This is a genomic window from Micromonospora endolithica (assembly GCF_003626595.1).
GTDB classification, from domain to species: Bacteria; Actinomycetota; Actinomycetes; order Mycobacteriales; family Micromonosporaceae; genus Micromonospora; species Micromonospora endolithica.
Window position 1 is genome coordinate 457673 of record NZ_RBAK01000001.1, and the last position, 57671, is coordinate 515343.

Below are 57671 nucleotides of genomic sequence, written 5' to 3' on the forward strand. Positions count from 1 at the left end.
TGCTGGTCCGCGACCCGGCCGAGCGGTGGTTGCGGCGCACCCGGCCGTGGCTGGCGGTGATCGCGGTGAACGCCGTCGTGCTCACCGTCTTCCTGTGGCACCTGACCGCCGTGATCCTCCTCGTCGGCGCCCTGGACGCGGTCGGGCTGCTGCCCACCCCGCCGGGCGGTTCGGCGGCCTGGTTCGCCTGGCGGCTGCCCTGGGTGCTGCTGCTCGCCGTGGTGCTGGCCGCCCTGGTCGCGGTGTTCGGCCGGATCGAGGCCGGCGGCGGGCCGGGTCGCGCCGAACCGGGTCGGACCGCCGCCGGGCCGCGCCGCGGTCGGGCCCGGTGGCGCGCCGCGCTCACCGCCGCCGCCTTCGCCGCCGTGGTGTACGCGCTGGTGCTCAACGCCCGCACCCCGAGGGCCGACCCCGAGCCGCTGGGCCTGCCGGTGCCGGCCCTGGTGGCGTACGTCGCCGGGGCCGGCACCCTGCGGCTGCTCAGGACTGGGTGGGGAAACCAAGGTTGATCCCACCGTGCCGCGGGTCGAGCCAGCGGCTGGTGACGACCTTGCCCCGGGTGTAGAACCGCACCCCGTCCTCGCCGTGCGCGTGCAGGTCGCCGAAGAGGGAGGACTTCCAGCCGCCGAAGGAGTGGTAGGCCATCGGCACCGGGATCGGCACGTTGATCCCGACCATCCCGGCCTCCACCTCGTGCTGGTAGCGCCGGGCCGCGCCGCCGTCGTTGGTGAAGATCGCCGTGCCGTTGCCGTACGGGCTGGCGTTGACCAGGTCCACCGCCTCGTCGTACGAGCCGACCCGCAGCACCGACAGCACCGGGCCGAAGATCTCGTCGGTGTAGATCGACATGTCCGGGGTGACCCGGTCGAACAGCGTCGGACCGAGCCAGAACCCGCCGGGGTCACCGTCCGGCTCGACCTGCCGGCCGTCCACCACCGGCACCGCACCGGCGGCCACCCCGGCCTCGACGTAGCCCCGGACCCGCGCGGCGTGCTCGGCGGTGACCAGCGGGCCCATGTCACAGCCGCGCCGCCCGTCGCCGGTACGCAGCCCGGCCACCCGCTCGGCGATCCGCGCCACCAGGTCGTCGGCGATCGGCTCCACGGCGACCAGCGCGGAGATCGCCATGCACCGCTCCCCCGCCGAGCCGAAACCGGCGTTCACCGCCGCGTCGGCCGCCAGGTCCAGGTCGGCGTCGGGCAGCACCACCATGTGGTTCTTCGCCCCGCCGAGGGCCTGCACCCGCTTGCCGGCGGCGGTGCCGCGCTGGTGGACGTACCGGGCGACCGGGGTGGAGCCGACGAACGAGACCGCCCGCACGACCGGGTGGTCCAGCAGGGCGTCGACCGCCTCGGCGTCGCCGTTGACCACGTTGAGCACCCCGTCGGGCAGGCCCGCCTCGACGAACCACTCGGCCAGCAGCAGCGCCGCGCTCGGGTCCTTCTCGCTCGGCTTGAGCACCACCGTGTTGCCGGCCGCCACCGCCACCGGGACGAACCACAGCGGCACCATCACCGGGAAGTTGAACGGCGAGATCACCGCGACCACGCCCAGCGGCTGCCGGATGGTGTACGAGTCGACCTCGCTCGACACGTTCTCGCTGAACGCGCCACGCAGCGCCGAGGGAAGGCCGCAGGCGTACTCGATGACCTCCAGCCCGCGTTGCACCTCGCCGGCGGCGTCGGCGAGCACCTTGCCGTGCTCGGCGGTGATCACCTCGGCGAGCCGGTCGCGCCGGGCGTGCACCAGCTCGCGGAAGGCGAACAGCACCGCCGTCCGGCGGGCCAGGCTGACGTCCCGCCAGCTCCGCGCGGCCCGCTCCGCCGCGTCGACCGCGACCGCGACGTCCGCGGCGGAGGCCAGCTCCACCTGACCGGTACGCCGTCCGGTGGCCGGGTCGAACACGTCACCGCGCCGCTCCGACGCGCCGCCGACCCGCTTGCCGTCCACGAAGTGCCCGATGGTGGGTAGGGCGCTCACGCCGCCACCGCCTCGGCGACGCAGGAGCGGATCGCCTCGACCAGGATGGCCAGGCCCTCCCGGGCCTCGTCCTCGGTCAGCGTCAGCGGCGGGCCCATCCGCAGCACGTTGCCGTGCAGGCCACCCTTGCCGGCGAGCAGGCCGCCGGCCCGGCACGCCTCGAAGACACGGGTGGTCAGCACCGGATCGGGCTCCGTGGTGCCCGGACGGACGAACTCGACGCCGAGCATGAGGCCCCGGCCGCGTACCTCGGCGACCCGGTCGAGACCGGCCACGGCGGCGCGCAGGCCGTCGGCGAGGATCGCGCCGACGCGGGCCGCGTTGGCCTGCAGGTCGTGGTCGCGCAGGTAGTCCAGGACGGCGTTGCCGGCGGCGGCGGACAGCGGGTTGCCGCCGAAGGTGGAGAAGCTGATCCCGGACACCGAGTCCAGCACGTCGGCCCGGCCGACCACGCCGGCAAGGGCGAAGCCGTTGCCGACGCCCTTGGCGAAGGTGAGCAGGTCCGGCGTCACCCCGTGCGCCTGGTAGCCCCAGAAGTGCTCGCCGGTGCGACCCCAGCCGGTCTGCACCTCGTCGCTGACCAGCAGGATGCCGTGCTCGTCGAGCACCTTCTTCCAGGCGGCGAAGAGGCCGTCCGGCGGGGCCACGAAACCGCCGACCCCCTGGATCGGCTCGGCGATCAGGCAGGCCACGTCACCGGCGGTCTGGGTGGCCAGCACCTCACGCAGGTCCTCCACCGCCGCGTCGATCCGGTCGGCCTCGGGCAGCCGGGACAGCAGCCCGCGCACCCGATCGCCGGAGTGCAGCCAGGCCACCTGGAGGGGGTTGAGGCCGCTGACCGACCAGTTGCGGTTGCCGGTGACGCCCATCGCCGCGTACGACCGGCCGTGGTAGCTGTTGCGTACCGCCAGGACCTGGTGCGAGCGGCGGAAGTTGGTGGCGACCAGCAGCGCCGCCTCGTTCGCCTCGGTGCCGGAGTTGGTGAAGAACACCCGCGCGTCCGGGATCCCGGACAGCCGGGCGATCTTCTCGGCCAGCTCGACCTGCTGCCGGATCAGGTAGATCGTGGAGGTGTGCACGATGCCGGTACGCAGCTGGCGCTCCACCGCCTCGCGGATCTCCGGGATGTCGTAGCCGATCGAGTTGGTCAGCACCCCGCCGAAGAAGTCCAGGTAGGTGCGACCCTGCGCGTCGGTCACCCGGCGGCCGGAGCCGGAGACCAGCTCGATCGGGTCGGCGTAGTAGAGCATCATCCAGGAGGGCAGCACGGCCCGGTGCCGGGCCAGCAGGTCGTCGGTGGTCATGGTGGCACCTCTCAGCGCGGTCGGCGTCCCCGCACGCTCTCATCACCCCATGCCAGGGACAACTGTCACTGTGTAGCGCGAGCCCACCATCCCGCTGACACCACGTCAACCCCGGAAGGGTACGAATTCCGGGGCTTGAGACGCAACGGACACCTGTTTACGGTGGTGAGGAGACGCTTCGGAGACGGGATCCGTGGCGACGGACCGGCGCGACCCGATCCCTGGGACGGGCTGCCGTCGCGGGTAGCATCCGGCGGGTGCGGATCCGGGACGTGGCCCTGCCGAGCGCCCCCGGCGAGGTGGCCGAGGGCGTACGGCGATGGCTGCAGGCGCCGTCGCTGCGGTCGCTGGTCGGGCACTTCGGCGGCGACTGGCCCACCGGCGACCTCAGCGAGGTCCTCGCCGCCCTCGACGCGTTCTCCGCCCGGCACTGGGACTTCCGGGCCGGCCGGGAACGCCCGGACGCCCGGGAACCGGCCCTCGACCCGCACACCGTCGCGCTCGTCCTGGACGCCGCCGCCGCGCTCGGCCTGGTGCGCCCCGTGCCGCCACGCCGGGGCACCTACGCCCACCTGGTGGTGCTGGGCGGCCTCGCGCACGCCTGCCTGCGCCGCGTCGCGTACGCCGCCCACCTGCTGCGCGCCGGCACCCGGGTCACCGGCGAGGTGGCGGTGCTGGGCAGCTTCCGGCCGCTGTCCGACGTGGAGCGCCGCACCCTGGCCGACGGCGGGCTGCCGGCCGGCGACACCGAGGTGGCGGTGCTGGACGCGGCCGTCCGGCGGCTGTTCGGCGTGGCCGCTCCCACCGAGCAGGACGGCCACCACGCCGGGCACCCGCACCACCGGTGGTCCTCGCGGACCTACCACCCGCCGGGGCTGCCGCCGGTCCGGGTGCTGGCCGCCCCGTCCAGCGAGCCGGAGCGCCGCCGCGCGCACACCGCCGACACCCAGCGCTTCTGGGCCGGACACGTCCGGCTCTCCCCCGACGACCAGGTGCTCTGCGTGACCGCGCCGATCTACGTGCCGTTCCAGCACTGCGACGCGCTGCGCACCCTCGCCCTGCCGTACGGCTGCGGGGTGGAGACCGTCGGCGTCGACCCGGCGCTGCCCGACGTGGCGGTGCTGCCCGAGCCGACGCTCACCCCGGGGCGCTACCTCCAGGAGATCCGCTCGGCCATCCGCTCGATGCGCGCCCTGCTGGTGTAAGGAAGGGCCCCTTATTAACGCCTGGTGTCCTATAAGGGTCCCTTCCTAACGCCGCAGGGCGGAAACCGGGCTGCGTGGCACGGGCGGCGGCCGGTAGCCTCCCCGGCACGGCGAGGGCGGCTCCTGGGCGTGCTTCCTTCTTTCCCTTTTCTGCAAAAAAGTTCTAGCGCGCCCGATCTCCGCCCTCGCCGCCTGCCGTACCCCCGCAGGAGGTGACGTGACCACCCAGGTGCCCGCCCGCACGACCGCCCCACCAACGCACGGGCTCGCGGTCACGTTGGCGCGCCGTGGTCTGGTCGCACCGGAGCTGCTCACCGACCCGGGTGGGAAGGTCAAGCGGGCCGGGAGGCGTCCGCCCAGCACGCACGAGGGCGTGGTCGCGCTGGAGGCCGACGTCCTGGCCCTCGGCTGGCTGCTCGGTCCCCGGCTGCGGGCGCGGTTCGCCGCACTGCCCGCCGACCGGCTCGGGACCGCCGGCCGGGCCCTGCTCGCCGTCCTGGGACGACTCGTCGGCGCGGACGTCCCGCACGTGCCCCTGTTCCGAAACTTCCCGCGCCGGGTGCCGGCCGACACCGACCAGCTCTTCGTCGACCGGGTCTTCGCGCTGCTGCTCCAGCAGCCCGACCAGCCCTGTGTCCTGTGTGGAGCCAGGCGCACCGTGTTGCCGGTCTCGCCCTGCGCGCACCTGGTCTGTCCGGCCTGCTGGGACGAGGGCTACACGGGGTGCCCGATCTGCCACCGGCGCATCGACAGCGAGGGACCGTTCCTCGTCGTCACCGCCCCGCCACGCGGCGGCCGGACGCTGCCGATGCCACGCCGTGCCGCCCTGCTGGAGCTGGCCGAGGACACCGGCCGTGCCGTGCACGAGGCACTGGCGTCCCTGCTCGCCCGGCGTACGCCCCTGTCCGACAGCGACCGGGCGGACCTGACGGTCCTGCTGGAGCACGCGGGGCCGGCGGACGCCGGTTGGCTGCCGGCGGACATCCCGGTACGCGAGACGCGGGCGCTGGTGCTGGGTCGGCTGCTCGCCGGGCCGGCGTCGGCCGAGCTGACGGCGGACCTGCTCGACCGCTACGTCGGCACCGCCACCGACGCCTTGCGCCTGCTGTGGGTGCTGCACGGCGGGGACGCCGGCCTGGTCACGCCCCCGCCACGGCACCGGTCGCTGCCCCGGCCGTTGCGCCGGGCGCTGCTGGGCCGGCTGGACGCGTTGCCGCTGCCGGCGCTGACCGACGACCTGCTGCGGCACCATGCCCGCTGGTCGCGCGCGGCCGAATCACTGCACCCGTTCGATCAGGCCGACCGGCACCCGCGCGCGGCGCTCGCCTTCGCGGTGCTGCGCGGCACGCGGGCCGACCCGGCGACGCCGCTGGGTCGGCTGCTGCGCGCCACTTCCGACACCGAACCGTCCGTTCGGCTGGAGGGCGACCGGTTCCGGGTCACCCGGTGGGCCGGCCGCGTCGAGGGGGCGCTGCGCGACGGCGACACCGACCGGGCGCTCACGCTGCTGGCCGGGCGGCCGGGTGAGCTGCTGCGCCGGGTCGTCGCGCTGGGGGCGAGTGTGGACGATCCGACAACGCTGCTGGCGACGGTGGCGACCGCCGTCCGTACCGTCTCGCCGGGCGTGCTGCTCGCGGCCGTGGGCGCGGTACGCGCGGCGACCTGGCCGGCCGGCACGCGGCTGTTCTTCCCGCGCGGCGGGCGGGCCCGGCTGTGGGCGCAGCCGGACCGGCGCGACCGGCTGCCGGCCGACCTCGGCGGCGAGTTGGACGCCCTGCTCACCGGCGAGCTGCGGCGACGGGCGGCGCTGTTGCCGCCGGCCGGGGTGGCGGTGCTCGACGCCGGTCTGGCCGACCTGATCGCGCCGTTCACCGAGCGCACCGCGTCGGCCGCGCTCGTCACGCTGCCTCGGGGCAGCGCGCAGCCCCTGCCCTCCGACCGTCGGGTGCGGCTGTTCCTGCACTGGACCGAGCCGGCCGGCACCCGGGTGGACCTGGACCTGTCGGTGGCGCTGGTCGCCGACGACGGCGGGTTCGTCGGCTGGTGCGACTACACCCGGCTGCGGTTCGGCGACCGCGCGGCACTGCACTCCGGGGACCTGACGTCCGCGCCGGCACCGCTGGGCGCCAGCGAGTTCGTCGACCTCGACCTGGCCGAGCTGCGCAAGCGGGACATCCGGTACGTGGCGATGGTCGTGTTCAGCTACAACGACGTGCCGTTCGAGACCATGACCGACGCGTTCGCCGGGCTGATGGGCGACCCGGAGCGGGGTGCGCCCTTCGAACCGAAGGCGGTCGAGCAGCGCTTCGACCTCACCGGCGCCGGCAAGGTGGCCACGCCCCTGCTCATCGACGTGCGGACCGGCACGGTGCGCTGGGTCGACGCGGCGATGACCGGCACCGGCACGCACCACTCGGTGGCCCGCTACTCGCGCACGCTGGCCCGGCTCACCGCCGCGGCCGACGAGCACTTCGCCGCCGGGCGGCGGGTCAGCCTGTGGGAGGTGGCCTGCTGGCACGCCGGCAGCCGGGCGACCACGGTGGTCGTGCGGCATCGCGACGGCGGCACGGCGACCTACCGTCGGGATCCGGGCGAGGACGACGCGTCCTTCACCGCCCGGCTGACCGCGCTCGGGCCGGCCGACGTCGGCCCGGCGCCGACCACGCCGCCGGGGTTCGCGGCGCTGGTCCGGGGCGACCTGCCGGTGGCGGAGGGGGCGTGGGTCTACGCGCTGTACCGGACCCGGCTGGACGTCGAGCACCTGCGCCTGCTCGACGCGCCCGACCTGGTCGCCGAGTTGGCGCCGGCGGACTGAGCGGCAGGGGACGCTCAGTCCGCGGCGGTGTCCCGGACGGCCTGGGCGAAAACCTCGGAGCGGTGCTCGAAGTTGCGGAACCGGCCGTAGCTGGGCGCCGCCGGCGACAGCAGCACCACGCCGCCCGGCGCGGTCACCGCGCGGGCCAGCCGGACCGCGTCGACCAGGTCGTCGACCGATTCGGTACGCACCTTCGGCAGCCCGGCCAGCGCGGCGACGATCCGGGGCCCGCTGTCCGGGATGCCGATCACGGTGATCTCGCGTTCCGCGAGGTGCTCGGCCAGCGGGGTGTAGTCCAGGCCCCGGTCGGTGCCGCCGACGATCACCGTCAACGGCCGTCCGTCGTACGCGTCGATGGCGTGCATGGCCGCGTACGGGCTGGTGGCGAGGGTGTCGTCGACGAAGGTGAGGCCGGACGGGTCGGCGATCTCGGTGAGCCGGTGGGCGAGGCCCTGGAACTCGGCCACCGCCACCGCGAGGGTGTCCCGGCGGGCGGCCACGTCCACGCCGAGGGCGTCGAGCACGGCCAGCGCGACACACAGGTTGCCCTCGTTGTGCCGGCCGACCAGCGGCAGCACCGCGCGGGCGAACAGCGGCCGGTCGCCGAGGTGGAACCAGGGCGCGCCGTCCGGACCCGGGGCCACGTGCGCGGTGTCCGGGGCGCCGACCCGGACGGCCGGACGGTCACCCAGCTCGGCGGCGAGCCGCGGGTCGGCCCCGTTGACCACGACCGTCTCCGGGCCGTGCGCGAGCAGGTTCAGCTTGTCCCGGTAGTACTCCCGCTCCCCGCCGTGCGCGTCCAGGTGCTCGGGGAACAGCGCGGTGACCACCGCCACCCGGGGCGAGTCGGTCAGGTCGCTGCACTGGTAGCTGGACAGCTCCAGCACGTACAGCTCGGCCTCCGGCAGGTCCAGCGTCGGCACGCCGATGTTGCCGCCGAACACGTTGGGCCGGTCCACCGCCGTCAGCAGGTGGCTGATCAGGCTGGACGTGGTGCTCTTGCCCTTGCTGCCGGTCACCCCGACGGTGCGGGCGGCGTGGTCGGCCATCCACAGCGCGGTGCCCTGGGTGACGGTCGCCCCCCGGTGGCGCAGCTCGACCAGCCACGGGTGGGTGTTGGGCACGCCGGGCGAGCGGACCACCACGTCGGCGGCGGCCAGCCGCTCGAAGCCCTCCGCGCCGGTGACCAGCGGCGCGGCCTCGGCCAGCGGACCCTCCCACGGCAGGCTGAGGAAGTTGGCGCTGTCGTCGACCGCGACCAGGTCGGCCGGGCCGTGCGCGGCGATCGCGATCACCGCGGCCCGGCCCTCCCGGCCGGCCCCCCAGACGGCGACGGTACGGCCCCGCAGGTCAGACAGGCGCACGCGTGATCTCCTCCAGGTCGGCCTTGCGGCAGGGGTCCAGGTCCGGCACACCCGGACACGACGGGGTGAACCAGGGCCTAGTATGGCGTGTGCCCAACGAGCAGCTCCGGCGGATGGACGCCTTCACCTTCCCGTCCTACTCGATCGACCTCGCCACCGGTGAGGTGTTGTTCGACTACGCCCTCACCGGTCCCGACGGGGAGCAGCGGTTCACCGAGGTGGTCACGCTGCCGCTGCCCGACGCGCCCCCGTCGGACGACACGGTGGCGACCCTGGGCCGGGTGCTGGAGCTGCTGCACGTGGTGGCCGGGGTCAGCTACTACAAGACCGCCGCGCCGGACCGGCTGGTGCTGCCGGCGCCGCTGGGCGCGGCCGCCGCCGCCCTGGTCACCGCCGTCTACACCAAGGGCCTCGCGGAGTACGCGTACCGCAACCAGTTGCCGCACGTGCTGGAGCTGACGCCGGAGGTGCCGGCCGGCACCGTCTCCCCCGCCCGGGTGTACGACGACTCCGACCGTCGCCCCCTGTCCGCCGTCGGCGGTGGCAAGGACTCCATCGTGAGCCTGGAGGCGCTGCGTCGGGCCGGCTTCGACCCGGTGCCCTTCTCGGTCAACCCGAATCACGTGATCGTCTCGGTGAACGAGGCGTCCGGCCTGACCCCGCTGGCCGCCCGGCGGCGGATCGACCCGGTGCTGTTCGAGCTGAACGCGGCGGGCGCGCGCAACGGGCACATCCCGGTCACCGCGATCAACTCGCTGATCGCCGTCGCCACCGCCGTGCTGCACGGCCTCGGCCCGGTGGTGATGTCCAACGAGCGCTCCGCGTCCGACCCGAACCTGGTCTGGAACGGCCACGAGATCAACCACCAGTGGTCCAAGGGGGTGCAGGCCGAGGGGCTGCTGCGGGCGGCGCTCGCCGAGCACGCCGGGCTCACCGAGCCGTACTTCTCGCTGCTGCGCTCCCTGTCCGAGCTGCACATCGCCCGGCTGTTCGCCGCGATCGACCGCTACGACGACGTGGTGACCAGCTGCAACGCGGCGTTCAAGCTGCGCGACGCCAGCGAGCGCTGGTGCCGGAACTGCCCCAAGTGCCGGTTCGTCTTCCTGGCCATGGCACCGTTCATGCCGCGCGAGCGGATCACCCACATCTTCGGTGGCGACCTGCTCGCCGACGACACCCAGGTCCCGGGCTACCGGGAACTGCTCGGCGTGGACGGGCACAAGCCGTTCGAGTGCGTCGGCGAGGTGGAGGAGTCGGTGGTGGCGTTGAGCCTGCTCGCCGAGCAGGACCAGTGGCGCGACGCCCCGGTGGTCCGCGCCCTGGTCGACGCCGTGCCGGAGACCGCGTGGCAGACGGCGGCCCGGAGTGACGTCTTCACCCCGGGCGGCCCGAACCACGTCCCCCCCGCCTACGCGAAGGTCCTGGAAGCCCTGAGCTGACCCATCCCCACCCGCCGGGCGGAGCGGTCAATCCCCGCGCGGTGTTGATGTCGTCGACACCGATGTCGTCCATCCCGTCACTGTTCGCGAGTGGACTTGAGGTCAATCGGCACCTTCGGGAACTCCGCCGTTGCGGGGAAGGGCAGCCGCGATGCAGTCGAGGACGCGCTGGAGCCCGTTCCGGAACTGGTCGTCGCGGCTCAGGTGCGGCTGGCGCGCCTCCATCACGATCTTGGTGAAGATCGGGTACCTGCCACTTTTCACCAGCCGGTCGACGTACGGGTAGCTCCGCGCCATCCACTCCGACTCGCTGAGCCCGCAGCGGCGGAACTCCTTGGCCGAGCTGATCTCTTCGCGGACGGTGCCCTCGATGTAGCCGTTCAGCATGGCTATCAGGCCGAGGTTCTCGTCGATGGAGACGAAGGCGTCGAGCACTCCCATCAGCCGTTCGATCAGGAGCAGCTGGTGGGGGCCGAAGCTGGGGAGTGACCGCTGCACGGTGGCGATCCAGGGATGCCTCAGCCACATGGCCCGCAGCCCGTCGGCGTAGCGGGTCAGGTCGGCGCGCCAGTCGCCGGAGGGCATGCCGGTGGCGTCGATCTCGCCGAGCACCTGGTCGGCCATGAGCTCGACCAGGTCGTCGCGGCTCGGGACGTACCGGTAGAGGGACATCGCGCCGGCGCCGATCTCGGCGGCGATCCGCCGCATGGTGGCGGCCTCCAGCCCCTCGGCGTCGGCGATCCGGATCGCCGCCTCGGTGATCTGCGCGCGGCTGTAGGCCGGCTTCGGCCCGTGGGAGGGGCGCTCGGGTCGCATCCAGATGTTCACGTACTCGGCGTCGGCCACCGCTTCACCCTCCCGGTTGCGTACATCGTACCCAGCACCCTAATCTGGCCGCCATGACCGCGTACAACGTACCCAGTGTAGGGATCTCGGCGGATCCGATCGTGGTCGCCGAGGGGCTGCACAAGTCCTTCGGCGACACCCGTGCGCTGCGAGGGCTGGACCTGAGCGTTCCGAGAGGAACGGTCTGCGGCGTGCTGGGGCCCAACGGCGCGGGGAAGACGACCGCGGTGCGCATCCTCGCGACCTTGTCCGACCCCGATGCCGGGCACGCCCGTATCGCCGGATACGACGTCGTCCGCGATGCCGGCAAGGTGCGCGAGCGGATCGGGCTCGCGGGCCAGTACGCCGCCGTGGACGACAAGCTCACCGGCCGCGGCAACCTGCGAATCTTCGGGCGCCTCTACCACCTGTCCCGCCGCGAGGCGCACCGGCGGGCCGACGAGCTGCTCGACCGCTTCGGGCTGATGGACGACGCCGATCGCCCGGTCGCCGGCTACTCCGGCGGCATGCGACGCCGCCTCGACCTGATCACCAGCCTCATCCTTCGCCCCGACGTGCTCTTCCTGGACGAACCCACCACCGGCCTGGATCCGCGCAGCCGCGGCGAAATCTGGGACAGCATCCGCGAGCTGGTGGCCGACGGCACCACGGTGCTGCTCACCACCCAGTATCTGGACGAAGCCGATCACCTGGCCGACCACATCGCCGTGATCGACCACGGGCAGGCGATCGCCACGGGCACGCCCGACGCGCTGAAGGCCACGATCGGGGACCGCCTCGACGTCACCCTCGAGGACCCCGCCGCGCTGCCGGAGGCGATGACCGTCCTGAACACCCTGGCCGGCACCGAACCAACGACGACCGACGACGACCGGCTCAGCGTCGCCCTGCCAGCCACCGGCCCCCGGCTCGCCGACATCGTGCGCGAGCTCGACCACGCCGGAGTCGCCGCCGCCGACGTGAGCCTGCGCCGCCCCACCCTCGACGAGGTGTTCCTACGCCTCACCGACCGCAAGGAGCCCGTCAGATGACCGCCCCCACCTCACCACTGCGTCGGCTGGGCTGGACGCTCACCGACGGGCTGACCCTGGTCGGCCGGGAGCTGGGACGGCTGCGGCAGGAACCTGGGCAGATCGTCGCCGCGCTGGTCTTCCCGATCATCATGGTGGTGCTGTTCGGGTACGTCTTCGGCAGCGCGATCCAGGTGCCGGACGGCGGCGACTACCGCGAGTACCTCATGCCCGGCCTGTTCGCGATGGTGACCTTCTCCGCGTGGTTGGGGGTCATGACGAGGATGGCCACCGAAGCGACCCGCGGCGTGATGGACCGGTTCCGCTCCATGCCGATGGCGCGCTTGGCGGTGCCACTCGGCCAGACCGGTGCCGACCTGCTGACCGGCCTGCTGATGCTGGCCATCATGGTGAGCGCGGGACTGCTGGTGGGCTGGCAGCCGCACCGCGGCCTGATCCCCACGGCCCAGGCGTTCCTGCTGATGATCGTGCTCCGGTACGCGCTGAGCTGGGTGGGCGTCTATGTGGGCCTGGCGGTGAAGAACGACCAGGTCGCCGACGCGCTGGTGCCGCTCGGCCTGCCGTTCACGATGCTGTCGAACGCGTTCGTCCCGACCGACGGCATGCCGGGCTGGCTGCGCTTCCTGGCCGACTGGAATCCGGTGAGCGCGCTCACCGCCGCCGCACGGGACCTGTTCGGCAACCCGGGCGCCCCGTCCGGAAACGTGGCCTGGCCACTCGCGCATCCGGTGACCGCCGTCCTGCTCTGGTCGGCCGCGCTGCTGGTGATCTTCGTCCCGCTGTCACTGCGCGCCTTTACGCGCAGCGGACGCTGAACGCCTCCAGACACCGAGGGACACGGTCGTCACCGGGGCGAGGGGCGCGGTCAGGGGGTGCGGATGGCGTCCAGGGCGAGCAGGGCGACGTGCAGGGACAGCGAGGCCTCGACGGAGTCGAGGTCGACGTCGAGGATGCGTCCGATCCGGGCCAGCCGTTCGTAGAAGGCGGGCCGGGACAGGTGGGCCGCGGCCGCCGCGGCGGACTTGTTCCGGCCGGCGTCCAGGTACGCGCGCAGGGTGCCGAGCAACTGCTCCCGGGGGTGCTGCGCGTCGTACGCCAGCAGGGCACCCAGCTCGCGCTCGACGAACGTCTGCACCCGCGGTTCGTCCCGCAGCAGGTGCAGCAGGCCGGCGAGCCCGACGTGCGGCAGCCGGAAGACCGGCAGTTCCCGGCGGTCCCGGCGGGCGGCGTCGGCGATCTGCCGCGCCTCGACCAGCGAGCGGCGCGCCTCGCGTGGGCTGCCGACGCCGGTGCCGGCGGCGATGATGACCGCACCGGAGCCGGTCGTCCGCCCAGCGGTGGGGCGGGTCGGTTCGGGGCGGCTCCGGCGCAGCGCGGCGGCGAACGCGGCCAGCGCCCGGTCCTCGGCGGCCGGCCCGGGCAGGGCCAGCAGCGCGCCCACCGCCTGGTCGTCGACGGCGCTGGTGAGCGCGGTCAGTTTTGCCTCCCGCAGCGCCTGACCGACCGCCTCGGCCAGGTCCCGCAGCCGGGCCGGCCCGGCCTCCGGGTCCGGCTCGCCGGTCGCCGTGCCGTCACCGGTCGCGGCGCCGTCGTCGGTCCGGTGCCGGACCACGACGCCGACCAGGTGCCGGCGGTCCAGCACCACGCCGAGCGCCCGGGCCCGCAACGCCACCTCGTCGACCGGCCGGGAGTGGTCGAGCAGCGCGGTGAGCAGGGTGCGGTGGATCTGCCGTTCCAGTCCCTCGGCGTCGCGGCGGATGAGCCTTCCCAGCGCCAACGTGGAGGCGGCCCGCTCGACCAGGATGGTGAGCCGGGTCGGCGGCGCGAGCCCCCGCACCTCGGCGCCGGGGCGCAGGTCGCCGCTGGAGGGCCAGCGCAGCAGCAGGCGTCCCCAGTCCTGGCCCCGGGCGCCGACGGTGGTCACCAGCCAGCCGCTGTCCGGGTCGTACGCCGTCCGCCCGGCCGGCTGGACCCGCCGCGAGTGCTGTTCCCACCCGTCGAGCAGCAGCTCGGCGCTCTCCCCCGCCGGGTCGTACGCGAGCACCTGCCGGGACAGGTTCTCCAGCACCACCGGGCAGCCGGACAGTTCGGCGGCCTGCCGCACCACCTCGCCCGGTCCGGCGCCCTCCACGGACAGCTCGGTGAACCGCTGGTGGATCTCCTCGGTGGCCCGCAGCTCGGTCAGCTGCGCGTCCACGATCAGCGCGTGCACCGCCTCGGTGATCCGGACGAACGGGGTCGCCCGCCGCAGTTCGACCAGCGGCAGGCCGCGCCGTTCGGCGGCGGCGGCCATCACCCGGGGCACGCCGCTGTCGTACCGGCGGCCCAGCTCGACCACCAGGCCGGACACTCCCACGTCGGCCAAGTCGCCGATGAAGGCGCGCAGTCCCGCGTCGTCGGCGGGCAGGCCGATGCCGGTGGTGAGCACCAGTTCGCCGCCGTTGAGCAGGGTGGCGATGTCCGGTACCTCGGCCACGTGCACCCAGCGGACCGGCGCGTCCAGGCCGCCGTCGCCGGCGACCAGGCGCGGGGCGCCGTGGCGGACCGGATCCAACGCGAGGACTTCACGCACGGTAGGGAACACGGCCGACACGCTACCGTCCGTGACCACTGCCGCGCGATCGGCCGGCCGGCGCCCTCACATCGGGTCGTCGCGGCCCAACTCCCAGCAGGCCACCGCGGTGGCGGCGGCGACGTTGAGCGAGTCGACGCCGCGCCGCATCGGGATGACCACCCGTACGTCGCTGCCGTCCATCGCCGCCCGGGTCAGCCCGGCGCCCTCCGCGCCGAGCAGCAGCGCGGAGCGGGCCCGGGCGGCGGGATCGAGGCGCTGGATCGGCACCGCGTCCGGCGCGGGGGTCATCGCCAGCACCGTGAAGCCGGCCGCGCGGACGTCACCGAGCGCGTCCGGCCAGGGCGCCAGGGTGGCGTACGGCACGGCGAACACCTCGCCCATGCTGACCCGTACGCTGCGCCGGTAGAGCGGGTCGGCGCAGGACGGGGAGAGGAGCACCGCGTCCACGCCGAGCCCCGCCACGGCCCGGAAGATCGCGCCGACGTTGGTGTGGTTGTTGACGTCCTCCAGGATCACCACCCGGCGGGCGGTGGCCAGCACCTCGGCGGCGGTGGGCAGCGGCTTGCGCCGGAACGAGGCGAGCACTCCCCGGTGTACGTGGAAGCCGGTGGCGCGTTGCAGCACGTCCGGGGTGGCCGCGTACACCGGGGCCTCGCCGGTGTCCAGGTCGGCGAGCTGGTCGACGCGCTTGGCATCCACCAGGTAGGACCGGGCCGGGTAGCCGGCGCGCAGCGCGCGGCGCAGCACCAGCTCGCCCTCGGCGATGAACAGGCCGTGCGGCGGCTCCCAGCGGGTGCGCAGCTCGACGTCGGTCAGCGCGCGGTAGTCGGCGAGCCGTTCGTCGTCCGGGTCGATGATCTGGTGGACGGGCACCGGACGATTCTGCCGGACCCGCCGCAGGTCACCGGCGGGCACCCGGCGTGTTACCGGTAATATTCCGGAAGTTCGATACCGCCCTGTCCTGCTTCACGGCGAGATCGGGCCGATTCTCCGAGGGACTGCCGGTTGAGGTTTCCCGAAACATTCCACTAATATCGACTCTCGCGGATGAGCACAGCCACACCTGAGCTTCCGCAGGCACCCGGGCGGCCTGCGTGGGTCACGGACGGCGCCCCTGGGCAGCGTCGATCCGGCACCCGCACCCCACCACTTCACCCCCGGAAGGCACCCACCATGAGTGATCCCGTGGTCCCCCGCACGGAGGACCGACCGAGTCGGGCGCGTAACGCCCGGCGGCTGGCCCTGACCGCCGCCGTCGCCAGCGCGCTCGTCGGCGTGACCGTCGCCCTCGCCCCGTCGGCCAGTGCCGGCACGACGCTGGGCGCCTCGGCCGCCGAGTCGGGCCGCTACTTCGGCGCGGCCGTCGCGGCGAACAAGCTCAGCGACAGCACGTACGTGGGCATCCTGAATCGCGAGTTCAACTCGGTCACGCCCGAGAACGAAATGAAGATCGACGCGACCGAGCCGCAGCAGAACCAGTTCAGCTTCGCCAACGCCGACCGCATCGTCAACCACGCCCGCGCCAACGGCATGAAGGTCCGCGGCCACACCCTGGCCTGGCACTCCCAGCAACCCGGCTGGATGCAGAACATGTCCGGCACCGCCCTGCGCAGTGCCATGCTCAACCACGTCACCCAGGTCGCCACCTACTACCGTGGCAAGATCGACTCCTGGGACGTGGTGAACGAGGCCTTCGCCGACGGCAGCAGCGGCGCCCGCCGCGACTCCAACCTCCAGCGCACCGGCAACGACTGGATCGAGGCCGCCTTCCGCGCCGCCCGCGCCGCCGACCCCGGCGCGAAGCTCTGCTACAACGACTACAACACCGACGACTGGACGCACGCCAAGACCCAGGCCGTCTACCGGATGGTCCAGGACTTCAAGCAGCGCGGCGTACCCATCGACTGCGTCGGCCTGCAGTCCCACTTCAACCCGCAGTCCCCGGTGCCCGCCAACTACCAGACCACCATCTCCAGCTTCGCCGCCCTCGGCGTCGACGTGCAGATCACCGAGCTGGACATCGAGGGCTCCGGCCAGGCCCAGGCGGACAACTACAACCGGGTCGTACGCGCCTGCCTGGCGGTCGCCCGCTGCACCGGCATCACCGTCTGGGGCATCCGGGACACCGACTCGTGGCGCTCCGGCGGCACGCCCCTGCTCTTCGACGGCAGCGGCAACAAGAAGCCCGCCTACACCGCCACGCTGAACGCCCTCAACAGCGGCGGCACCACGCCCCCGCCCACCACCCCGCCGCCGACCACTCCCCCGCCCACCACTCCGCCGCCGACCACCCCGCCGCCCTCCACGCCGCCGCCCGGCCCCAACGGCTGCACCGCCTCGGTGTCGCTGAACTCCTGGAACGGCGGCTTCGTCGCCACCGTACGGGTGACCGCGGGCTCGGCCGGCGCCAACGGCTGGACGGTCGGCATCGCACTGCCCGGCGGCGTGTCGCTGGTCAACACCTGGAGCGCCACGCCCAGCGGCAACAGCGGAACGGTCCAGTTCCGCAACGCCGCCTACAACGGCCAGCTGGGTGCCGGCCAGACCACCGAGTTCGGGTTCCAGGCCAACGGCAACGCCGGCAGCCTGACCCCGACCTGCTCGGCCGGCTGACCCGACCGATCGGAACGATGCCCGGTGCGGGGTCCTCCCGCACCGGGCATCGCCCCTTGTACAACGCCCGGCGTTAGGAAGGGGCCCTTGTACAACGCCAGGCGTTAACAAGGGGCCCTTCCTTGCACACCACTCAGCCGCGGCGGTCGAGCCAGCGGCGCAGATCGGCCAGCGGGTCGTCCTGGGTGGGGCGCTGGGGGCGGCGCTCCGGTTCGGGGCGCGGCGCCGGACGACGCGGGTCGCCCACCAGCTCGCGGCTGGGCACCCCGAAGGCCTTCTCCGGCTGGCCGTCGACCGCCGTCGCGATCACCCGGGCGACCGCGTCGATGACCTTCGCCTGCACCGCGCCGCCGACGGAGTCGCTCGGGTCGTCCGGGTTGGCGGCGATGCCGGCCACCGCCACCTGCGGGGTGAAGCCGACGAAGCTCTCCGTGCCGTTCTCCTCGGAGCTGCCCGTCTTGCCGGCCACCGGACGGCCGTCGAGGATCCGGTTCACCGAGGTGGCGGTGCCGCCGTCGCACTGGCCGAACGCGGACTGCTGGCCGACCGGGCAGCGCGCCGCGTCGGTGGCGGCGCGGGCCACGTCGGCGTCCAGCACCCGCTTGCAGGAGGGTTCGCCGACCGGCACCCGCTCGCCGTCGGCGGCGGTCACCGAGACCACCGGCAGCGGCGCGCAGTACGTCCCCTCGGCCGCCACGGTCGCGTACGCGTTGGCCAGGTCCAGCGGGGTGGTGGCGGCCACGCCGAGGGTGAACGAGCCCCAGTTCCCGGCGTTGTCGGCGGCGAACGCGGCGTCGGCGTCGGCGCGGAACTGGATGCCTAGGCGCTGCGCCATCTCGACCACCTTCGCCGGGCCGACCTGCTCGGCGAGCCACACGAAGTAGGTGTTCACCGAGCGGCCGAAGCCGTCCCACATCATCCGGTAGCCGTCCATCCACTCCGGGTTGGCGTTGGCCGGGCACCAGCGGCCGTCGCAGCTGCCGTCGCCCTCGGCCGGGTAGCGGGTGGGCAGCCGGCTGGGGGCGTCGAAGCCGGTGGCCAGGGGCTTGCCGGCCTCCAGCGCGGCCAGCATGGTGAACAGCTTGAACGTGGAGCCGGCCTGGTAGCCGTCGACGCCCGGGCCGCCGGAGATCAGCGGGTTGACGGTGTTCGGGTGGTTGGTCTGCCCGGCCGGGTTCTCCGCCAGGCTGTAGTGCCGGTTGACGGCCATGGCCAGCACCCGCCCGGTGCCCGGCTGCACGGCCGCGATCGGCAGCGCGCGGGCGTTGTCGTACGAGTACGCCCGGGTGGCCTGCTTCTGCGCGGTCGCCTGGACCTGCGGGTCCAGCGAGGTGACCACGGTGTACCCGCCCCGGCGCAGCGCCTGCTCCCGCTCCTCGACGGTGGCGCCGAAGGCCGGCTGGGTCAGCCACCACGTACGCAGGTAGTCGCAGAAGAAGCCCCAGTCGTCGTGGCCGGACGCCACCGCGGTGCAGCCGTTGGGCTGGGCGGTGGGCCGCAGGGTGAGCTTCTCGGCCTTGGCCGCCGCCCCCTGCGCCGCGGTGATCGCCCCGGTCTCGACCATCGAGTCGAGGACGTACTCCCGCCGGTCCAGCGCCGCCTCCCGGTCGCCGGAGATCGGGCTGTACGCCTCGGGTGCCTGGACCAGGCCGGCGAGCAGGGCCGACTCGGCGAGGGTGAGCTGCGCCGGCGACTTGGCGAAGTAGCGCTGGCTGGCCGCCGCGACGCCGTACGCGCCGGAACCGAAGTACGCGATGTTCAGGTACCGGTTGAGGATCTCGTCCTTGCCGAGGCGCTGCTCCAGCGCGTTGGCGTACCGGATCTCCTGGAGCTTGCGCCCGACGGTCTGCTCGGTGGCCGCGGCCCGCTCCTCGGCGGTGCGGCCGGGGTCGGTCTTGAGCACGTTGCGGACGTACTGCATGGTCAGCGTCGAGCCACCCTGGGCGGTCTCCCCGCCGCGCACGTTGGCGACCAGGGCACGGGCCAGGCCGCGCAGGTCCGCGCCGCCGTGGTCGTAGAACCGGCGGTCCTCGGCCGCGACGATCGCCTGCCGCATCGTGGGCGCGATCTCCGCCAACGGCACGTCGGTCCGGTTCACGTCGTAGAACGTGGTGATCAGCGTCTTGCCGTCGTTGGCGTAGAGGTAGGAGCGCTGCGGCGTGGCCGGGGTGCGCAACGCCTCGGGCAGGTCGGCGTACCCACCGAGCGCCGCCTTCGCGGCGAACCCGAGCAGCAGGTTGCCCGGCAGCGCGGCGACCGCCAGGACGAGACCGGCGACGACGCCGGCGAGCAGCACGGTGAACAGCCGCGACAACGGCGTACGGGGGCCCATGGTCCCCAAGGATTGCCACGAATGCCGCCAACCGGCCACCCCCGCGACCAACCTGTCAGCAATTTCACCGCCCCCCACCAGCAATTTCCCACCCCCCCGCTGCGGACCACCCCTCACCCGCCTCCACCCACCCCCTTCCGCGCTGATCATGGGGTTGGCTGGTGGTTGGATCTCCGAATCACCCGCCAACCCCATGATCAGCCCAAGAGGGCGGGGCGCAGCGCGGGAGGGCGGGGCGCAGCGCAAGAGGGCGGGGCGCAGCGCAAGAGGGCGGGGCGCAGCGCGGGAGGGCGGGGCGCAGCGCGGGAGGGCGGGGCGCAGCGCGGGAGGGCGGGAGGCGGGAGCGGGGTGGGGCGGGTGGGGGCGGTCAGGTGGGGCGGGTGGGGGGTTGGGGGGCGGCGCTGAGGCTGGCGGCGGTGGCGTCCCGGATGATCTCGCGGGGCATCAGGCGACCGGAGCGGTAGGCGATGCCGATGCCGGCGATCAGGACGAAGATCGCCCCGAAGGTCTGCAACGACCCGACCAGCGCGCCGGCCAGACCGAGCAACGGCGCGGCGATCATGAGCATGGTCCCGTCGCCGATGCTGAACATCCCGGAGCGGGCCACCGCCCAGCCGGTGAGCAGCCATCCCGCGCTGTAACAGCCCGCGCCGACCAGGACCAGCATCCGAGCGGTGGTGCCGAAGACCGGCGTCTCCTCGGCCAGGCCGGCGAACGGCAGCATCAGCACCGTGCCGGCGATGCTGGCCAGCAGACCGGCCACCGCGGACCAACGGCTGCGGGTCGCGGCGAGCAGGCCGGTCAGCGCGAGCAGGGCGAGCAGGCCCAGCCACACCGCCGCCACCCACGCGATCAGGTAGATCGGCCGGCCGTCGGCCGGGTACGGGTCGGTCGCCACCCCGCCGTCGCTCGCCTTCGCCACCACCCCGTAGAGAACGGCGTACGCGGGCAGCAGCCACACCGCTCCGCGGGCCAGCCGGCGCAGCGACCAGGCCCAGCTCGCGTTGGTGGCCGGCCCCGGGGGCAACGGGTCACCGACGAACGGCAGCACCCCGAATCCCCCGCCGGTACGCCGGGTGCCGATCGGCCCGGCGGGGTCGTGTGCCCCGACCGGGGGCGCGGAGCGTGCCCGCTTAGCCGGTTCCTTCATGCCGCACCTCGCCCGTTCCGCGGGCGGCGCGGGACGCGCCGAGGCGCCCCGATGACTGGTCACCGCCCGTCCTAGGACCGATGGTGGCAGGCACCGGAGCGCCTCGTGAGCAGTTCTCGCGTTTAGCTCAGCCGCGTTCGCGTTGGTCGGACGGGTCGGCCAGCAGGCTGGCCGGGGAGACCGGCTCGGGTGCCGGCAGCCCCTGCGGGGCCTTCCCGCCGGTGGCCTGCGCCTCGGCGACGCGTACCTCGTCGTGGATCTGCTGGGCCGCGGCCGCCGCGGCCTGCGCCGCCTCCGCCGCCTCGCGCTCGACCTGGCTCGCCCCGTCGGCCGCCTCCGGCGACGGCGCGTCGCCGACCATCTGGCTGAGGCCACCGAGCGCGCCGCCCATGCCCTCCAGTGCCTTGGTCAGCTCGGCCGGCACGATCCAGACCTTGTTGGCGCTGCCCTGGGCGATCTGCGGCAGGGCCTGGAGGTACTGGTAGGCGAGCACCTTCTGGCTCGGGTTGGCGGTGTGGATCGCGTCGAAGACGGTACGGATCGCCTTCGCCTGGCCCTCGGCCTGGAGGATCCGGGCCTGCCGGTCACCGTCGGCGCGCAGCACCGCGGACTGCTTCTCACCCTCGGCGGTGAGGATCTGGGACTGCTTGTGCCCCTCGGCGGTGAGGATCGCGGCACGGCGGTCCCGCTCGGCGCGCATCTGCTTCTCCATCGAGTCACGGATGCTGGCCGGCGGCTCGATCGCCTTGATCTCCACCCGGGTGACCTTGATGCCCCAGCGGCCGGTCGTCTCGTCCAGCACGCCGGACAGGTGCCGGTTGATCTCCTCGCGGCTGGTCAGCGCCCGCTCCAGGTCCAGCGAACCGATGACGTTACGCAGGGTGGTGACCGTGAGCTGCTCGATCGCCTGGAGGAAGTTGGAGATCTCGTAGGTCGCGCGGACCGCGTCGACCACCTTGAAGTAGAGGACGGTGTCGATCGACACCACCAGGTTGTCCGAGGTGATCACCGGCTGCGGCGGGAAGCTGACCACCTGCTCGCGCATGTCGACCTTGGTGCGGACCGCGTCGACGAACGGGACCAGGACGTTCAGGCCCGGGTTCAGGGTGCGCTTGTACTTGCCGAGTCGCTCGACGACATCCTGGCGCTGCTGCGGCACGATGCGTACCGCCTTGGCCAGGGTGATCACCGCGACCAGCGCGATGGCTATCAGGAGGGCCGGGAGAACGAATTCCATGTGCTCACCTTTTCGCTTCGGGGAGGTCCCCGGAAGGAGAAATGTCGTCCCGCCACACGAGCGCGGTGGCCCCTCGCACCTGGACCACCTGCACCCGCTCGCCGGGAGCAAACGTCTGGGTCGCGTCGTAGGCGCGGGCCTGCCACAACTCGCCGTCGATCTTGACCATCCCGTGGTCGGTGTCGACCCGCTCCAGCACCATCGCCGCGCTGCCCTCGATCGCCTCCAGGCCGAACGGCTGCTCGCCGCTCTCCAACGCCGAGCGCCGGTGCCGGCGCAGCGTCGGGCGGACACCCAGCACCGTCAGTGCCGACACGATCGCGAAGACGATCGCCTGGATCTCGACCGGCGCACCGAGCGCCGCGGCACCGGCGGCGGCGAACGCACCGACCGCGAACATGATCAGGAACAGCGTCGTCGTGAAGATCTCGGCGACTGCCAGTACCGCACCCAGAACGATCCACCACACCGCGTCCACCACCCGATCGTGACACGACGATGCCAGTGTCATCTAATCGTCATGATCGGTACGCTCCGCCCGTCACCGAGGAGGCGATGTGTCCCTGCTGCCCGAAACCACCCGCCGGATCGACGGCCTGGTCGCGCACGCCCAGGCCGCCGGCCGTACGCCGTCGCTGGTGCTCGGCGTGGTCCGCGACGGGGAGCTGGTGCATGTCGCCGCCGCCGGCGAGCACCCCCGCCCGCACCGCGACCTGCAGTACCGCCTCGGCTCGATCACCAAGACGATGACCGCCACGCTGGTCCTGGCCGAACGCGACGCCGGCCGGCTCGACCTGGACGAACCCCTGGAGGCGCACCTGCCCGGCACCGGCGTCGGCGGCCCGACCCTCCGCCACCTGCTCGGGCACGCCGGTGGGCTGCAACGCGAGCCCGACGGTGACTGGTGGGAGCGGGCCCCCGGGGCCGACCTCGCCACCCTGGTCGCCGGGCTCGACCCGTCCAAGATCGCCTACCCGCCGCTGCGCGCCTACCACTACTCGAACCTCGCCTACGGACTGCTCGGCGGGGTTCTGGAACGGCTCACCGGGCAGACCTGGGCCGACCTGCTGACCACCCGCGTGCTCGCCCCCCTCGGGATGCGCCGCACCACGTACGCGGCCACCGAGCCCTTCGCCCGGGGCTACGTCGTGCACCCCTGGCACGAGACGCTGCGCGAGGAACCGCGCACCGACACCGGCGCGATGGCCCCCGCCGGGCAGCTCTGGTCGACCGTCGAGGACCTGGCCCGCTGGGCGGCCTTCCTCGCCGACCCGGACCCCCGGGTGCTGGCACCGGAGACGCTGACCGAGATGTGCGCCCCGGTGGTGATCAGCGACCCCGAGGCGTGGACCGGCGGGCACGGCCTGGGGATCGAGCTCTACCGGCGGGGCGAGCGGGTGTACGTCGGGCACGGCGGCTCGATGCCCGGCTACGTGGCCGCCCTGACGGTGCACCGGCCGTCACGCACCGCGGTGGTCGGCTTCGCCAACGCGTACGGCTTCCGGGTCGGCCACATCGGCGGGCTGAGCCAGGAGGCGTTGACGCTGGTGCTGGACACCGAGCCGGCGCCGGTCCCGCCGTGGCGGCCGGCCTCGACCCCACCGCCGGCGGAACTGGCCGAGCTGACCGGCCGGTGGTGGTGGATGGGGACGACCCTCGACCTGTCCTGCGACCGGGTCACCGGCGAACTGGTCGCCCACGTGCGCGGCGAGCGGGAGAGCCGGTTCGTCGCGGCGGGGTCGGACCGGTGGCGGGGCCGCTCCGGCCCGGAGAACGGCGAGATCCTCACCGTGCTGCGCGACCCGGCCGGCAGGCCGGTCGCCCTGGACATCGCCACGTTCGTCTTCACCCGCACGCCCGACGACGAGCCCTGACCGTACGACGGGATCAGCCCGGCGGCTCGGTGACGAAGTCGATCAGGCGTTCCATCGCGTTGATCAGCGGGGTCTCCACGTCGGCGAAGCTGTCCACCCGGGAGAGGATGCGCCGCCACATGTCGGCCGGCTCGGCGACGCCCAGCGCCGCGCACACCCCCTCCTTCCACGGTCGTCCCGGCGGCACCACCGGCCACGCCCGGATGCCCAGCGCCGCCGGCTTCACCGCCTGCCACACGTCGACGTACGGGTGGCCGGTGACCAGCACGTGCGGCGAGGTCACCCGGGCCACGATCCGGCTCTCCTTCGAGCCGGGCACCAGGTGGTCGACGAGCACGCCGAGCCGCCGCGTCGGGCCGGGCGCGAAGTCACGGACCTCCGCGTCGAGGGCGTCGATGCCGTCCAGCGGCTCCACCACCACGCCCTCGATGCGCAGGTCGTCACCCCAGATCCGCTCCACCAGGGCGGCGTCGTGGACCCCCTCGACCCAGATCCGGCTGGCCTTCGCCACCTGCGCGCGGACGCCGTCCACCGCGACCGATCCGGAGGCGGTACGCCGGCGGGCCGCCGGCACCGGCGCGCGGGTCGGCCGGCGCAGGGTGACCGGCTGCCCGTCGAGCAGGAACGCGGCCGGCAGCAGGGGGAAGTTCCGCCGCCGCCCGTGCCGGTCCTCCAGCACCACCGCGCCGGACTCGAAGCCGACCACCGCGCCGCAGAACCCCGAGTCGGCGTCCTCGACAACCAGGTCCGGCTCCGCGTCCACCTCCGGGGTCACCCTCCGTCGCCGCCAGTCCCCCGCCAGCACGTCGTCCGCATATCGGCCCGCCATGTCGATCACGCTAGCGCCGGCACCGGCCCACCGCACCGAGCGCCACGCCGTCGACGCGCCACGCCGGTCGGGTCGGACATCGACCGGTGCCCGCTCCTTCGAGGACGCCCGGGGGCGAAACGGGCAGCCGACGCCGACGGAGCGGCAGTCGAGACAGGGGCCGCGGTGACCACGTACCCTTTCGGCATGTCCACCCCCACCGCGGGTGCGGCCACTCTCACGCCGCGCCGGTCGAGCCGGTTCGTCGCCTGGGTACGCGCCTGGCGTGCCGGCCTGGTGCCGTTCGACGAGGTCGCCGACGCGATCGCCGGCGACGAGGAGCACCTGGTCGCCGACGCGCCCGGCACCTGGACCGACGTGCCGCTGCCGCAGGCGCTGCCCACCCTGGCCCGACTCTCGCCGGACGAGATCCGCCTGGTGCTGCCCGCGCCGGGTGATCCGCGCGGACTGCCCGGCCCCGGTGACTTCGCCGGCGCGGCGCTGCTCGCGGGCGAGGCGGTGGTCGCCGGTGCGCTCGGCTTCATCCCGCAGGTCCGCACGCACACGTCCGGATCCGGCGACACCTTCGAGACGGTGCTGTGGCGGGTCTATCCGCTGCCCGAGAACGCACCGGCCGCCTCCCAGGTGCTGCCCGGCGCGGCCGAGGCGGAGGCCGAACTGGCGGCGGCGCTCGCCGAGACGACCGCCGCGCTGACCCGGCTGGACGTCGCCCAGTGGCGACCGGAGCTGGCCGGGGCGCTGGAGGCGCTGCGCCGGCCGGACGGCGCCACCGACCTGCCGCCCGGGTTCGACCCGCGCGCCCGTCGGCTCTTCGCGCGGGCCGCGGTGCTCGACCGGGTACTGGCGCTGGCCGGGCACGCCGCACCGGGCGGCGCGGTCAACAACCACGAGGCCCAGCAGCGGGACGCCGCCCTGCGTCCACTCACCACCGCGTGCCGGCAGGCCCTGGTGGCCGCCTGCAACGCCCCGCTGCGCCCGTAGGGCCGCCGGCCCCACGGGGGCTGTCCGCGTACCTCCCGACCGCGGTCGCGGGGCCCACGGTCCGCCGGCTCCGCGCGGCGGCCGACCGGGACGGTGGTCGGTCAGATCTCGTCGATCAGGTCGGCGACCGAGCCGACGATGCGCGACGGGCGGTACGGGTAGCGCTCCGCCTCGGTGCGGGTGCTGATCCCGGTGAGCACCAGGATCGTCTCCAGCCCGGCCTCCAGCCCGCACAGGATGTCGGTGTCCATCCGGTCGCCGATCATCGCGGTCGTCTCCGAGTGCGCGTTGATCGTGTTGAGCGCCGAGCGCATCATCATCGGGTTGGGCTTGCCGACGAAGTACGGCTCGACGCCGGTCGCCTTGGAGATCATCGCCGCCACCGAGCCGGCCGCCGGCAGGGCGCCCTCCACCGACGGCCCGGTCACGTCGGGGTTGGTGCAGATGAACCGGGCCCCGTCGTTGATCAGGCGGACCGCCTTGGTGATCGCCTCGAAGCTGTAGGTGCGGGTCTCCCCCAGCACCACGTAGTCCGGCGCGAAGTCGGTCAGCACGTACCCGACCGCGTGCAGGGCGGTGGTCAGTCCCGCCTCCCCGATCACGTACGCGGTGCCGCCCGGTCGCTGGTCGGCCAGGAACTGCGCGGTGGCCAGCGCGGACGACCAGATCGCCGACTCCGGCACGTCCAGCCCCATCCGGGCCAGCCGGGCCTGGAGGTCCCGGGGTGTGTAGATCGAGTTGTTGGTGAGCACCAGGAACGGCTTGCCGGAGGTACGCAGCCGGGTGACGAACTCCGGTGCGCCGGGCACCGGCTGCCCCTCGTGCACCAGCACGCCGTCCATGTCGGTCAGCCAGCTCTCGACGGGCCTGCGGTCATGCATGTGTGGTCCCAGGGGGTGTCGGGGCGGAGGTCAGGACGGCCGGCGGGTCGGCACGCAGCAGACCGTCGGGCAGGTGTCCCACAGCGGCAGCTCGCCGAGGCGGCGGCGCAGGGTCGCGCCCTCCGGGTCGGTCCGCTCGCGGACCAGCTCCCGGACCATGGTGACGAAACGGGGGTCGGTGCCCGGCGTACCGGCCCGGACGAAGTCCAGGCCGAGCTGCTTGGCCGTCTCCAGCGCCTCGGTGTCCAGGTCCCACACCACCTCCAGGTGGTCGGAGACGAAGCCGATCGGGCTGACCACCACACCGGTGACGCCCTGCGCGGCCAGCGCGGCGAGGTGGTCGTTGACGTCCGGCTCCAGCCACGGCACCTGCGGCGGACCGGACCGGCTCTGCCAGACCAGGTCGTATTCCAGGTCGGGGGCGGCGGCCGCGTGCACCAGCCGGGCGGTCTCGGCCAGCTGGGCGGTGTACCGGAAGCCGTGCGGGCCGGCGTTGGCGTCCATCGAGTCGGGAATCGAGTGGGCGGTGAAGACCAGTCGGGTGGTGGACCGCTTCGCCGGGTCGAGCTGCGCGAGCGCGACCCTCACCGCGTCGGCGTGCGGCTCGACGAAGCCGGGGTGGTCCCAGAACTGGCGCAGCTTGTCGACCAGTGGGGCGTCCGCGCCGACGGCGGCACGGGCCGCGGCGATGTCCTCCTGGTACTGCCGGCAGGACGAGTAGCCGCCGAACGCGCTGGTGACGAACGCCAGCGCGTGCTGGACGCCGTCGTCGCGCATCTGCGCCACCGTGTCGGCGAGCATCGGGTCCCAGTTGCGGTTGCCCCAGTAGACCGGCAGGTCGATGCCGTTGGCGGCGAAGTCCTCCCGGATCGCGGCGAGCAGCTCCCGGCACTGCTGGTTGATCGGGGACACCCCGCCGAAGTGCTGGTAGTGCTCGGCGACCTCCTCCAGCCGCTCCGGAGGCACCCCCCGGCCCCGGGTCACGTTCTGCAGGAAGGGCATCACGTCCTCGGGCCGCTCGGGCCCGCCGAAGGAAACCAGCACCACCGCGTCGTACGCCATGGTCCTATTCTCGCCCCTCACCCGTCGCGGCCCGGCGACACCCCCGGGTCGAGGGTGTGAGGAAGGGCCCCTTCCTCTACCGGAGGCGTTGACAAGGGGCCCTTCCTCACACCTCAGGCGCCGATGGCGTGGTACCCGCCGTCGACGTGCACGATCTCGCCGGTGGTGGCCGGGAACCAGTCCGACAGCAGCGCCAGGCAGGCCCGCGCGGCCGGCTCCTGGTCGGTCAGGCTCCAGCCCAGCGGGGCACGCTCGGTCCAGGCGTCCTCGAACTGGTCGAAGCCGGGGATCGACTTCGCGGCGATGGTACGCAGCGGGCCGGCGGCCACCAGGTTGCTGCGGATGCCCTGCTTGCCCAGGTGCAGCGCGAGGTAGCGGGACGCGGACTCCAGGCCGGCCTTGGCCACGCCCATCCAGTCGTAGACCGGCCAGGCCTTGGTGGCGTCGAAGGTCAGGCCGACCACCGCGCCGCCGGCGGACATCAGCGGCAGCGCGGCCATCGCCAGGGACTTGTAGGAGTACGTGGAGACGTGCAGCGCGGTGGCGACGTCCTCCCACGGAGCGTCGAGGAAGCCGCCGCCGAGGCAGCTCTGCGGGGCGAAGCCGATCGAGTGGACCACACCGTCGAGGCCGTCGACGTGCTCGCGCACCCTGTCGGCCAGCCCGGCCAGCTGCTCCGGGTCGGTCACGTCCAGCTCGATCACCGGGGCGGGCTCGGGCAGCCGCTTGGCGATCCGCTCCACCAGCGAGAGCCGGCCGTAGCCGGTGAGCACGACCTGCGCGCCGTTCTCCTGGGCGAGCTTCGCCACCGAGAAGGCGATCGAGGCGTCGGTGATGACGCCGGTGACCAGCAGCCGCTTACCGGCGAGCAGTCCTGACATGTGTTGACCTTCCTCCGTGCTTGCTCAGTGACCCATGCCCAGGCCGCCGTCGACCGGGATGACCGCGCCGGACACGTAGCCGGCGGCGTCCCCGGCCAGCCAGGTGACCACCCCGGCGACCTCGTCCGGGCTGGCCATCCGGCCGGCCGGGATCGACTTGCGGATCTCCGCCCTGCGCGCCTCGGGCAGCCCGGCGGTCATGTCCGTGTCGATGAAGCCGGGTGCGACCACGTTGGCGGTGATGTTGCGGCTGCCCAGCTCGCGGGTGATCGAGCGGGCCACGCCGACGAGCCCGGCCTTGCTGGCCGCGTAGTTGACCTGGCCGGCGCCACCGGCGAGACCCACCACCGACGAGATGAAGATCATCCGACCCCACTTCGCGCGGAGCATCTTCGCGGAGGCGCGCTTGGCGCAGCGGAAGGCGCCGGTCAGGTTGGTGTCCAGCACCCGGGTGAACTGGTCCTCGCTCATGCGCAGGAGCAACGTGTCGTCGGTGATGCCGGCGTTGGCGACCAGCACCTCCACCGGACCCAGTTCCGCCTCGACGGCGGTGAAGGCGGCCTCGACCGACTCGGCGTCGGTCACGTCGCAACGCACCCCGAACAACCCCTCGGGGGCGTCACCACCGCGGTGGGTCACCGCCACCCGGTCGCCCTGCTTGGCGAAGGCCTGCGCGATGGCCAGGCCGATTCCCCGGTTACCCCCGGTCACCAGCACGGTACGGGCCACTGCTCCCCCTCTGCTCCACCGATCTCACGTCGCGTCGGAGCCTAGGCGTTACCGGCAGGTAAGCGCTAACGCCCACCACGTCACACCACGGGCCGCGTACCGACCGGCGGCCGTCGTGCGCCGCCCCGCCGGGGGTCCGGCACGCCTCGACCGGGCGCGCGCGACGACATCGGCGGGTGTACGATCACTGACGTCTGCGGGCCGCATGTGCCCGCGTTCCGGGCCCCGCCGACCGCAGGAGGTGATCGCTGTGCGAGATAGCGATCCTCCCAGTCGTGGCCGGGCCGTCCGTCAGCCCCGCTGAGCCACGACTCAGCAGGTGAGCTGACCCGACTCCGCTCCCCCCGCACCGCCCCGCCCGTCCGGCCGCCCGGCCGGTTCCGGTCTGCGGGCGCCCGCCGGGAGCAGGCCCGGTCACGACGTCGTGTGCGCGTCCTGATCAACCCTCGCGGCCCGCCCGCCCCGCCGGCGGACCGTCCAGTCGCCACCGGAGTCTGTCCATGAGCCGCTACGTCGCCCCGCTGGGCTTCACCCTCGCCGCCGTCTGGGTGGCCGTGCTCTTCGTCCTCGCCGGCGGGGGCCACTGACCGCCCCCGCCCACACGCCCCACGCCCCCACCTCGGCGTCGATCTGGATCGACGCGGCGGAGCGGGGGCGCGGGGGCGGTGGTCAGAGCATGCGGGATGACCACAGGAGGCTGAGCGCGCCGGCGCAGAGGGCCAGCAGCAGGGCCACTCCGGCGTACCACTGGGTGATCTCCCGGGGCTCGGTGCGGAAGCCGATCGAGCTGCCCATGTCCTGGTAGACCTGCTTCAGCTCGGTCACCGAGGCCGCCTCGTAGAAATAGCCCTCGGTGGCCTCCGCCAGGTCGGCCAGGGCCAGCCGGTCCACCGGCACCCGCTGCAACTGACCGCCGATGTCCACCTGGCCCGAGTCGGTGCCGAAGGCGATGGTCGACACCGGAACGTTGGCCGCCTGGGCCGCGGCGGCCGCCTCCTCCACCGCCCGGCCGGACGTGCGGTAGCCGTCGGAGAGCAGCACGATCCGCGCCGGCGGCGCCCCGGCCGCCCCGTCGGCGGGCACCGACCGGATCGCCTCCAGGCAGGTGAACACGGCCTCACCGGTCGCGGTCGCCTCGGCCAGTACCAGGCCGTCGATGGCGGCGACCACCGCCTCCCGGTCCTTGGTGGGCGAGACCAGCACGTTCGCCGCCTTGGCGAACGACACCAGCCCCAGGTTGTAGCTCTCCGGCAGCTCCCCGACGAACTGCTTGGCCGCCTCCTGGGCCGCCTCCAGCCGGTTCGGTGCCACGTCGTCGGCCTGCATGGACAGCGACACGTCGATGGCGAGCATCACGGTCGCCCGTTCCAACGGCTCACGGGTGTCCATCGCCGGGCGGGCCAGCGCGCTGGCGAGCACCAGCAGGGCGAGCAGGAAGGCCGTCGCGGGTACGTGCCGCCGCCAGCCCAGACCCCTGGGTGCCAGGGTCCGCAACAGGTCCACATTGGTGAACCGCATCGCGTACGCCCGGCGGTTGCGCTGCCGCCAGACGTACAGCGCGGCCAGGGCGAGCACCGGCAGCACCGCCAGCAGCCACCACGGTTGGAGAAATCGGATCATCGTGTCGTCCCCCGGGTGCGGGCGTGCCGCTGCGCGGCCACGAAACGCACCATGTCCAGCAGCCAGTCTCGATCGGTTCGCAGGCGCAGGTGGCCGGCACCGGCGGCCCGCAGGGCGGCGCTGATCTCCGCCCGCTGGGCGGCGGCCGCCTCGGCGTAACGCCGGCGCAGCCGCGGGTCGGCGGTCTGCACCTCGTGCAGTTCCCCGGTCTCCGGGTCGACGACCGGGAGCACACCCACGTCGGGCAGTTCCAGCTCACGCGGGTCGACCACCTCGATCGCCAGCACGTCGTGCCGGACCCGCAGTCTGCGCAGCGGTCGGGCCCACTGCGGCACCGGAGCCAGGAAGTCGCTGATCACCACCGCGACGCCGCGCCGCCGGGGCGGCCGGTTGAGCATGTCCACCAGCGCGCCGAGGTCGCTTCGCCCCGGCTGGATCCGGGTGCCGGCGATGGCCCGCATCAGGGCGTGCGCCTCCTTTCGGCCGGACCGGGCGGGCAACCGGGTCAGCACGCCGGGGCCGGTGACCGGCGCCGACGCGCGCCGCCACCGACCCACCGGGGCGGCCGGTGCGTTGCCGCTGCCGACCACCGCGCCGATGCGGTTGCCGCCGCGCACGGTCAGGTGGGTCAGCGCCGCGGCGGCGGCCACCACCACCTCGCGCTTGAGCCACCGCCCGGTGCCGAAGTCCAGGCTGGCCGAGAGGTCCACCGCGAGCCACGTCTCCAGCTCCCGGTCGGCCACCGTACGCCGCACGTGCGGCATCGTGGTCCGGGCGGTGACCGGCCAGTCCATCCGGCGTACGTCGTCGCCGGGGCGGTACTCGCGGGACTCCCCCGCCTCGCTGCCCGGCCCGGGGAGCAGGCCGGCGTAGTCGCCCTGGAGCAGGCCGTCGAGTTTGCGGGTGACCATGAGTTGCAGACGGGACAGCACCGCCTCGGTGCGGTCTCCGGGGGTGTCGGAGGGCCGACGAACGGGTGAGGTCACGGCCGCTGCCCGGGCCAACCGGAGCCGGGCGGCGCGGCGGTCGGTGTGGGACTGGCCTGCTGCCGGGGCGCGACCGACGGCAGCGGGATGGTCGACATCACCCGGTGCACGATGTGGTCGGCGGGCACGTCGTCGGCGAGCGCGTCGTAGCTCAGCACCAGGCGGTGCCGCAGGATGTCCGGGGCGATGTCCTGCACGTCCTGGGGCAGGGCGTAGTCCCGGCCGCGCAGCAGGGCCAGCGCGCGGGTGGCCCGGACCAGGCCGAGCGAGGCGCGCGGGCTGGCGCCGTACTGGATGAGCTGGGCGACGTCCGGCATGCCGTGCTCGGCCGGCGTCCGGGTGGCCAGCACCAGGCGCACCGCGTAGTCGACCAGGGCGTTGTGCACGAACACCTGGTCGGCCTTGTGCTGGAGGGCGGTCAGGTCGGCGGTGGTGAACACCGGTGTCGGCTCGGGCGGGGTGACCCCCATCCGGTAGACGATCTCCCGCTCCTCGGCGTCGGTCGGATAACCGACGACGATCTTCATGAGGAACCGGTCCCGCTGGGCCTCGGGCAGCGGGTAGACGCCCTCCTGCTCGATCGGGTTCTGGGTGGCCATCACCAGGAACGGGCGGGGCACCCGGTGGGTCTCGCCGCCGATGGAGACCTGTCCCTCGCTCATCACCTCCAGCAGCGCCGACTGCACCTTGGCCGGGGCGCGGTTGATCTCGTCGGCGAGGAGGAAGTTGACGAAGACGGGGCCCAACTCGACGTCGAACCGCTCGCTGGACTGCCGGTAGATCCGGGTGCCCATGATGTCGGCGGGCACCAGGTCGGGGGTGAACTGCACCCGGGCGAAGGAACCCCCGACCACCTTGGCCAGCGTCTCCACGGCGAGGGTCTTCGCCACACCGGGCACGCCCTCCAGGAGGCAGTGCCCCCGGGCGAGCAGCGCGACGAACATCCGCTCCACCATCCGGTCCTGACCGACGATCACCCGCTTGGTCTCGAACAGCGCCCGCTCCAGCAGGGTCGCGTCCTCGGCCGGCGTGGTCGCCGGGGCGGGTGTCTCCGGGCCGGCCCCGTTCGGGGTCGGGGCGTCGGGCATGGTCGGCTGGGCCACCGGTCCTCCACAGCGTGATCGGTCGTCGCGGCGTCGTGCGTGTCAAGACTCGCATGCCCGGCTGAGTGGCGAGGTGGGGAGAACCCCTTTTTCGCCGCGTCGCCCGGTTCGTCGAATCGCCGATCACGGGGTGGACAGGAACCGCCCTGGCGCGTGTACGATTCACCCGTCGCCGGGCGGCTCCCCCCGTGGCCGCCCGGCGCTCAAACTCCCGTGGCGTGCGTGCACCGCCGATCCCCCACGTCGAACCGTCCGGTGGGACACCTCCCCGTAGACTGGCCGCGATGTCCGATCCACTCCCCTCCGTCACCACGCTCACCTGTTCCGCCCGAGGCTGCCGCGCGGCGGCCCGCTGGGAACTGCGGTGGAACAATCCCCGGCTGCACGAGCCCGACCGACGCAAGGTCTGGCTGGCCTGCGCCACGCACCGGACGTCGCTCGGTGACTTCCTCGACGCCCGTGGGTTCCTGCGGGAGGTCGCTCCGGTCGCCGGATCGCCTACTCTCGACACGTGAGCAAGCGGAGCGAGCGAACCAGCAGGCTCGGCGGCGTGACGCCGCGCGTCGGATGCCGGGCGGATCGAGGCGGCGTACGCGCGCTCGACGGATTCCCCCGATGAACGGTGACGACGTCGCCGGGTCGCCCCCCGCCGCGCCCGTGCCGCCGACCTCGGCCAGCCCGCTGGAACCCTGGCCGGACACCGTCCGGTGGCAGTCGGTCTCGCGGGACCTGATCTGGGTGGAGCTGCTCCGGCTGGCCACCGGCCTGCTGGTGGTGGCGGCGGTACTGGTCGTCGGTTGGGTGGTCAGCGGCAGCGGACTGTTCGGGGTGGCGCTGGCCGCGTTGCTGCTCTTCGGTTGTCTCCGGGTGGTCACGATCGTCCGTGCGGTCCGCGCCTGGGGGTACGCCGAACGCGAGGACGACCTGCTGGTCCGGCACGGGTTGCTGGTACGCCGGTTGTCGATCGTGCCGTACTCCCGGATGCAGTTCGTGGACGTCAGCGCCGGCCCGTTGGAGCGCGCCTTCGACCTGGCGACCGTCCAGTTGCACACCGCGGCGGCGGCGAGCGACGCCCGGGTGCCGGGTCTGCGGCCGGCGGAGGCGTCCCGGCTCCGCGACCGGCTCACCGCGCTCGGCCGGGACCGGGCGGAGGGCCTGTGAGCGACCCGGCCGCGCGCGACCCGGAGCGGATCGACCCGCCGGCCCCGCACCGGCAGCCCGTCGCCGCACCCGAGCCGCACCACGGTCCCACGCACGAACCCGTCCCACCGCACGAACCCGGCCCACCGCACCCGGCGCAGGCGACCGGGCCGCACCCGGGCCCCTCGCACGGACCCGGACCGCATCCCGGCCCGCCGTACCCCGGACCGTACCCGGGCCCGCCGCACCCCGGGCCGTACCCGGGCCCGCACGGCCCGCACCACCCAACGCCCGGAGCGGGGCCGTACCCGGGACCGCCGTACGGACCCGGACCGCACCCGGGCCCGGCGTACCCGGGTCACGCGCAGGCGTCCGGACCGGACGGCGCCGGTGCCGGACCGGCCGGCGGGGCCGAGCCCCGGCAGCGGCTGCACCCGTTGAGCCCGGTGCTGCACGGGGCCAAGTCGCTGGCCGTGGTCATCGTCGGGCTGTCCTGGTCGACGTTGTCCCGGGTCGGCTTCGGCTGGTTCGCGGTGATGGCGGTCGTGCTGGCGCTGGGCGCGACGGTGCTGGCGGTGGTCAGCTGGTACAACACCGGCTACCACGTGTTCGGCCGGGAACTGCGGGTGTACGAGGGGCTGCTCTGGCGGCGCACCCGGGCGATCCCGCTGGAGCGGCTCCAGGCGGTCGAGGTGGTCCGGCCGCTGCTCGCCCAGCTCACCGGCCTGGCCGAGCTGCGACTGGAGGTGGTCGGCGGGGGCAAGACCGAGGCACCGCTGGCGTACCTCAGTGTCGCCGAGGCCACCGCGCTGCGGCAGCGGCTGCTGGACCTGGCGGCGCGGACCCCGGTCGCCGGGGTCGCACCGGCGGCGGGCGCGCCGGCCGGCCCGGCCGAGGCGGCGACGGCGGTGCCACCCGGCCGACCCCTGCACGCGGTCAGCAACACCGACCTGCTGGTCAGTCAGCTGCTCACCCCGCAGGCGCTGCTGATCCCGTTCGGCGTCGCGTTCGTGGTGGTGCAGTTCCTGTCCGAGGGCTCCTGGTCCTTCATCGCCGTGGCGAGCACGCTCACCGCCATGGCCGGCGTACTGCTGCAACCGGTCCGCCGGGTGCTGGACGACTGGAACTTCCGGCTGGCCCGGGACGCCGGCACGCTGCGGATCCGCAACGGGCTGCTGGAGACCCGCGCCCAGACCGTGCCGCTGGACCGGGTGCAGACCGTCGGGGTGACCTGGCCGCTGTTCTGGCGGGTGCGGGGCTGGCTGCGGATGCGGCTGGAGGTGGCCGGCTACTCCGCCGGGGAGATCGACGAGCGGAACCGGCCGGACCGGCTGCTCCCGGTCGGTGACCTGGGCACCGGCGAGCGGATCCTGGCCGAGGTGCTGCCCGGAGTACCGCTGGGGGCGCTGCCGCTGACCCCGCCACCGGTGCGGGCCCGCTGGCTCAACCCGCTGAGCCGGAACGTGCTCGGCGCCGGCCTGCACGAGCGGGTCCTGGCGGTGCGGTCCGGCCTGCTCACCCGGCAGGTGGCGCTGGTGCCGTACGCCCGGATCCAGAGCGTGCGGGTCGTGCAGGGACCGGCGCAGCGGCGGCTGCGGCTGGCCACGGTGCACGCCGACACCGCGGGCGGCGCCGGCGCGGCCGCCCAGGACCGGGACCTCGACGAGGCGTGGGCCCTCGCGGCGGAGCTGACCGACCGCGCCCGGGCCGCGCGCCGCGCCGGCTGAGCCGGCCGGGCGGCGGGCCGGTCAGCGGGCGGCCGGGACCGCCGTCGTCGCCGGCGCGGCGGTGTCGTCCGCCGGCGGGTCCTCCGGGGTACGCCGCGCGCGCCGCGCCGCCCACCACCGCTCGCCCCAGCCGACGGCCAGGAAGGCCATCCCGACGTACGCCCAGCCGACCAGCACGTCGATCACGTAGTGCTCGCCGCTGTAGACCAGCGTGAACGTCATCGCCAGCGGATAGGACAGCAGCAGCGGCCACCACCGCTTGCGGGTGGCCCGCAGGAAGAACAGCACCACGAACAGGGCGAACGCGGTGTGCAGCGACGGCATCGCGGCCACCGGGTTGGAGGCGATCTGACCGGCGTTGAGCAGGTTGCCGGCGCCGTGCATGCCGAACGCCTTCCAGCCCCGGGTGGAGATCCGGGCGACCTCCTCCAGCAGGCCGTTCTGTGCCGCCCACCAGGGCGGGGCCGCCGGGTAGAGGAAGTAGGTGACCAGGCCGGTGGCGCAGAGGAACGCCCAGCGCCGCATGAACGCCGCCCACCGCCCCCGGTCGCGCAGCCAGAGCACCGCGGCGGCGGCCAGCGCCACCACGAAGTGGGAGAAGTAGACCCAGCTGACCAGCACGTCCCACCACCGCACCTCGGGCTGGTAGAGGTGCTGCTGGAGCCAGACCGTGGGCACCTGCCCGTCGGTGAGCCAGCCGAACATGACCCGGTCGGCGACGATCAGTTCGTACGCGTGCGGGGTCGCGCCGTTGTCGGCGAAGCCCCGGGACAGGTTGTAGAGCGCCAGCAGCAGCACCACCGGCACCCAGTCCCGGGCGAACCGCAGGTGGCTGCGCCACGGACGGGACGAGTTCCAGGCGACGGTCCCCGCCCAGATCCAGAGGAACGCGTACGCCGGGTCGGTGGGCAGGCCGATGAGCAGCCAGCCGGCGACGAAGGCGACCCCCCACACCGTCATCGCGACCACGCGACGCCGTCCGCCGTCCGGATCGGGCAGCGGATCGGTCCGGGCGGGGGGCTGGGGATCGGTCGCGACAGACATCGCGGTCAAGGTTAACGGCGAGTTCCACCCGTCCCCACGGTGGACCGGTCGTCCGCCGCCGGACGTGTCGCGCGCCACGCCCGCGTCCCGGTCCGGCCGGGCCCGGCCGGCGGCCGTGGTGGCCGGGCGGATCGCCGCGCGGGTGACCGGGCGGGACGGCGAGCACCTAGGCTGGGGCCATGCACGAGCAGTCGGACCACGCCCTGGCCCCCGGGCTGACCGCCCGGGTCGAGTTGACCGTCACCGACGCCGACACCGCCCAGGCGGTGGGTTCCGGTGACGTGCCCGTCCTGGGCACCCCTCGGGTGCTCGCGCTCGCCGAGGCGGCCACCGTCGCCGCGACGGCCACCCGGATGCCGGACGGCGCGACCACGGTCGGGGTCCGGGTCGAGCTGGACCACCGGGCCGCCACCCCGGTCGGGCGGCGGGTGGTCGCGACGGCCCGGTTGGAGCAGGTCGACGGCCGGCGCCTGCTGTTCGAGGTGGCGGTCACCGACGGGAACGAGACAGTCGCCGACGGCCGGGTGGAGCGGCTGCTGGTCGACCGCCGACGGTTCGTCGAACGTGCCACCCGGGCATCATGACCGGCCACTTCGTCGAGGTCGCCGACCGGGTGCACGTCTACCGCGAGCCGCTGCTGCGGGTGAACGTCACGCTGGTCGTCGGCGACGGCGCCGCGCTGCTGGTCGACACGCTGTCCACCGCCGGGCAGGCCACCGCGCTGGCCGCGGCGGCCCGCGCGGTCACCCCGCACCCGTTGACGCTGGTCAACACCCACCACCACTTCGACCACTGCTTCGGCAACGCCACGCTGGCCGCCGACCCACCCCGCCCGGTGTACGCGCACGAACGCGCCGCCTCCGCGCTGCGCGAGCGACCCGACCGGCTACGCCGGGAGGCGTACGAGGAGATGCGCGACGAGCACCCGGCGCTGGCCGGGGAGCTGGCCGAGACCACGCTGTTCGCCCCGACGCACACCGTGCACACCGAGACGGTGCTGGACGTCGGGGGGCGGCGGGTGGTGCTGCGGCACCCCGGGCGGGGGCACACCGACGCCGACCTGGTCGTGCACGTCCCCGACGCCGACGTGCTGGTCGCCGGGGACCTGGTGGAGCAGAGCGGGCCGCCGGCGTTCGAGGAGTCCTACCCGTTGCAGTGGCCGGACACGGTCGCCGACCTGCTGCGCACCCTCACCCCGACCAGCGTGGTGGTGCCCGGGCACGGCGAGGTGGTGGACGCCGAGTTCGTCCGGGCACAGCACGCGCAGCTGGCCGAGCTGGCGTGGCTCATCCGGGCCGCCCACACCGGCGGCGCACCACCCGAGCGGGTGGCCGCCGAGGCGCCCTTCGGTGCCCGCCCGGCCCTGCACGCCGCCCGCCGCGGCTACGCCGAACTCGACGGCCCCACCTGACCCCCACCCCGCCCCGCGCCCCCGCCCCGCCCCCTCTCGGCGGCGATCTTGCACTTTCGGTCGTCGATATGACCCTCTTGCGCCAGATGACGCAACACAAAGTGCAAGATCGCGGGGGGCGAGGGGTCAGGGTTGGTAGCGGTTCTCTACCTGGGTTCGGGTGGGCATGGCGGTGGCGCCGCCGGGGGACTCGCAGACCAGGCCGGCGACCCGCAGGGCGTACGCCACCCGGTCGGTCCAGCCGGCCGCGTCGACCGGTTCGCCGTCGGCCAGCAGGTCCGCCACCAGCGCCCCCATCACCGAGTCACCCGCGCCGGTCGCGTCCACGGCGGACACCTTCGGCGCGGGTACGCGTACCGGATCGGCGCCGGCGGCGGCCACCACCGCGCCGGCCGCGCCGAGGGTGACCACCACGGTGGCCGCGCCGAGTTCCCGCAGGTAGGCGGCGACGCCCTCGACCGGCTCGCCCGGGTAGAGCAGCTCCGCGTCGGCGGTGCTGAGCTTGACCAGGTGGGCCCCGGCGGCGAACTCGGCCACCACCTCGCGCAGCGCGACCAGCGCGTCCGGGCCGTCCAGCAGCCGGGGACGCACGTTGGGGTCGAAGACGCGCAGCCCACCGGCGAGTGACCAGGCCCGTCGCGCGGCACCGAGCGTGGCCGGCCGGAGCAGCACGATCGAGCCGCAGTAGACCACGTCCGCGCCGCCGACCAGGGCCGGGGCGACGTCGTCGGCGGTGAGCAGAGACCACGAGGGCGGCTCGCCGTAGAACCGGAAGTCCGGTTCCGCACCGGCGAAGGTGGCCACCGCGAGGGCGGTCGGCGCGGGCACGGTGACGACGCCGTCGAGCCCCACACCCGCGCCGGCCAGCAGCTCCCGGATCCGCCCGGCCAGCACGTCGTCACCGAGCGAGCCCGCGAACCGGACGTCGCCGCCGAGGCGGGCCACCGCGACGGCCACGTTCAGCGGTCCACCGCCGACGGCCTGCCGGTAGACCGGCTGACCGTCGTACTCACCGTCCAGCAGGTCGACGAGCGCCTCGCCGAGCACCACCGCGTATCCCATCCCAAGTCCTCCCGTTCGTGCCGCCGTCCCAGCGGATCTTGTCGGACCAGGCTGGCACAGTACGCGCCATGACGGGCGCTGAAGACACCGTATTGGCGTACTGGGCGGCGTGCGAGGCGCGGGAGTGGGAACGCCTCGGCACGTTGCTCGCCGAGGACGTGGTCTACCACCTGCCGCAGACCCGGGAGCGGATCACCGGCCGCGCCGCGTTCCTGCGGTTCAACCGGGACTACCCGGACGGCTGGCACCTGCGGGTGACCCGCGCGGTGGGTGCGGGTTCGCGGGCGGCCACCTGGATCACCTGCGACTACGCGGGGTCGTCACTGGCGGCCACGAGCTTCTTCGATCTCGACGAGGCGGGGCTGATCGCGACCGTCACCGAGTTCTGGCCGGAGCCCTACGAGCCGCCGCCGGGACGTGCGCACCTGACCGAGCGCTACTGACGCATCGAGCACCACCTATTGCGCCGTTCGCCGGAACGTGGTGGGATGGCGCAAGCCGGGCGGTGCGGGGGGCTGCCGCGCCGCCGGTGCCGGGTTCCACCGTGAGGGCAGCGGTCCGCGAGGCGGACCATCCACGGCGTACGCCCGTGTCCGGGGCCGCGTGCCGTGAACGTCGTAACCGCCCGTCGCCGCGGGACGGCCACCGAGCCGACCGTGCGCGCGAGTCGCGGGGTGATGTCGTCCCCGCGAGTCAGGAGAACCCGTGTCCCACCGTTCCCGTACGGCCGCGCTGCTCACCGCGGCCGCGACCCTGCTCGTGGGTGCCGTGGCGCTCACCAGCAGCCCTGATCCGGCCGCCGCGCACGGCGCCGCCATGACCCCTGGCAGCCGCACCTTCCTGTGCTGGAAGGACGGCCTCACCGGCACCGGCGAGATCCGGCCGAACAACCCCGCCTGCTCCGCCGCCGTGGCCCAGAGCGGCGCGAACTCGCTCTACAACTGGTTCAGCGTGCTGCGCTCGGACGCCGGCGGTCGCACCACCGGCTTCATTCCGGACGGCAAGCTGTGCAGCGGCGGCAACCCCGGCTTCAGTGGGTACGACGCGGCGCGCACCGATTGGCCGCTGACGCACCTGACCGCCGGGGCGCGGCTGGACTTCAAGTACAGCAACTGGGCCCACCACCCGGGCACGTTCTACTTCTACGTGACCAAGGACAGTTGGAGCCCGAACCGGCCGCTGGCCTGGAGCGACCTGGAGCAGCCGTTCCTGACGGTGACCAACCCGCCGCAGCGTGGCGCGGTGGGCACCAACGAGGGGCACTACTACTTCAGCGGCAATCTGCCGGCGAACAAGTCCGGCCGGCACATCATCTACTCCCGTTGGGTCCGCTCGGACAGCCAGGAGAACTTCTTCGGCTGCTCGGACGTCACCTTCGACGGCGGCAACGGTGAGGTCACCGGCGTCGGCCCGGGCGGCACGCCCCCGCCGAACCCGACCACCCCGCCGCCGAACCCCACCACCCCGCCGCCGAACCCGACCACTCCCCCGCCGAACCCGACCACCCCGCCGCCGAACCCGACCACCCCGCCGCCGCACAGCGGTGACTGCATGGCGGTCTACAAGGTGGTCAGCTCCTGGTCCGGTGGATTCCAGGGCGAAGTGATGATCATGAACCACACGTCGTCCACCTGGTCCGGGTGGACCGCGAACTGGACCTGGCCCAGCGGCCAGACCATCAACAACGTGTGGAGCGGCACGCTGAGCGGCTCCGGGTCGTCGGTCACGGTGACCAACGCGGCCTGGAACGGCACCCTCGCGCCGGAGGGCACCACCACGTTCGGCTTCACCGCCAACACCAACGGCGCGAACACGCTGCCGACGGTGAGCTGCACCGGCCGCTGACCCGGCCCGGTCTGCGCTGCCCGGCACGGACGCCGCGCGGCACATGTTAAGAAGGGCCCCCTGTACAACGCCAGGCGTTAACAGGGGGCCCTTCCTTGCACCGTCAGCGGACCATGCTGCCGACCACCGGCTTCGTCAGCAGGGCGGACTGGTTGCGCTGGATGCCCGGGTCGAGGGTCTTGGCCACGAAGATGGCGTGCCAGATGCAGAAGATCAGCACCGTCCAGACCTTGCGGGAGTGGTCGGCCTCCTCCCGCTTGTGCTCCTCCAGCAGGCGCAGCGCGTACGACAGGTCGAGCAGGTCACCCGCGCCGGAGGTGGACAGCACGTGCCGGGCCCACTCGTACATCTCGCCGCGCAGCCAGACCCGGGTCGGGGTCGGGAAGCCCAGCTTCTTCCGGTTGACGATGGCCGGCGGGACCACGCCCACCAGCGCCTGGCGCATGGCGTACTTGGTGGCGTCGGAGCGCGGCGGCAGCTTCAGCTCGACCGGGATCTTCGCCGCCACGTCGAAGACCTCGCGGTCCAGGAACGGCACCCGCACCTCCAGCGAGTGCGCCATCGAGATCCGGTCGGCCTTGACCAGGATGTCGCCGCGCAGCCAGGTGTAGAGGTCGACGTACTGCATCTTGGTGACGTCGTCCAGCTCGGTGCACTCGGCGTAGATCGGCGCGGTCACGTCGGTGTAGCGCACCGAGGGGTCGTAGCGGCGCAGCAGCTGCTGCTTCTCCTCCTCGGTGAACATCCGCGCGTTGCCGTAGTAGCGCTCCTCCAGCGGGGTGGTGCCGCGCTCCAGGAAGCTCTTGCCCTTGACCCCCTGCGGGATGGCCCGGGAGACCGCCCGCAGGCCCTTCTGCACACCCCCCGGCAGACCGTTGACGCTGCTCAGCGAGAGCGGCTCGCGGTAGATCGTGTAGCCGCCGAAGAACTCGTCGGCGCCCTCACCGGACAGCACCACGGTGACGTGCTCGGCGGCCTTCTTGGCCACGAAGTAGAGCGGCACCAGGGCGGGGTCGGCGACCGGGTCGTCCAGGTGCCACACGATCTTCGGCAGGGCGTCGATCATGTCCTGCGGCCCGATCTTGGTCGGGATGGTGGTCACGTCGAGGTGCCGGGCCGACTCCTGGGCGACGTCGATCTCCGAGTAGCCGGGGACGTCGTAGCCGACGGTGAAGGTGAGGATGTTCGGGTTGAACTCCCGGGCCAGCGCGACCACCGCGGTGGAGTCGATGCCGCTGGACAGGAACGAGCCGACCGGCACGTCCGAGCGCATGTGCATGCGTACGCTCTCCCGCAGCGTCTCCCGGATCTCGTGGTAGAGGCGCTGCTCGTCGGCGACCGGGCCGGGCCGGAACACCGGCCGGTACCACCGCCGCACGTCGATCCGGCCGCCCGGCGTCCAGGTCAGGTATTCCCCGGAGCCGATCCGGCTGATCCCCTTGTGCAGGGTGCCGGGCTCGGGGACGTACTGCAGGGTCAGGTAGTGGCTCAGGTTCGCCGTGTCGACGCCCGCGTCGCCCGCGTAGTTGGCGTGCGCGAAGGGCAGCAGGGCCTTCTTCTCCGAGGCCAGGTAGAGGCCGTCCTGGGTCTCCAGGTAGTGCAGCGGCTTGATGCCGAAGTAGTCCCGGCCGCCGAACGCGCGGCGCTCCTGCCGGTCCCAGATGACGAAGGCGAACATGCCCCGCAGCCGGGTGAGCACCTGCTCGCCCCAGTAGTGGTAACCCGCCACGATCACCTCGCCGTCACCGGCGGTGGCGAACTGGGCGCCGAAGTCGCGGACCAGCTCGTCGCGCAACTCGATGTAGTTGTAGATCTCACCGTTGAAGGTCAACAGGTAGCGACCGCCCGCGTACGGCAGCGGCTCGTGACTGGACGCGACGTCGATGATGGCCAGCCGCTTGTGCGCGAACACGCCGTCCGCGTACCGGCCGGAGGCGTCGCCGACCACCTCGACCCCGGTCTCGTCGGGGCCGCGGTGGTGCAGGCATTCCAACGCCCCGGCGATGTTGTCGCGGTGGGCGGCGGCGTCGCCGCGCGCGCTGAAGAAGGCCAGAAGTCCGCACATGGTGGTCATCTTTCCACGCGGACGGGACCGCCCGGCGCGGGCATCGGCGGAAGGACCGCCCGCCCGCGCCATGCTGCGCGGGAACGCCGCGCGGTACGGTCGGGACAGCACCGGACACGGAGGGAGCGGCGCATGACCGAGGATCGCACCGACAGCACGCCGGCGGACGGCACCGAGTCACACGACCCGGACTTCCCGGAGGCGTTCCTGGCGTTCATGCGGCAGGGCTGGCAGGACACCGCGCTGCCGGTCGGCCCCCGCCCTGAGGTGCCGAACTACGCCAAGCGCCGGGCCGCGCTCTCCGCGGCCTTCCCGGGCGAGACGCTGGTGATCCCCACCGGCACCGAGAAGGTACGCGCCAACGACACCGACCATCCGTTCCGGCCGGGCAGCGACTTCGCCTACCTGACCGGTGACCACGACCCGGACAGCGTGCTCGTGCTGCGGCCGAACGGCTCCGGCCACGACCCGGTGCTCTATATGCGGCCCCGGTCCTCCCGGGAGACCGACGAGTTCTTCCGCAGCCGGCACGGTGAGCTGTGGGTCGGGCGGCGGCACACCCTCACCGAGAAGTCGACCGAGCTGGGCCTGCCCACCGCCGACCTCACCGAGCTGGACGCGGCGCTGGCCGACGCGGCGCCGGGGCGTACCCGGGTGCTGCGCGGTTTCGACGCCGCGGTGGACGCGGCGGTGCGTCCGTACGACGGCGTCCGGGCCGACGGCCAGCCCCCGCGGGACCGGGAGCTGGCGATCGCGATCTCCGAGCTGAAGCTGGTCAAGGACGAGTGGGAGATCGGCCAGCTCCAGGACGCGATCGACGCGACCGTCCGCGGCTTCGAGGACGTGGCCCGGATCCTGCCGGCCGACCGGGCGGTCTCCGAGCGGCTGCTGGAGGGGATCTTCGCGCTGCGGGCGCGGCACGACGGCAACGACGTCGGGTACGGCTCGATCGTCGGCGCCGGCGAGCACGCCACGATCCTGCACTGGGTGCACAACCACGGCGCCACCCGTCCGGGTGAGTTGCTGCTGATGGACATGGGCGTCGAGGGACGCCATCTCTACACCGCCGACGTGACCCGGGTGCTGCCGGTCAACGGCCGCTTCACGCCGTTGCAGCGCCAGGTCTACGACATCGTGTACGCCTCGCAGCAGGCCGGCATCGACGCGATCCGGCCCGGGGTGAAGTTCAAGGATGTCCACCTGACCTGCATGCGGGTGCTCGCCGAAGGGCTGGCCGACCTGGGCCTGCTGCCGGTGAGCGTGGACGAGGCGATGGACGAGAAGTCGACCGTCTACCGCCGGTGGACGCTGCACGGCTTCGGCCACATGCTCGGCATCGACGTGCACGACTGCTCCAACGCCCGCAAGGAGATGTACCGCGACGGCGCGCTCGGCGAGGGCTACGTGCTCACCGTGGAGCCGGGGCTGTACTTCCAGCCCGAGGACGAGCTGGTCCCCGAGGAGTTGCGCGGCATCGGCATCCGGATCGAGGACGACGTCCTGGTCACCGCCACCGGCGCGGTGAACCTCTCCGCCGCGTTGCCGCGTGCCGCCGACGAGGTGGAGACGTGGCTGACCGAGCAGCGCGAGGCCGGTCCCCGCCTTCCCGGCTGAGCCGTACCGCCGTACGACGGGCCCCGTCGGGGGCGCGCGACGTTCCGACGTCGTTCCGCGCCCCCGACGGGGCCCGTTTCGTGTGCGCCGGGGCGATCCGGCCCGGGTCGGGTCGGCCTGCGCCGTTACGTCGCCGAAGTATGGAGAATGCGCGCTTTCCTCGGATACGAGCATCTCGCGAGGAACCTTCTCATACGGTGGGGATCAGAGGCTACAACCGGTTTGTAGCTGGTCACGCCGCCTCGGGTGGTGCGACCCCGTCTGGTAGCAGGAAAGGGCGGAAGGCTCTGATGTCCAATGACGTGACGACTTCTGACGGTGGACCCGACCCGGGTCCACCGCACCGGGGACGACGGAAACTGTGGGTGGCCGCCGGCGTGGCCGGGTTGACCGGCGTCGTCGGCCTGGCGGCTCTCGGTGGGGTGGCCGCCCGTGACGACAAGCCCGCGGACCGTCCGGACGCGCAGTCCAACTCCCGGCAGAGTGTGAGCGACGCCGGCCCGGCCGAGGCACCGGCCGGCAAGGCTGACGCCGGTGCGGACACCGGCGGGCACGACGGCGAACGGTCCGGCGGGCAGTGGTCCGGCGGCGAGTGGAAAGGCGGCGCGGACGAGCACGAGGGCCGCGCGAAGGACGTGCCCTGCGACAGCGACAAACTGATCCAGGCGATCGTCCACGCGAACGACGACGGCGGCGTGCTGAATCTCGCCAAGGGTTGCACCTACCGGCTGACCCGCAGCGACGACGGCAACGGCCTGCCGGTGATCAGCGAACGGATCACCCTGAAGGGGCACGACACGAAGATCGTGCGGGAGGGCACCGGGGAGTACTTCCGGGTGTTCAACGTCGGTCGGGGCGGCCACCTCACCCTCAAGGGTCTGACCGTGGCCGGCGGACAGACGCTGGACAGCGCCATGGTCGTACCGGCGGCGACGGTCTGGTCCCGGTTCTCGTCCTCCGCGGCCGACACCGCGGCGGCCGGCAAACCGACGACACCCACGGCGGCCAAGCCGGCGACACCCACGGTCGCCAAGCCGGTGGCCGCCGCCGCGAAGGCGAGCCCGCCCGCCGGGGCCGGCAAACCGGCGGCCAAACCGGCGGCCAAGCCGGCCACGGCGACCGGGACCGGTACGCGGGCCGACGTCGGGGTCCTGGAGCAGCCCCAGCCCAACGACGGCGGGGGCATCCTGGTGCAGCCCGGTGGGGCGGCGGACCTGGTCGAGACCCACGTGGTGAAGAACCAGTCGGGCGGCAGCGGTGGTGGCATCGCCAACTTCGGCCGCACCCGGCTGAGCGACAGTTCGGTCGCCGACAACACCGCCTTCTACTACGGCGGAGGCATTCTCAACGCCGGCGTGCTTCAGGTGGACACGTCGAAGATCCGGGACAACGAGGCCGGCATCGGCGGCGGCGGTGTCGCCAACGGCGCCCCGGGCATCCTGCGCGAGGACGTCGAGGGTGGTTCCGCCTGGTTCTACAAGAGCGAGATCTCCGGCAACAACACGGTCGGCTTCGGTGGTGGTCTGCTCGACGTCGAGGGGACCACGACGGCCACCTACTCCGAGGTGACCGGGAACCAGGCCCTGCTCGCCGGCGGCGGCATCGCCGCGGCTGACGAGAGCCAGCTCAGCCTGGAGCACGCGGTCGTGGCCGGCAACGCCACGGCGGGCGTCGGCGGGGGCCTCGCCGTGGTCGACGACAGCACCGCCACGATCGAGCACAGCAAGATCAAGGACAACAAGGCCGGCTTCTTCGGTGGCGGCCTGTTCAACGAGGACAGCACGGTCGTGCTGCGCAACAGTGAGGTCGTGGGCAACCGGGCGGTCGGCCCGTTCGCCCGCGGCGGTGGCATCTACAACGACGACGAGGGTGTCGTCCGGCTCGACCGGACCACGGTGGCGCACAACGCCGCCACCCGGGCGCCGGGCGGGATCTTCAACGACGCCGCCGGCACGGTAGAGCTGGACGACGAATCAGTGGTCAAGGGGAACAGGCCGACCAACTGCACCAACGTTCCCGACTGCTTCGCCTGAGCACGAGCACGCGCGGGCAGCCGCGCGAACGCCGTGACCCGCGGGCGCACGACGCGCCCGGGCTGACGGCTGATTCACATAGAGGAAGGGCCCTTCCGCGCCGACCGGCTCGGAAGGGCCCTTCCATGTGCGGGCTGCCGCGCCCCTCGCCGGGCCGGTCCGCACCACCGCACCACCACCGGCCGGGCCGCACCGTCGGGACGGGCGGGCCACCGGGCGGGGGTTCGCCGTCACGGGACCGGCCGTTTGCGGGCCGCCTACGCCCGCACGGACGGTTTGTTGCCACCCGGGGCCGTCGGCCGGTAACGCGTGGAACCTGCCCCGCCCGGCCCTGAGCGATGGAAGATGAACCTAATGCGGGCTTATTTCGGATATGCCCGCGAGACGCGGAACATTCTCATACGTTGCTTCTGGGAGCTACAACCGATTTGTAGCAGGGGACGCTCGCTGTGGCGTGGCGACCCTGTCTGGTACGAGGAGAGGGCAGAGAGCTCCGATGTCCAACTACCTAGCTAAGAACAACGCCGCGGAGCAGGGGGCAGCGCCGAAGCGGCGCCGCAAGCTCTGGCTCGCCAGCGGCGTCGCCGGGCTCACCGGCGTGGTCAGCATCGCGGCGGTGGGCGTGGCCACCGGCGCCGGCGCGGTCGGCGTCGACGGCCTGAAGTGGTCCACCACCCAGCAGGTCGCCCTGGACGGCGACCAGGGCGCCGAGGGCCGGGACCGGGACCGGGACAAGGGCAACAAGGGCGCCAAGGACCACGAGTACGACAAGGACCGCGGGAAGGAGGTGCCCTGCGACTCCGACAAGCTGATCCAGGCCATCGTGTACGCCAACAACAACCACGGCGGCGTGCTGGAGCTGGCCAAGGACTGCACCTACACGCTGACCCGGCACGACGGCGAGGGCAACGGCCTGCCGGTGATCGAGCAGGACGTCACCCTCAAGGGGCACGACACCAAGATCGTGCGGGACGCCACCGCCGAGTACTTCCGGATCCTCCACGTGGGCCGGGGCGGGAACCTCAAGCTCAAGGGCCTGACCATCAAGAACGGCCAGACCCTCGAGCGTCGCGACCTGGCCCCGGTCACGCCGGAGTCGGTGTGGTCGCGGTACTCCAACTCGGTCGAGGCGACCCGCCTCGCCCAGGCCGGCAAGCCGTACCTCGAGGTGCTCCGCGCGGAGCCCAAGGGCGCGGCGGCGGCGAAGGCCGCGGCGGCCAAGGCCGGCGGTGTCGGCACCCTGGAGCAGCCGCAGGAGAACGACGGCGCCGGCATCCTGGTGCAGCCGGGCGGCACCGCCGAGATCGAGAAGAGCCACATCCTGGGCAACCAGTCCGGTGGCAGCGGCGGCGGTATCGCCAACTTCGGCAAGACCAGCCTGCACCACACCACCGTCGCGGAGAACACCGCGTTCTTCTTCGGCGGCGGCATCCTGAACGCCGGTGTGCTGAAGGTGTCCGAGTCCACCATCAAGGACAACGACGCCATCATCGGCGGCGGCGGCATCGCCAACGGCGCGCCGGGCATCTTCCGGGACGACGTCGAGGGCGGCACCGCCTGGATCGAGAAGACCGAGATCACCAGCAACGAGACGCTCGGCTTCGGTGGCGGCCTGCTCGACATCGAGGGCGACACCACGGTCAAGTACTCGAAGATCACCGACAACACCGCGGTGATCGCCGGCGGCGGCCTCGCGGCGGCCGACGAGAGCAACGTCGAACTGAAGGACGTCAAGGTCGCCAGCAACACCACGGTCGGTGTGGGTGGCGGCATCGCGCTGGCCTTCGGTGCGATCGCGAACGTCGAGCACAGCGAGATCAAGGACAACAAGGCCGGGTTCTTCGGCGGCGGCGTCTTCACCCTCTTCGGTGAGGCGACGTTCCGGGACAGCGAGATCTCGGGCAACCGGGCGGTGGGTCCGATCGGCATCGGTGGCGGCATCTTCGCCGTCTTCAGCACGGTCGACCTGGACGACACCAAGGTGGCGCACAACTTCTCCACCATCCGGCCCGGCGGCGTGTTCAGCTTCGTCAGCGAGGTCAACGTGGACGACAAGTCGGCCATCAAGGCCAACAAGCCGACCAACTGCCTGGGCACCGTGACCCCGGTGGAGAACTGCTTCGGCTGATCACCGTCGGATGTTCCACCCGGAACCGGCCCGGCCCCCCTCCGCAGGACGCGGAGGGGGGCCGGGCCCGGGTAGTGGCTACCGCTGCACGAAGACCGCGACGCTACGGGCCGGCACCCGGAAGGTGCCGGTCGACGCGTCGAACGAGGCCGTCCGCAGCACCGGGTCGGCGCTGTCGCGCAGCACCGGGTGCAGCGCCACGTCCGCGCCGCGCAGCCCGCCGAGGCGCTGGGTGGCCGCCTCCGGAGTGGCGTTGAAGACGACCGTCACCGACTTCCACCGCCGGTCCAGGCCGCGACCGTCCAGCGTCATGGTGAGTACGCCGGGCGTCTCCGCCGTGCCGGACAGCGGGAAGGCGACCCGCTTCTGCACCTGCTCGGCCGTGCTGAGCCCGAACACCGGCGAGGACGCCCGGATCTTCAGCAGCTCGGCGTACCGGGCGTTGGTGGTGTCGATCGCCGCGCAGTCCGGCACCAGGCTCTTGTCGGCCAGCAGCGGCTTGGCGTACGGCCACTTGTCCTTGTTGTCCTGCTCCGGCGGGAGGCCGATGCCGAACCCGTTGCCCTGGGCACAGTCCCAGCGGATCTGGTTGAACCAGTCCCCCGAGTTGTACGAGTTGCGGTCCAGCGACTTCGAACGCAACCGCTCGGTGCCGGTGGTGACGAACCCGGTGCCCTGTCCCAGTACGGCCGTGCCGAGCGCGAGCACCTGCATCCGGGCCCGGTCGGCCATCGGCGTGTCCTGCGGCAGCTTGTACGCCAGCGCGTCGTACAGGATCTCGTTGTCGTGCGCGTCGACGTAGGTGACCGCCTCGCCCGGCGCGGCGGTGTAGCCGGCCGGGGAGCCGTTGTAGTCGACCTGGGCGCCGGTGACCCGCTTGCCCGACGAGTCGGTGAAGCGGTAGCCGGCCAGGTTTCCGGTCAGCCCGACCTTGATCAGGTCGTGCTGGTGCAGCAGCCGGGCGCGCTGCGCGGCGGCGTCCCCGTTGATCTCGTCACCGTTGGGATCGGTGAGCAGACCCGAGGCGAAGCCCTGCACCCGCGGGTTGGCGTCGAAGGGGCCGCCGCCGCGTACCGCGTCGCGGAGCCGGTCGTTGAAGGTGCCGATGCCGGTGCCGGCCATGTTGGCCTGGGTGGCCTGGACGAACCGGGCGTCGTTGGCGACCTCGCCGAAGTTCCACCCCTCGCCGTAGAGCAGGATCGACTTGCCGTCGACGCCGTCCCGGGCCAGCGTGAGCTTGTCCAGCGCCTTGCGGACGGCCAGGATGTTCGCCTTCGGGTGGTGGCCCATCAGGTCGAACCGGAAGCCGTCCACCTTGTACGCCTTGGCCCAGGTGACCAGCGACTCCACCACCAGCTTGCCCATCATCGCGTGTTCCGGAGCGGTGTTGGCGCAGCAGGTCGAGTTGGCGACCGTGCCGTCCTCCAGCAGGCGGTGGTAGTAGCCGGGCACCACCTGGTCGAGCACCGACTTCGGGTCCGCGCCGGAGGCCGAGGTGTGGTTGTAGACGACGTCCATCACCACCCGCATGCCGGCGGTGTTGACCCCGGCGACCATCTGCCGGAACTCGGTGGTCCGCGCAGCGCCCGTCGGGTCGACCGCGTAGCCGCCCTCCGGCACCGTGTAGTGCAGCGGGTCGTACCCCCAGTTGTAGCCGTCGGTGTCGGCCACCGCGGCGATGCACTTCTGCTGCTCGTCGGAGTCCGGCGGCAGCTTCGCCAGGTCACAGGCGGGCTGCCGCTGGTCTGCCCGACGCTCGGGGATGGTGGCGAAGTCGAACGCCGGCAGCAGGTGCAGGTGGGTGACCCCGGCGTCGCCGAGGCCCTTGAGGTGCTTCATCCCGGCGGTGGCCGGGTCGGTGAAGGCGAGGAACGTGCCCCGCCGCTCCGCCGGGACGGTGTCGTCGGCGACGGAGAAGTCCCGCACCGACAGTTCCGAGATCTGCACCTTGGTCGACGGCACCGCCGCCGGCTTGCGCAGCCGGTCCCAGCCGGCCGGCTTCAGCGCCGGGTCGGTCAGGTCGACGATCTGGCTGTGCGTGGAGTTCGGCGCCAGCGCCACCGAGTAGGGGTCGGTGACCGCCGCCGTGACGACCTTCTGCGCGGCCGGCTGCCACGCCTGCACCTGGTAGCGGTAGTACTTACCGGCCCAGGCCCGGCTGCCCCGCACCGACCAGACACCGGTCCGGTCGTTGCGGCTCATCGCCACCGTCTTCGGCTGCCCGGTGGGCGAGTCGAAGAGTTCGAGCGACACCGTCCGGGCGGTGGGCGCCCACACCGCGAGGGTGGGCACCCCGCCGGCGAACGTCGGCCCGAGCCGCGCCTGCGTCGCCGCCGGGTACACGTCGTCGAGCACACCGGGGATCTGCACGCCGGTGGCGGCGAGCAGGCCACCCTCGGCGTCCCGCTCGGTCACCACGAGCTGCCCGCGCAGCGCCGCCGGGACCTTCGCCAGGGCCTGCCGGTCCAGGGTCAGGCTCTGGTACGCCCACAGGTGCGGGAACCTCGCGCGCTGGGCCTCGGTCAGCCCGTTGCGCTGGGCCCGCAGCGGGAGAGTGGTGTACGTCCCGGTCAGCTCGCCGTCGGCCACGGTGATCCCGCCGGCCGGGGCGACCGCCAGGGCGTACGTCTTGCCGTCGGTCGGGCCGGTCTGCCAGGCGACGGTGGACCGGTCGATCCAGTGCGCCTTCTGCTTCGTGACGTCGAGGTCCTTGGCGGTGCCGGTGGTGGTGCCGGGCAGCAGCCGTCCCCGGGTGCCGCCGAGCAGCCACACCTCGCGCCCGGCGCTGGCGAAGTCCAGCCGCTGGTCCTCGGGCAGGTCCTTCTCGTCGCCCTTGTGGATGATGTAGCTCAGGCCGGTCGCACCGGCCGACAGCGGCACCTCGAAGACCGCGCCGAAGGCGTCGGTCCGCGCGGGCAGCAGGGGCTTGGCCCAGTCGGTCGGGTTGGCGGCGCCGTCCCACAGGTGCAGACCCCAGCCGTCGTAGTTGCCGTCGGCCCGGCGGTAGTGCAGCACCGCCGTCCCGTCGGCTACCGGCGGGGCCGGCTCACCGGCGGCCGCCTCGCGGGTCGGGTGGATGGTCGGGTCGCCCTGCTTGAGCCAGACCTCGCCGGTCTGCGTCACGTCGACCGTACGGTCCTGGTCGACGTCCTTGTTCCCGTCCTTGTCGACCACCAGGAACCCGACCGACTTCGCGCCCGGCTTGAGCTTCACCCAGGCGAACCGGCCGTAGGAGTCCTCACCGGCGAACGGCTGTCCCTTGGGCCACTCGGTGACGTACGCCGGGTCGATGTCGCCCCAGGCGTAGAGGCCCCAGTCGTCGTACCCGCCGGCCGGCCGCTGGTAGTGCACCACCAGCCAGTCGCGGGACTGCCCCTGCTCCGGGGTGCCGACCGCGGCGGTGGAGCGGGCGGTGGCGGTACGCCCCTTGCCGTCCCGGACCACCGCCTTGTACTCGACCTTCGTGCCACCGGCCAGGCCGGTCAGGTCGTGGTGCACTGTGTACGGCGCGCGGTCGGCGGAGCCGAGCAGAGTCCACCTGCCGCCGGCGACCCGGGCGGCGAACGTGACGGTGGCCAGCGGGTCACCGGTCACCTGGGCGGTGACCGCGGCCCGGGTGGCGACCGGCGCGTCGGTCTGCGGGGCGCTGATGCTGATCGTCGGCTTGGCCGTCGGAGCGGCGATCGGCGTGCCGGCCCGGTGCACCACCGCGGACAGCGGCGGCACGGTCAGGGTGAGCTTGCCGTCGGCGGCGGCGACCGGCTTGGCGGTGCCGCCGTAGATGCCGGTGAAGGTGGCGCCGGCCGACCAGGTGTCCACGGTGACAGTCTGCGGGGTGTCCGCGTTGTTCACCGCGACCACGTACTCGGTGCGCTGCTTCGGATCCACCCGGGAGGCGGCGAAGACGCCCGGGCCGTCGGCGGCGTGCCGGGTGACCTGGACGCCGTCGCGCAGCGCCGGGTGGGCCTGGCGCAGCTTGCCCAGCTCGGCGATGGCCCGGTAGAGCGGGTGCCCGGTGTCGAACTGGTCGACGGCGTGCGTGCGGTCGGTGCCCAGCAGGTCGTCGTCGAGGTAGTCGGGGGTCTTGGAGGCGAACATGTCCTGCCGCGCGTCCTTGTCCCCGCCGGGGCCGGTGAAGCCCTGCTCGTCACCGGAGTAGACCACCGGCTGACCGCGGGTGAGGAACATCAGCTCGTGGGCGAGCTGGTCACGCCGCAGGTGGGTGGCCGGGTCGGTGCCGCCGGAGGCGATGAAGGAGCCGATCCGGCCCATGTCGTGGTTGCCGAGGAAGGTGGGCAGCCGACCGGCGTCGGTGTCCCGCGCGGCGTAGAGGTCGTCGCGGGCGTACACGTCGGCGAGCGCCTTGGCGGAGCCGCCACCGGCGGTGTAGCCGCGCGCCGCCTCCTGGAAGGAGAAGTCCAGGGTGGCGGGCAGGCCGCCGCGCCGCACGTAGGTGGAGGCGACCTCCTGGTCGGAGCTGTAGACCTCGCCGAACATGAAGAAGTCCTTCTTGCCGGCACGCTCGGCGGTGCGCTCGATGCCCTGGCTGAACTGCGGCCAGAAGTCGAGGTTCACGTGCTTCACCGTGTCCAGCCGGAAACCGTCGACGCCGGTCTTGGCGATCCAGTCGCCGTAGACCTTGGTCAGCCCGCGCACCACCTCGGGACGCTCGGTCCACAGGTCGTCGAGGCCGAAGAAGTCGCCGTACTCGCTGTTCTCACCGGCGAAGGTGGAGTCGCCCCGGTTGTGGTACATGGTCGGGTCGTTGAGCCACGCCGGGACCTTGACCTTCGCGTCGGCCGGGGTGGCGAAGGTCGGGGTGTACGGGAAGGACGTGGTGTCCACGTCCGGGAAGTCCCGGGTCCCGTCGGCGTAGTTGCGGTCCTCGAAGGCCCGCCCCCGCGCGTCGGTGTACGGCGAGGTCTTCTTGTCCACGTAGGTGTAGGTGTCCTCGGCGTACTTGATCACGTCAGCGGTGTGGTTGACGATCACGTCGAGGTAGACCTTGATGCCGCGCCGGTGCGCGAGCTTGACCAGCTTCTTCAGGTCCTCGTTGCTGCCGAAGTGCGGGTCGACCTGGGTGAAGTCGGTGATCCAGTAGCCGTGGTAGCCGGCCGACACGTCGTCGCCGGTGCCCTGCACGGGGCGGTTCTTGAAGACCGGGGCGAGCCAGATGGCGGTGGTGCCCATGCCCTCGATGTAGTCGAGGCGGTCCATCACGCCCTTGAGGTCGCCACCGTGGTAGAAGCCCTTGTCCTTCGGGTCGAGACCGGTCTTGAGCCGGTCACCGGACAGGCCGCCCCGGTCGTTGCGCGGGTCGCCGTTGGCGAACCGGTCGGGCAGGACGAAGTAGAACTGCTCGGCCTTCGCCTTGTTGTCGGCGGCCTTCAGCAGTGCGTCGGCGGACGGCTCGGAGCGCCACTGGGTGGCGCCGGCGGCGGCGAGCGGGTCGGTCACCGCCGTACGCGCGCTGGCGTCGGCGCTGATCTGGTTCACGGCGACCGGGGCGCCGACGAGGGTGAGGGTGAGCAGGGAGACGAGGGCTAGCCAGGCCTTGCGCGGTGTGGGCGGCGGTTTCATCGACGGCCTTCCTCTGGTCGCTGATTCGCCCGCACGCTAGCCCTTGCCGAAACATTCTGCAATACCTTGCAAACAGAGTCGAAACAAAGCAGGCTGCTTGCAGTCGGCTTGCGTCGCCGCACTCCCGATCCGTCCGGCGCGAGGGTCCACGCTGGACGCCCGTCCCGGCCTCAGCGGCAGGCCACGCCGTCCACGGTGCAGCGCGCCGGACGGCTGTCCGCCTGTTCGAGGTGGAATCGCAACGGCACCGAGCCACCCGCCGCCACGTCGACACCGCTGCGGTACGTGAAGCCGTCCCGGGTGGTGGTCAACGTGCCCTGCGGCGCGCCCTCCACCCACGCGGTCACGACCCGCCCGCCGGGGAAGCTGAGCGCGGCGGTCCAGCCACGATCCGTCCGCGCGGTGTTGCTGATCAGCACCTCGCCGATGAACCCACCGTGGAAGGAGTCCACCACCCGGTACCGTCCGGTCACCGCCGGCGGTGGCACGGGGGCGGCCGGTCGCACCGACGGCGTGCCGGCCGCGCCACCGGAGACCGGCGGTGACGGCGTGGGCACGACGGTCGGGGCAGTGCTCGGCAGGACCGTGGAGCGCGGCGACAACCCGGGCCGCACCGGCCCGGTCGGTGCCACCGTCGGGACGCCGGTGGGAGCGTCGGCGTCGACCGACGGGGAGTACTCGGGCAGCACCATCGGCGGCGCGGGGTCCGGTCGCGGTCCGCCGTCGGGGTGCCGTCCCCGGTACGCGCCCAGCGCCACGACCAGCAGCACCACCATCACCACGACGCCGATCGACACGACCACCCACGGTGAGGACGCGATGGCGGTGTTGGTGGGCGAGGACCGGGGGGCTCGACGCGTGCCGGACATGTCCCTCCTCAGCGGGTTGTCCGGGAAGCGTAGCGAGCAGCGGCCATGTCGGACAGTGCCGCCGGCTGACCGTGCCGTCAGCCGATCGTGCAGTCGGCCCCGTTCACCGTGCAGCTGTCCGGGCGGTCCCAGGTGCCGTACCGGTTGACCCGCACGGACACCACCTCACTGTCGCCACCGTCGAGCGGTCGGCTGCCGCGCAGCACGTACGAGCCGGTGCCGTCGGCCGAGACGGAGATCCCGGACTCCGCGGACGCCTGGAGGCCCCGGAGGTCGCCGCTGAAGTAGAACTCCACCCGCCACTCCTGTGGCCGGTCGGCGTCGTTGCGGACCAGCAGTTCCACCTCGAACGACCAGCGATCGTCGTCCTGCACCCGGTACCGCGCGGTCACCCCCGCCGGGGCGGCGTCGCCCGGTGCTCCGGTGGTCGCCCTCGGTGCCGGGGAGCGGGGCGCGGACGGCGACGGGGGGTCGACCCGACGGGTCGACGACGCGGCGGCGGGCCGGGACGGGGTCGGTCGGTCGGTGGGCCCGGTGGTCGGCCCGGGGGTGGTCACGAGCGTCGGCAGGAGCAGCGGTGGCGCGGGTGGCGGTGCCGCCTGCCGCTCCGAGCCGCGGAACGACAGCAGGGCCACCAGCAGGAACCCGACCAGCAGCGCGACGCCGAGCAGCACGACCACCCAGGGCGCCGAGGCCAGCGCCCGGGAGACCGCCCGGTCACCGGGGTCGCCGGTGGGTTGCACCGCCATGAGGTCCCCCCTCGACGCAGCCGACGCGCAAACCTAGCAACCCGTCCCGCGATGCGGAATCAGCGATCCGGCCCCCCGTCGCCGGCCGTCAGCCGGTGCGCAGGACCGTGCAGATGACCGGCCCGTCGTCGGTGCCACGCAGCAGGTAGCGGTATCGCTCGCCGGGCACCCGACAGCCCTGGCTGTCGAGGAACTCCCACTCGACGGCCACCATCGTCAGCAGCGCGGAGACCGGCTGCACGTCCTCGATCGCGGCGTGCGCCGCCACCAGTTCCCGCTCCTGGTAGTCCGGCGCGGCGCCCACGAAGGACAGCGCGACCGCGGCCGGGGAGGTGAACGAGAAGCTGTAGGTGTCGGCGACCACCAGCCCGGGCAGCGCGTAGCAGCCCGCGATGGCCGGTATGTCGCCGACGGTCAGGGCCACCCCGTACCGGTCGAAGAAGTCGGTCAGCATGTCCAGGTCGGTGGAGGCTGTCACGACGCATGCAATTGCCGGGCGGCCGCCGGGCCAAACCTCACCGCGGCGGTATCCGTACCTCGATCTCGGCGCCGAGCCGGGCGTCGCGGGCCAGGCCGAGGTCGTCGCCGCTCCAGAACCGCCCCGGGTCGTACCAGTTGGGCCGGCGCCCGGCGGGCAGCAGCCCCATCGCCTCGTAGGTCACGGCCACCACCTCGGCACAGTAGGCCGTCTCCAGGGCCTGGTCCCGGGTCGGCGTGTCCGTGCGGTCACGCTCCCGGCCCCGGCCGGGCAGCGCCGGGACCCGGATCGCCGGCGTCCGGCCGCGCAGCCAGCGCCAGGCGAGCTGGGCGGTGGACGGGAACGGGGTGCCGTCCAGGCGCGCGATGGTCCGCAGCACCGACCGTTCCATCTCGGCGTCGGCCGGCGGGTCCAGTTGGCGCAACCAGGCCCGCTGGCCGTACCGGTTGGCCCAGACGCAGACCGCGTCCCGCAGGTCGTGCAGTTGGACGCCGCGCTGGTGGGTGCCCGACCACAGGTCGGGCAGGGACCGGCCCAGTTCGGCGTGCCACATCAGCGGTGGCATGTCGTCGAGCACCACGGCCATGCCGACGTGGTTGACCGGGCTGTTGGTGGTGAACTGGATGGCCCGGTCCGGCACGCTGCGACCGCGGAACACCCACACGTCGCCGGTCCGGGTCAGGTCGACGGCCTCGTCCAGACTGATGCTCATGAGCGTCTACCCTATGCGGATGCGACAGCGGATGCGGTGGTGGAAGGTCCTCGGACTGGCCGGCCTGGCCGGGGTCGCGGCGTCCGGGGTGGTGATCGCCCGCGCCGAGCGGCGCCGTCGCGCGTACACCCCGGAGGAGATCCGGGACCGACTGCGCGAGCGTCACGCGCAGGCCGCCGGGGGCGGCGCCCGGACCGACGACCCGGCCTGACCGGGAACCCTCGTCGTGACCGACCTGTCGGGGTGGGGGACGCCGCGACAGGCGCCCGTCGACACCGACGCCCGGCAGCGCCGTGCCGCCGGCGCGCTGGTGTTCCTCGGCGGGCTGGTGCTGCTGGTGACCGTGATGGTGGCGGCGCCCTACCCGCCCTGCACCG

General features: G+C 73.2%; 47 protein-coding genes (2 of these 47 running past the window's edge). 21 read left to right on the forward strand and 26 right to left on the reverse strand.

Annotated features, from left to right (window positions below; all coding sequences use genetic code 11):
- Positions 1–509: the 3' portion of an acyltransferase family protein gene (locus D7223_RS02045; protein WP_120724160.1), read on the forward strand. The gene continues 859 nt to the left of window position 1, outside the view; 509 of the gene's 1368 nt are visible here — the last part of the coding sequence; its start codon lies off the left edge, out of view; it ends in the stop codon at positions 507–509.
- Here the strand turns inward: D7223_RS02045 and D7223_RS02050 are convergent.
- Both D7223_RS02050 and D7223_RS02055 read right to left on the reverse strand, forming a co-directional pair.
- Complete coding sequence (locus D7223_RS02050; RefSeq protein ID WP_120724162.1) at positions 481–1980, reverse strand: CoA-acylating methylmalonate-semialdehyde dehydrogenase; 1500 nt, start codon at positions 1978–1980, stop codon at positions 481–483. The genes D7223_RS02045 and D7223_RS02050 overlap by 29 nt on opposite strands.
- On the reverse strand, positions 1977–3284 hold the full coding sequence (locus D7223_RS02055) for an aspartate aminotransferase family protein (RefSeq protein ID WP_120724164.1): 1308 nt from the start codon (positions 3282–3284) through the stop codon (positions 1977–1979). Before D7223_RS02055 ends, D7223_RS02050 begins: the two co-directional genes overlap by 4 nt.
- A 257-nt stretch (positions 3285–3541) precedes the next feature.
- Between D7223_RS02055 and D7223_RS02060 the strand changes: the two genes are divergently transcribed.
- Together D7223_RS02060 and D7223_RS02065 are read left to right on the forward strand one after the other, a co-directional pair.
- Positions 3542–4489 (forward strand): hypothetical protein, encoded by a 948-nt coding sequence (locus D7223_RS02060; RefSeq protein ID WP_120724166.1) that lies wholly within the window; start codon positions 3542–3544, stop codon positions 4487–4489.
- A gap of 217 nt (positions 4490–4706) precedes the next feature.
- Entirely contained in the window at positions 4707–7304 is a 2598-nt protein-coding gene (locus D7223_RS02065; RefSeq protein WP_202864572.1) for an MXAN_6230/SCO0854 family RING domain-containing protein, read from the forward strand.
- Between the two features lie 14 nt (positions 7305–7318).
- Here the strand turns inward: D7223_RS02065 and murD are convergent, their stop codons facing one another.
- A complete protein-coding gene (gene murD, locus D7223_RS02070; RefSeq protein WP_120724168.1) occupies positions 7319–8668 on the reverse strand; it encodes a UDP-N-acetylmuramoyl-L-alanine--D-glutamate ligase in 1350 nt (449 codons plus the stop codon).
- An 89-nt stretch (positions 8669–8757) separates the two neighbouring features.
- Between murD and D7223_RS02075 the strand changes: the two genes are divergently transcribed.
- A complete protein-coding gene (locus D7223_RS02075) occupies positions 8758–10107 on the forward strand; it encodes a MurL-like N-terminal domain-containing (RefSeq protein ID WP_120724170.1) in 1350 nt (449 codons plus the stop codon).
- Between the two features lie 102 nt (positions 10108–10209).
- Here the strand turns inward: D7223_RS02075 and D7223_RS02080 are convergent, their stop codons facing one another.
- Positions 10210–10953: a TetR/AcrR family transcriptional regulator gene (locus tag D7223_RS02080; protein ID WP_120724172.1), complete on the reverse strand. Its 744-nt coding sequence runs from the start codon at positions 10951–10953 to the stop codon at positions 10210–10212.
- Positions 10954–11006: 53 nt separating this feature from the next.
- Between D7223_RS02080 and D7223_RS02085 the strand changes: the two genes are divergently transcribed.
- Positions 11007–11984 carry an ATP-binding cassette domain-containing protein gene (locus D7223_RS02085; RefSeq protein ID WP_120724174.1) on the forward strand — a complete coding sequence of 326 codons (978 nt, stop codon included), beginning with the start codon at positions 11007–11009 and terminating at the stop codon, positions 11982–11984.
- Positions 11981–12799: an ABC transporter permease gene (locus D7223_RS02090; protein WP_120724176.1), complete on the forward strand. Its 819-nt coding sequence runs from the start codon at positions 11981–11983 to the stop codon at positions 12797–12799. The genes D7223_RS02085 and D7223_RS02090 overlap by 4 nt, the downstream gene beginning before the upstream one ends.
- Positions 12800–12849: 50 nt before the next feature.
- Here the strand turns inward: D7223_RS02090 and D7223_RS02095 are convergent, their stop codons facing one another.
- Together D7223_RS02095 and D7223_RS02100 are read right to left on the reverse strand one after the other, a co-directional pair.
- Positions 12850–14568, reverse strand: a complete 1719-nt coding sequence (locus tag D7223_RS02095; RefSeq protein ID WP_475037696.1) for a PucR family transcriptional regulator — start codon at positions 14566–14568, stop codon at positions 12850–12852.
- A gap of 54 nt (positions 14569–14622) precedes the next feature.
- Positions 14623–15495, reverse strand: a complete 873-nt coding sequence (locus D7223_RS02100) for a TrmH family RNA methyltransferase (RefSeq protein ID WP_238161638.1) — start codon at positions 15493–15495, stop codon at positions 14623–14625.
- Positions 15496–15732: 237 nt separating this feature from the next.
- Here D7223_RS02100 and D7223_RS02105 point away from each other — a divergent pair, with 237 nt between their 5' ends.
- On the forward strand, positions 15733–17172 hold the full coding sequence (locus D7223_RS02105; protein WP_120724181.1) for an endo-1,4-beta-xylanase: 1440 nt from the start codon (positions 15733–15735) through the stop codon (positions 17170–17172).
- A 133-nt stretch (positions 17173–17305) separates the two neighbouring features.
- On the opposite strand, the gene D7223_RS02110 is transcribed toward D7223_RS02105, so the two are convergent.
- From D7223_RS02110 to D7223_RS02125, 4 genes are all read right to left on the reverse strand, one after another.
- Positions 17306–19504 carry a transglycosylase domain-containing protein gene (locus D7223_RS02110; RefSeq protein WP_120724183.1) on the reverse strand — a complete coding sequence of 733 codons (2199 nt, stop codon included), beginning with the start codon at positions 19502–19504 and terminating at the stop codon, positions 17306–17308.
- Between the two features lie 367 nt (positions 19505–19871).
- Positions 19872–20654, reverse strand: coding sequence for a hypothetical protein (locus D7223_RS02115; RefSeq protein WP_120724185.1), 783 nt, complete (start codon positions 20652–20654; stop codon positions 19872–19874).
- Positions 20655–20781: 127 nt separating this feature from the next.
- Positions 20782–21891, reverse strand: coding sequence for an SPFH domain-containing protein (locus tag D7223_RS02120; protein WP_120724187.1), 1110 nt, complete (start codon positions 21889–21891; stop codon positions 20782–20784).
- A gap of 4 nt (positions 21892–21895) precedes the next feature.
- Entirely contained in the window at positions 21896–22369 is a 474-nt protein-coding gene (locus D7223_RS02125; RefSeq protein ID WP_120724189.1) for an NfeD family protein, read from the reverse strand.
- A gap of 79 nt (positions 22370–22448) precedes the next feature.
- Here D7223_RS02125 and D7223_RS02130 point away from each other — a divergent pair, with 79 nt between their 5' ends.
- The gene (locus D7223_RS02130; protein WP_120724191.1) at positions 22449–23765 is read left to right on the forward strand and encodes a serine hydrolase domain-containing protein; all 1317 of its coding nucleotides are present in this window, start codon (positions 22449–22451) and stop codon (positions 23763–23765) included.
- A gap of 13 nt (positions 23766–23778) precedes the next feature.
- Here the strand turns inward: D7223_RS02130 and D7223_RS02135 are convergent, their stop codons facing one another.
- Positions 23779–24594, reverse strand: coding sequence for a DUF3097 domain-containing protein (locus tag D7223_RS02135; RefSeq protein ID WP_120725642.1), 816 nt, complete (start codon positions 24592–24594; stop codon positions 23779–23781).
- Between the two features lie 186 nt (positions 24595–24780).
- Here D7223_RS02135 and D7223_RS02140 point away from each other — a divergent pair, with 186 nt between their 5' ends.
- Complete coding sequence (locus tag D7223_RS02140; protein ID WP_120725644.1) at positions 24781–25575, forward strand: hypothetical protein; 795 nt, start codon at positions 24781–24783, stop codon at positions 25573–25575.
- 101 nt (positions 25576–25676) lie between these two features.
- Here the strand turns inward: D7223_RS02140 and D7223_RS02145 are convergent, their stop codons facing one another.
- From D7223_RS02145 to D7223_RS02175, 7 genes are all read right to left on the reverse strand, one after another.
- Positions 25677–26456: an HAD-IIA family hydrolase gene (locus D7223_RS02145; protein WP_120724193.1), complete on the reverse strand. Its 780-nt coding sequence runs from the start codon at positions 26454–26456 to the stop codon at positions 25677–25679.
- Positions 26457–26486: 30 nt separating this feature from the next.
- Positions 26487–27518 (reverse strand): ferrochelatase, encoded by a 1032-nt coding sequence (locus D7223_RS02150; protein WP_120724195.1) that lies wholly within the window; start codon positions 27516–27518, stop codon positions 26487–26489.
- A 113-nt stretch (positions 27519–27631) separates the two neighbouring features.
- Positions 27632–28399: an enoyl-ACP reductase FabI gene (gene fabI, locus D7223_RS02155; RefSeq protein ID WP_120724197.1), complete on the reverse strand. Its 768-nt coding sequence runs from the start codon at positions 28397–28399 to the stop codon at positions 27632–27634.
- Positions 28400–28423: 24 nt separating this feature from the next.
- Entirely contained in the window at positions 28424–29128 is a 705-nt protein-coding gene (fabG, locus tag D7223_RS02160; protein ID WP_120724199.1) for a 3-oxoacyl-ACP reductase FabG, read from the reverse strand.
- A gap of 669 nt (positions 29129–29797) precedes the next feature.
- Positions 29798–30748, reverse strand: coding sequence for a VWA domain-containing protein (locus D7223_RS02165; RefSeq protein WP_120724201.1), 951 nt, complete (start codon positions 30746–30748; stop codon positions 29798–29800).
- On the reverse strand, positions 30745–31752 hold the full coding sequence (locus tag D7223_RS02170; protein WP_120724203.1) for a DUF58 domain-containing protein: 1008 nt from the start codon (positions 31750–31752) through the stop codon (positions 30745–30747). Before D7223_RS02170 ends, D7223_RS02165 begins: the two co-directional genes overlap by 4 nt.
- The gene (locus tag D7223_RS02175) at positions 31731–32837 is read right to left on the reverse strand and encodes an AAA family ATPase (protein WP_120724205.1); all 1107 of its coding nucleotides are present in this window, start codon (positions 32835–32837) and stop codon (positions 31731–31733) included. Before D7223_RS02175 ends, D7223_RS02170 begins: the two co-directional genes overlap by 22 nt.
- Positions 32838–33121: 284 nt before the next feature.
- Between D7223_RS02175 and D7223_RS02180 the strand changes: the two genes are divergently transcribed.
- From D7223_RS02180 to D7223_RS02190, 3 genes are all read left to right on the forward strand, one after another.
- Positions 33122–33352 (forward strand): hypothetical protein, encoded by a 231-nt coding sequence (locus D7223_RS02180; protein ID WP_120724207.1) that lies wholly within the window; start codon positions 33122–33124, stop codon positions 33350–33352.
- A gap of 100 nt (positions 33353–33452) precedes the next feature.
- A complete protein-coding gene (locus D7223_RS02185) occupies positions 33453–33998 on the forward strand; it encodes a PH domain-containing protein (protein WP_120724209.1) in 546 nt (181 codons plus the stop codon).
- Positions 33999–34414: 416 nt separating this feature from the next.
- The gene (locus D7223_RS02190) at positions 34415–35704 is read left to right on the forward strand and encodes a PH domain-containing protein (RefSeq protein ID WP_420330283.1); all 1290 of its coding nucleotides are present in this window, start codon (positions 34415–34417) and stop codon (positions 35702–35704) included.
- A 21-nt stretch (positions 35705–35725) separates the two neighbouring features.
- Here D7223_RS02190 and D7223_RS02195 read toward each other — a convergent pair whose 3' ends face one another.
- Positions 35726–36748 (reverse strand): phosphatase PAP2 family protein, encoded by a 1023-nt coding sequence (locus tag D7223_RS02195; protein WP_120724211.1) that lies wholly within the window; start codon positions 36746–36748, stop codon positions 35726–35728.
- Between the two features lie 179 nt (positions 36749–36927).
- On the opposite strand from D7223_RS02195, the gene D7223_RS02200 reads away from it, so the two are divergent.
- Both D7223_RS02200 and D7223_RS02205 read left to right on the forward strand, forming a co-directional pair.
- Positions 36928–37332, forward strand: coding sequence for a thioesterase family protein (locus D7223_RS02200; RefSeq protein ID WP_120724213.1), 405 nt, complete (start codon positions 36928–36930; stop codon positions 37330–37332).
- Positions 37329–38159, forward strand: coding sequence for an MBL fold metallo-hydrolase (locus tag D7223_RS02205; protein WP_120724215.1), 831 nt, complete (start codon positions 37329–37331; stop codon positions 38157–38159). Before D7223_RS02200 ends, D7223_RS02205 begins: the two co-directional genes overlap by 4 nt.
- A gap of 126 nt (positions 38160–38285) precedes the next feature.
- On the opposite strand, the gene D7223_RS02210 is transcribed toward D7223_RS02205, so the two are convergent.
- Positions 38286–39221 carry a carbohydrate kinase family protein gene (locus D7223_RS02210; RefSeq protein WP_120724217.1) on the reverse strand — a complete coding sequence of 312 codons (936 nt, stop codon included), beginning with the start codon at positions 39219–39221 and terminating at the stop codon, positions 38286–38288.
- A gap of 68 nt (positions 39222–39289) precedes the next feature.
- On the opposite strand from D7223_RS02210, the gene D7223_RS02215 reads away from it, so the two are divergent.
- Complete coding sequence (locus D7223_RS02215; RefSeq protein WP_120724219.1) at positions 39290–39664, forward strand: nuclear transport factor 2 family protein; 375 nt, start codon at positions 39290–39292, stop codon at positions 39662–39664.
- A gap of 262 nt (positions 39665–39926) precedes the next feature.
- Entirely contained in the window at positions 39927–41066 is a 1140-nt protein-coding gene (locus D7223_RS02220; RefSeq protein ID WP_120724222.1) for a lytic polysaccharide monooxygenase, read from the forward strand.
- Between the two features lie 103 nt (positions 41067–41169).
- Here D7223_RS02220 and asnB read toward each other — a convergent pair whose 3' ends face one another.
- The gene (gene asnB, locus D7223_RS02225; protein WP_120725648.1) at positions 41170–43131 is read right to left on the reverse strand and encodes an asparagine synthase (glutamine-hydrolyzing); all 1962 of its coding nucleotides are present in this window, start codon (positions 43129–43131) and stop codon (positions 41170–41172) included.
- Between the two features lie 132 nt (positions 43132–43263).
- Between asnB and D7223_RS02230 the strand changes: the two genes are divergently transcribed.
- The 3 genes from D7223_RS02230 to D7223_RS02240 all read left to right on the forward strand — a co-directional run bounded on the left by D7223_RS02230 (position 43264) and on the right by D7223_RS02240 (position 48906).
- The gene (locus D7223_RS02230) at positions 43264–44745 is read left to right on the forward strand and encodes an aminopeptidase P family protein (protein WP_120724224.1); all 1482 of its coding nucleotides are present in this window, start codon (positions 43264–43266) and stop codon (positions 44743–44745) included.
- A gap of 365 nt (positions 44746–45110) precedes the next feature.
- Positions 45111–46778 carry a right-handed parallel beta-helix repeat-containing protein gene (locus D7223_RS02235; protein WP_420330284.1) on the forward strand — a complete coding sequence of 556 codons (1668 nt, stop codon included), beginning with the start codon at positions 45111–45113 and terminating at the stop codon, positions 46776–46778.
- Between the two features lie 496 nt (positions 46779–47274).
- Positions 47275–48906 carry a right-handed parallel beta-helix repeat-containing protein gene (locus tag D7223_RS02240; protein WP_120724229.1) on the forward strand — a complete coding sequence of 544 codons (1632 nt, stop codon included), beginning with the start codon at positions 47275–47277 and terminating at the stop codon, positions 48904–48906.
- A gap of 78 nt (positions 48907–48984) precedes the next feature.
- Here the strand turns inward: D7223_RS02240 and pulA are convergent, their stop codons facing one another.
- From pulA to D7223_RS02265, 5 genes are all read right to left on the reverse strand, one after another.
- Entirely contained in the window at positions 48985–54486 is a 5502-nt protein-coding gene (pulA, locus tag D7223_RS02245; RefSeq protein WP_120724231.1) for a pullulanase-type alpha-1,6-glucosidase, read from the reverse strand.
- A 170-nt stretch (positions 54487–54656) separates the two neighbouring features.
- On the reverse strand, positions 54657–55355 hold the full coding sequence (locus tag D7223_RS02250) for a cellulose binding domain-containing protein (RefSeq protein WP_120724233.1): 699 nt from the start codon (positions 55353–55355) through the stop codon (positions 54657–54659).
- 77 nt (positions 55356–55432) lie between these two features.
- Entirely contained in the window at positions 55433–56104 is a 672-nt protein-coding gene (locus D7223_RS02255; RefSeq protein WP_120724235.1) for a hypothetical protein, read from the reverse strand.
- An 88-nt stretch (positions 56105–56192) separates the two neighbouring features.
- Positions 56193–56582, reverse strand: coding sequence for a hypothetical protein (locus D7223_RS02260; protein ID WP_120724237.1), 390 nt, complete (start codon positions 56580–56582; stop codon positions 56193–56195).
- Between the two features lie 37 nt (positions 56583–56619).
- The gene (locus D7223_RS02265) at positions 56620–57294 is read right to left on the reverse strand and encodes a hypothetical protein (protein WP_120724239.1); all 675 of its coding nucleotides are present in this window, start codon (positions 57292–57294) and stop codon (positions 56620–56622) included.
- On the opposite strand from D7223_RS02265, the gene D7223_RS02270 reads away from it, so the two are divergent.
- Entirely contained in the window at positions 57293–57505 is a 213-nt protein-coding gene (locus D7223_RS02270) for a hypothetical protein (RefSeq protein WP_238161502.1), read from the forward strand. The genes D7223_RS02265 and D7223_RS02270 overlap by 2 nt on opposite strands.
- 15 nt (positions 57506–57520) lie before the next feature.
- Positions 57521–57671, forward strand: the beginning of a protein-coding gene (locus tag D7223_RS02275; RefSeq protein WP_120724244.1) for a hypothetical protein. Its footprint extends 1496 nt past the window's final position; the window shows 151 of its 1647 coding nt (coding positions 1–151); the start codon lies at positions 57521–57523; its stop codon lies beyond the right edge, outside the window.

Coding starts and splice junctions, on each gene's coding strand:
- D7223_RS02055 (WP_120724164.1), bottom strand. CDS start 3,284: ATGACCACCGACGACCTGCTGGCCCGGCACCGGGCCGTGCTGCCCTCC.
- D7223_RS02085 (WP_120724174.1), top strand. CDS start 11,007: ATGACCGCGTACAACGTACCCAGTGTAGGGATCTCGGCGGATCCGATC.
- D7223_RS02090 (WP_120724176.1), top strand. CDS start 11,981: ATGACCGCCCCCACCTCACCACTGCGTCGGCTGGGCTGGACGCTCACC.
- D7223_RS02105 (WP_120724181.1), top strand. CDS start 15,733: ATGAGTGATCCCGTGGTCCCCCGCACGGAGGACCGACCGAGTCGGGCG.
- D7223_RS02110 (WP_120724183.1), bottom strand. CDS start 19,504: ATGGGCCCCCGTACGCCGTTGTCGCGGCTGTTCACCGTGCTGCTCGCC.
- D7223_RS02115 (WP_120724185.1), bottom strand. CDS start 20,654: ATGAAGGAACCGGCTAAGCGGGCACGCTCCGCGCCCCCGGTCGGGGCA.
- D7223_RS02120 (WP_120724187.1), bottom strand. CDS start 21,891: ATGGAATTCGTTCTCCCGGCCCTCCTGATAGCCATCGCGCTGGTCGCG.
- D7223_RS02135 (WP_120725642.1), bottom strand. CDS start 24,594: ATGGCGGGCCGATATGCGGACGACGTGCTGGCGGGGGACTGGCGGCGA.
- D7223_RS02140 (WP_120725644.1), top strand. CDS start 24,781: ATGTCCACCCCCACCGCGGGTGCGGCCACTCTCACGCCGCGCCGGTCG.
- D7223_RS02145 (WP_120724193.1), bottom strand. CDS start 26,456: ATGCATGACCGCAGGCCCGTCGAGAGCTGGCTGACCGACATGGACGGC.
- D7223_RS02150 (WP_120724195.1), bottom strand. CDS start 27,518: ATGGCGTACGACGCGGTGGTGCTGGTTTCCTTCGGCGGGCCCGAGCGG.
- fabI (WP_120724197.1), bottom strand. CDS start 28,399: ATGTCAGGACTGCTCGCCGGTAAGCGGCTGCTGGTCACCGGCGTCATC.
- D7223_RS02165 (WP_120724201.1), bottom strand. CDS start 30,748: ATGATCCGATTTCTCCAACCGTGGTGGCTGCTGGCGGTGCTGCCGGTG.
- D7223_RS02180 (WP_120724207.1), top strand. CDS start 33,122: ATGTCCGATCCACTCCCCTCCGTCACCACGCTCACCTGTTCCGCCCGA.
- D7223_RS02185 (WP_120724209.1), top strand. CDS start 33,453: ATGAACGGTGACGACGTCGCCGGGTCGCCCCCCGCCGCGCCCGTGCCG.
- D7223_RS02195 (WP_120724211.1), bottom strand. CDS start 36,748: ATGTCTGTCGCGACCGATCCCCAGCCCCCCGCCCGGACCGATCCGCTG.
- D7223_RS02200 (WP_120724213.1), top strand. CDS start 36,928: ATGCACGAGCAGTCGGACCACGCCCTGGCCCCCGGGCTGACCGCCCGG.
- D7223_RS02205 (WP_120724215.1), top strand. CDS start 37,329: ATGACCGGCCACTTCGTCGAGGTCGCCGACCGGGTGCACGTCTACCGC.
- D7223_RS02210 (WP_120724217.1), bottom strand. CDS start 39,221: ATGGGATACGCGGTGGTGCTCGGCGAGGCGCTCGTCGACCTGCTGGAC.
- D7223_RS02215 (WP_120724219.1), top strand. CDS start 39,290: ATGACGGGCGCTGAAGACACCGTATTGGCGTACTGGGCGGCGTGCGAG.
- asnB (WP_120725648.1), bottom strand. CDS start 43,131: ATGTGCGGACTTCTGGCCTTCTTCAGCGCGCGCGGCGACGCCGCCGCC.
- D7223_RS02230 (WP_120724224.1), top strand. CDS start 43,264: ATGACCGAGGATCGCACCGACAGCACGCCGGCGGACGGCACCGAGTCA.
- D7223_RS02240 (WP_120724229.1), top strand. CDS start 47,275: ATGTCCAACTACCTAGCTAAGAACAACGCCGCGGAGCAGGGGGCAGCG.
- pulA (WP_120724231.1), bottom strand. CDS start 54,486: ATGAAACCGCCGCCCACACCGCGCAAGGCCTGGCTAGCCCTCGTCTCC.
- D7223_RS02250 (WP_120724233.1), bottom strand. CDS start 55,355: ATGTCCGGCACGCGTCGAGCCCCCCGGTCCTCGCCCACCAACACCGCC.
- D7223_RS02255 (WP_120724235.1), bottom strand. CDS start 56,104: ATGGCGGTGCAACCCACCGGCGACCCCGGTGACCGGGCGGTCTCCCGG.
- D7223_RS02270 (WP_238161502.1), top strand. CDS start 57,293: ATGAGCGTCTACCCTATGCGGATGCGACAGCGGATGCGGTGGTGGAAG.
- D7223_RS02265 (WP_120724239.1), bottom strand. CDS start 57,294: ATGAGCATCAGTCTGGACGAGGCCGTCGACCTGACCCGGACCGGCGAC.